This window comes from Dokdonella sp., from assembly GCF_019634845.1.
Taxonomy (GTDB): domain Bacteria; phylum Pseudomonadota; class Gammaproteobacteria; order Xanthomonadales; family Rhodanobacteraceae; genus Dokdonella_A.
The window spans coordinates 1-57,671 of record NZ_JAHCAQ010000017.1; the positions used below are offsets into that span (position 1 = coordinate 1).

Annotated in this window: 45 protein-coding genes, 1 other RNA gene and 1 pseudogene (1 of these 47 running past the window's edge); 25 read left to right on the forward strand and 22 right to left on the reverse strand. The window is 70.1% G+C overall.

From position 1 onward, the window contains the following. From KF903_RS12085 to coaE, 16 genes are all read left to right on the forward strand, one after another. Positions 1-117, forward strand: a 117-nt coding sequence (locus KF903_RS12085) for a pilus assembly protein (protein WP_291215292.1), incomplete at its 5' end; no start/stop codon positions are given. A gap of 84 nt (positions 118-201) precedes the next feature. Beyond that, on the forward strand, positions 202-1,404 hold the full coding sequence (locus KF903_RS12090) for a type II secretion system F family protein (protein WP_291215295.1): 1,203 nt from the start codon (positions 202-204) through the stop codon (positions 1,402-1,404). Between the two features lie 164 nt (positions 1,405-1,568). Continuing rightward, positions 1,569-2,462, forward strand: coding sequence for an A24 family peptidase (locus KF903_RS12095; RefSeq protein ID WP_291215150.1), 894 nt, complete (start codon positions 1,569-1,571; stop codon positions 2,460-2,462). Between the two features lie 389 nt (positions 2,463-2,851). Next, positions 2,852-4,276, forward strand: coding sequence for an NADP-specific glutamate dehydrogenase (gene gdhA / locus KF903_RS12100; RefSeq protein ID WP_291215153.1), 1,425 nt, complete (start codon positions 2,852-2,854; stop codon positions 4,274-4,276). Positions 4,277-4,713: 437 nt separating this feature from the next. Further along, positions 4,714-6,306 (forward strand): 2-isopropylmalate synthase, encoded by a 1,593-nt coding sequence (locus tag KF903_RS12105; protein WP_291215156.1) that lies wholly within the window; start codon positions 4,714-4,716, stop codon positions 6,304-6,306. Positions 6,307-6,323: 17 nt separating this feature from the next. Beyond that, positions 6,324-7,265, forward strand: coding sequence for a branched-chain amino acid transaminase (locus KF903_RS12110; protein ID WP_291215158.1), 942 nt, complete (start codon positions 6,324-6,326; stop codon positions 7,263-7,265). Next, positions 7,262-8,683, forward strand: coding sequence for a 3-isopropylmalate dehydratase large subunit (leuC, locus tag KF903_RS12115; RefSeq protein WP_291215160.1), 1,422 nt, complete (start codon positions 7,262-7,264; stop codon positions 8,681-8,683). The genes KF903_RS12110 and leuC overlap by 4 nt, the downstream gene beginning before the upstream one ends. Beyond that, positions 8,680-9,264 carry a 3-isopropylmalate dehydratase small subunit gene (gene leuD / locus KF903_RS12120; RefSeq protein ID WP_291215162.1) on the forward strand — a complete coding sequence of 195 codons (585 nt, stop codon included), beginning with the start codon at positions 8,680-8,682 and terminating at the stop codon, positions 9,262-9,264. Before leuC ends, leuD begins: the two co-directional genes overlap by 4 nt. Next, entirely contained in the window at positions 9,261-10,361 is a 1,101-nt protein-coding gene (gene leuB, locus KF903_RS12125) for a 3-isopropylmalate dehydrogenase (protein WP_291215164.1), read from the forward strand. The genes leuD and leuB overlap by 4 nt, the downstream gene beginning before the upstream one ends. Positions 10,362-10,397: 36 nt before the next feature. Further along, positions 10,398-12,107, forward strand: a complete 1,710-nt coding sequence (locus KF903_RS12130) for a dihydroxy-acid dehydratase (protein ID WP_291215166.1) — start codon at positions 10,398-10,400, stop codon at positions 12,105-12,107. Then, positions 12,104-13,111: a ketol-acid reductoisomerase gene (gene ilvC / locus KF903_RS12135; RefSeq protein ID WP_291215168.1), complete on the forward strand. Its 1,008-nt coding sequence runs from the start codon at positions 12,104-12,106 to the stop codon at positions 13,109-13,111. Before KF903_RS12130 ends, ilvC begins: the two co-directional genes overlap by 4 nt. A gap of 26 nt (positions 13,112-13,137) precedes the next feature. Then, the gene (locus tag KF903_RS12140) at positions 13,138-13,479 is read left to right on the forward strand and encodes a hypothetical protein (RefSeq protein ID WP_291215171.1); all 342 of its coding nucleotides are present in this window, start codon (positions 13,138-13,140) and stop codon (positions 13,477-13,479) included. 22 nt (positions 13,480-13,501) lie between these two features. Next, positions 13,502-15,373 carry a biosynthetic-type acetolactate synthase large subunit gene (ilvB, locus tag KF903_RS12145; protein WP_291215173.1) on the forward strand — a complete coding sequence of 624 codons (1,872 nt, stop codon included), beginning with the start codon at positions 13,502-13,504 and terminating at the stop codon, positions 15,371-15,373. A gap of 44 nt (positions 15,374-15,417) precedes the next feature. Then, the gene (gene ilvN / locus KF903_RS12150) at positions 15,418-15,696 is read left to right on the forward strand and encodes an acetolactate synthase small subunit (protein ID WP_343214982.1); all 279 of its coding nucleotides are present in this window, start codon (positions 15,418-15,420) and stop codon (positions 15,694-15,696) included. Positions 15,697-15,752: 56 nt separating this feature from the next. Then, positions 15,753-17,258, forward strand: a complete 1,506-nt coding sequence (gene ilvA / locus KF903_RS12155) for a threonine ammonia-lyase, biosynthetic (RefSeq protein ID WP_291215298.1) — start codon at positions 15,753-15,755, stop codon at positions 17,256-17,258. A gap of 55 nt (positions 17,259-17,313) precedes the next feature. Then, positions 17,314-17,937, forward strand: a complete 624-nt coding sequence (gene coaE, locus KF903_RS12160) for a dephospho-CoA kinase (protein ID WP_291215176.1) — start codon at positions 17,314-17,316, stop codon at positions 17,935-17,937. Positions 17,938-18,025: 88 nt separating this feature from the next. Here the strand turns inward: coaE and KF903_RS12165 are convergent, their stop codons facing one another. The 3 genes from KF903_RS12165 to KF903_RS12175 form a co-directional block, all read right to left on the reverse strand. After that, positions 18,026-18,973 (reverse strand): Nudix family hydrolase, encoded by a 948-nt coding sequence (locus KF903_RS12165; RefSeq protein WP_291215178.1) that lies wholly within the window; start codon positions 18,971-18,973, stop codon positions 18,026-18,028. Between the two features lie 16 nt (positions 18,974-18,989). After that, positions 18,990-21,752 carry a preprotein translocase subunit SecA gene (secA, locus tag KF903_RS12170; protein WP_291215180.1) on the reverse strand — a complete coding sequence of 921 codons (2,763 nt, stop codon included), beginning with the start codon at positions 21,750-21,752 and terminating at the stop codon, positions 18,990-18,992. Between the two features lie 402 nt (positions 21,753-22,154). Further along, positions 22,155-23,096, reverse strand: coding sequence for a M23 family metallopeptidase (locus KF903_RS12175; RefSeq protein WP_291215183.1), 942 nt, complete (start codon positions 23,094-23,096; stop codon positions 22,155-22,157). A gap of 15 nt (positions 23,097-23,111) precedes the next feature. On the opposite strand from KF903_RS12175, the gene KF903_RS12180 reads away from it, so the two are divergent. Beyond that, positions 23,112-23,585: a DUF721 domain-containing protein gene (locus KF903_RS12180; RefSeq protein WP_291215185.1), complete on the forward strand. Its 474-nt coding sequence runs from the start codon at positions 23,112-23,114 to the stop codon at positions 23,583-23,585. A gap of 102 nt (positions 23,586-23,687) precedes the next feature. On the opposite strand, the gene lpxC is transcribed toward KF903_RS12180, so the two are convergent. From lpxC to mraZ, 15 genes and pseudogenes are all read right to left on the reverse strand, one after another. Beyond that, positions 23,688-24,599, reverse strand: coding sequence for a UDP-3-O-acyl-N-acetylglucosamine deacetylase (lpxC, locus tag KF903_RS12185; RefSeq protein WP_291215188.1), 912 nt, complete (start codon positions 24,597-24,599; stop codon positions 23,688-23,690). A 361-nt stretch (positions 24,600-24,960) separates the two neighbouring features. Continuing rightward, complete coding sequence (ftsZ, locus tag KF903_RS12190; RefSeq protein ID WP_291215191.1) at positions 24,961-26,145, reverse strand: cell division protein FtsZ; 1,185 nt, start codon at positions 26,143-26,145, stop codon at positions 24,961-24,963. Between the two features lie 207 nt (positions 26,146-26,352). Further along, on the reverse strand, positions 26,353-27,588 hold the full coding sequence (gene ftsA / locus KF903_RS12195; RefSeq protein ID WP_291215194.1) for a cell division protein FtsA: 1,236 nt from the start codon (positions 27,586-27,588) through the stop codon (positions 26,353-26,355). A gap of 238 nt (positions 27,589-27,826) precedes the next feature. Then, a pseudogene (locus KF903_RS12200) lies at positions 27,827-28,426 on the reverse strand (cell division protein FtsQ/DivIB); the annotation flags it as partial. Next, on the reverse strand, positions 28,423-29,361 hold the full coding sequence (locus KF903_RS12205) for a D-alanine--D-alanine ligase (protein WP_291215300.1): 939 nt from the start codon (positions 29,359-29,361) through the stop codon (positions 28,423-28,425). The pseudogene KF903_RS12200 and the gene KF903_RS12205, both read right to left, overlap by 4 nt. A gap of 83 nt (positions 29,362-29,444) precedes the next feature. Beyond that, entirely contained in the window at positions 29,445-30,884 is a 1,440-nt protein-coding gene (murC, locus tag KF903_RS12210) for a UDP-N-acetylmuramate--L-alanine ligase (protein ID WP_291215197.1), read from the reverse strand. Then, positions 30,881-31,966 (reverse strand): undecaprenyldiphospho-muramoylpentapeptide beta-N-acetylglucosaminyltransferase, encoded by a 1,086-nt coding sequence (murG, locus tag KF903_RS12215; protein ID WP_291215199.1) that lies wholly within the window; start codon positions 31,964-31,966, stop codon positions 30,881-30,883. Before murG ends, murC begins: the two co-directional genes overlap by 4 nt. After that, on the reverse strand, positions 31,963-33,171 hold the full coding sequence (gene ftsW, locus KF903_RS12220) for a putative lipid II flippase FtsW (RefSeq protein WP_291215201.1): 1,209 nt from the start codon (positions 33,169-33,171) through the stop codon (positions 31,963-31,965). Before ftsW ends, murG begins: the two co-directional genes overlap by 4 nt. A gap of 2 nt (positions 33,172-33,173) precedes the next feature. Then, a complete protein-coding gene (gene mraY / locus KF903_RS12225; RefSeq protein ID WP_291215204.1) occupies positions 33,174-34,307 on the reverse strand; it encodes a phospho-N-acetylmuramoyl-pentapeptide-transferase in 1,134 nt (377 codons plus the stop codon). Then, positions 34,297-35,673 carry a UDP-N-acetylmuramoyl-tripeptide--D-alanyl-D-alanine ligase gene (gene murF, locus KF903_RS12230; protein WP_291215205.1) on the reverse strand — a complete coding sequence of 459 codons (1,377 nt, stop codon included), beginning with the start codon at positions 35,671-35,673 and terminating at the stop codon, positions 34,297-34,299. Before murF ends, mraY begins: the two co-directional genes overlap by 11 nt. Beyond that, entirely contained in the window at positions 35,667-37,151 is a 1,485-nt protein-coding gene (locus KF903_RS12235) for a UDP-N-acetylmuramoyl-L-alanyl-D-glutamate--2,6-diaminopimelate ligase (protein ID WP_291215303.1), read from the reverse strand. The genes murF and KF903_RS12235 overlap by 7 nt, the downstream gene beginning before the upstream one ends. Before the next feature lie 142 nt (positions 37,152-37,293). Beyond that, the gene (locus tag KF903_RS12240) at positions 37,294-39,090 is read right to left on the reverse strand and encodes a penicillin-binding protein 2 (protein ID WP_291215208.1); all 1,797 of its coding nucleotides are present in this window, start codon (positions 39,088-39,090) and stop codon (positions 37,294-37,296) included. Continuing rightward, positions 39,087-39,359 (reverse strand): cell division protein FtsL, encoded by a 273-nt coding sequence (ftsL, locus tag KF903_RS12245; protein WP_291215210.1) that lies wholly within the window; start codon positions 39,357-39,359, stop codon positions 39,087-39,089. The genes KF903_RS12240 and ftsL overlap by 4 nt, the downstream gene beginning before the upstream one ends. Beyond that, positions 39,356-40,294 (reverse strand): 16S rRNA (cytosine(1402)-N(4))-methyltransferase RsmH, encoded by a 939-nt coding sequence (rsmH, locus tag KF903_RS12250; RefSeq protein ID WP_291215213.1) that lies wholly within the window; start codon positions 40,292-40,294, stop codon positions 39,356-39,358. Before rsmH ends, ftsL begins: the two co-directional genes overlap by 4 nt. A 10-nt stretch (positions 40,295-40,304) precedes the next feature. Next, positions 40,305-40,748, reverse strand: coding sequence for a division/cell wall cluster transcriptional repressor MraZ (gene mraZ, locus KF903_RS12255; protein WP_291215216.1), 444 nt, complete (start codon positions 40,746-40,748; stop codon positions 40,305-40,307). A gap of 537 nt (positions 40,749-41,285) precedes the next feature. Between mraZ and KF903_RS12260 the strand changes: the two genes are divergently transcribed. Next, positions 41,286-42,944, forward strand: coding sequence for a hypothetical protein (locus KF903_RS12260; RefSeq protein ID WP_291215219.1), 1,659 nt, complete (start codon positions 41,286-41,288; stop codon positions 42,942-42,944). A 463-nt stretch (positions 42,945-43,407) separates the two neighbouring features. Here the strand turns inward: KF903_RS12260 and rnpB are convergent. The 3 genes from rnpB to rsmI form a co-directional block, all read right to left on the reverse strand. Next, positions 43,408-43,789: RNase P RNA component class A (rnpB, locus tag KF903_RS12265), an RNA gene on the reverse strand. Between the two features lie 60 nt (positions 43,790-43,849). Beyond that, positions 43,850-44,122 (reverse strand): hypothetical protein, encoded by a 273-nt coding sequence (locus KF903_RS12270; RefSeq protein WP_291215222.1) that lies wholly within the window; start codon positions 44,120-44,122, stop codon positions 43,850-43,852. Positions 44,123-44,149: 27 nt separating this feature from the next. After that, a complete protein-coding gene (rsmI, locus tag KF903_RS12275; protein ID WP_291215225.1) occupies positions 44,150-44,983 on the reverse strand; it encodes a 16S rRNA (cytidine(1402)-2'-O)-methyltransferase in 834 nt (277 codons plus the stop codon). A gap of 74 nt (positions 44,984-45,057) precedes the next feature. On the opposite strand from rsmI, the gene KF903_RS12280 reads away from it, so the two are divergent. From KF903_RS12280 to KF903_RS12295, 4 genes are all read left to right on the forward strand, one after another. Next, positions 45,058-46,602, forward strand: a complete 1,545-nt coding sequence (locus tag KF903_RS12280; protein WP_291215227.1) for a penicillin-binding protein activator — start codon at positions 45,058-45,060, stop codon at positions 46,600-46,602. A gap of 14 nt (positions 46,603-46,616) precedes the next feature. Further along, a complete protein-coding gene (locus KF903_RS12285; protein ID WP_291215306.1) occupies positions 46,617-46,976 on the forward strand; it encodes a YraN family protein in 360 nt (119 codons plus the stop codon). Between the two features lie 79 nt (positions 46,977-47,055). Next, on the forward strand, positions 47,056-47,646 hold the full coding sequence (locus KF903_RS12290; protein WP_291215230.1) for a BON domain-containing protein: 591 nt from the start codon (positions 47,056-47,058) through the stop codon (positions 47,644-47,646). Between the two features lie 154 nt (positions 47,647-47,800). Then, positions 47,801-49,174 carry an FAD-linked oxidase C-terminal domain-containing protein gene (locus KF903_RS12295; RefSeq protein WP_291215232.1) on the forward strand — a complete coding sequence of 458 codons (1,374 nt, stop codon included), beginning with the start codon at positions 47,801-47,803 and terminating at the stop codon, positions 49,172-49,174. Between the two features lie 75 nt (positions 49,175-49,249). On the opposite strand, the gene KF903_RS12300 is transcribed toward KF903_RS12295, so the two are convergent. Continuing rightward, positions 49,250-51,289, reverse strand: a complete 2,040-nt coding sequence (locus tag KF903_RS12300; protein ID WP_291215234.1) for a hypothetical protein — start codon at positions 51,287-51,289, stop codon at positions 49,250-49,252. Positions 51,290-51,569: 280 nt separating this feature from the next. Here KF903_RS12300 and aceE point away from each other — a divergent pair, with 280 nt between their 5' ends. From aceE to KF903_RS12315, 3 genes are all read left to right on the forward strand, one after another. Next, positions 51,570-54,269, forward strand: coding sequence for a pyruvate dehydrogenase (acetyl-transferring), homodimeric type (gene aceE / locus KF903_RS12305; RefSeq protein ID WP_291215236.1), 2,700 nt, complete (start codon positions 51,570-51,572; stop codon positions 54,267-54,269). 52 nt (positions 54,270-54,321) lie between these two features. Next, positions 54,322-55,422 (forward strand): alkaline phosphatase family protein, encoded by a 1,101-nt coding sequence (locus KF903_RS12310; RefSeq protein WP_291215239.1) that lies wholly within the window; start codon positions 54,322-54,324, stop codon positions 55,420-55,422. Positions 55,423-55,509: 87 nt separating this feature from the next. Then, positions 55,510-57,671: the 5' portion of a DUF3772 domain-containing protein gene (locus tag KF903_RS12315; RefSeq protein ID WP_291215242.1), read on the forward strand. Its footprint extends 166 nt past the window's final position; the window shows 2,162 of its 2,328 coding nt (coding positions 1-2,162); its start codon is at positions 55,510-55,512; its stop codon lies off the right edge, out of view.

Sequence of the window (57,671 nt, forward strand, 5' to 3'; positions counted from 1 at the left end):
CAGATCGCCGAGGAAGCCCGCCGCACGGGCGTGCGCGACCTGCGCCAGTCGGCCTTGCTCAAGGTCAAGCAGGGCATCCTGAGCCTTGCCGAAATCAACCGCGTCACCAAGGACTAAGCCATGGCCACATCGACTGCCGTTGCCACCAAAGCCCGCAACGCCGCCAGCCAGCGCGGCAAGGCGCGCGCCCAGGTCAGCCAAATGCAGGTATTCACTTGGGTCGGCATCGACAAGCGCGGCACCAAGATCAAGGGCGAGCAGATCAGCAAGAACGCCAACCTGGTCAAGGCCGACCTGCGCAAGCAGGGCATCAATCCGCAGGTGGTCAAGGCCAAGCCCAAGCCACTGTTCGGCAGTACCGGCAGTTCGATCAAAGGCCGTGACATCGCCGTATTCAGCCGCCAGCTCGCGACGATGATGGCGGCCGGCGTGCCGATGGTGCAGGGCTTCGAAATCGTCGCCGGCGGCCAGAGCAATCCGCGCATGAAGGACATGCTCACCAACATCAAGACCGACATCGAGGGCGGCTCGGCGCTCAACGAGGCACTCGGCAAGTACCCGGTGCAGTTCGACGAGCTCTACACCAACCTCGTCAAGGCCGGCGAATCGGCCGGCGTGCTCGACACCGTGCTCGACACGATCGCGACCTACAAGGAAAACATCGAGAACATCAAGGGCAAGATCAAGAAGGCGATGTTCTATCCGGCCGCAATTCTTGCGGTGGCGGTCATTGTTTCGAGCATCCTGCTCATCTTCGTGATCCCGCAGTTCGAGCAGGTGTTCAAGAGCATGCATGCCGACCTGCCGGCGTTCACGCAGATTCTGGTGTCGCTGTCGCGCTGGATGGTTTCGTACTGGTGGATGGTGTTTCTCATCCTGGTCGGCACTGCGGTTGGCTTCGTGATGTTCTATAAACGATCCAAGAAGTTCCAGCATTTCGTCGGCAGGGCGTTGCTCAAAATCCCGGTGGTCGGCGAGATTCTGCGCCAGTCGGCGATCGCGCGCTTTGCGCGCACGCTCGGCGTGACCTTCAAGGCCGGCGTGCCGCTGGTCGAGGCGCTCGACTCGGTGGCCAATGCCACCGGCAGCGTGGTCTACAACGAAGCCGTCAAGCGCGTGCGCGAGGACGTCGCGGTCGGCCATCAACTGCAACTGGCGATGAAGCAGACCGATCTGTTCCCGAACATGGTGACGCAGATGGTGGCGATCGGCGAGGAAGCCGGCGCGCTCGATGCGATGCTGTTCAAGATCGCCGAGTTCTACGAGACCGAGGTCAACAACGCGGTCGACGCGCTGTCGAGCCTGCTCGAGCCGCTCATCATGGTCGTGATCGGCACTCTCGTCGGCAGCATGGTCGTCGGCATGTACCTGCCGATCTTCAAGCTCGGTTCGGTCGTCGGCTGAGCGCGGCGACACCGTCTCGCGCGCGCCGCGGCCGTTGCTGCGCGGCGCGGCCGCTGCGGGCCGGCGCGGCGCCGCCACCCGCGCGGTAGCCAAGTGGCGCGTGACCACCCGGCGCGATTGCGGCATGCTCGCGCTTTGGGCCAGCGTGGCATCAGGGGGTCGACTTGGATTGGCTGCAGCAACCCGCGCCATTGATCGCGCTGAGCGCCGTGCTCGGCCTGCTGGTCGGCAGTTTCCTCAACGTGGTGATCCTGCGCCTGCCGCGCCGGCTCGAACACGAGTGGCGGCAGCAGGCGCATGACCTGCTGCACGAGGGCACGACCGCTGCCGCGCCCGAAGGCGCCGCCGCTGCCGTGGCCGGCCCCGCGCCGCCCGACCTCGTGTTCACGGCCTCGCACTGCCCGCACTGCAAGCACCCGCTGTCGCCGTTCGACAACATCCCGCTGCTGAGCTGGCTTGCGCTGCGCGGGCGCTGCCGCTATTGCCGTGCGCCGATCTCGTGGCAATACCCGCTGGTCGAATTGCTCACCGCGCTGGCCTCGGCCACGCTGGCGTGGAAGTTCGGCTATGGCTGGCAGCTCGCCGCCGGCCTGCTGCTCACCTGGACCCTGATCGCCGCCTCGGGCATCGACGTGCGCACCCAGCTCCTGCCCGATCAGTTGACGCTGCCGCTGCTGTGGCTGGGCCTGCTGATCGCGCTGGTGCCCGTGTACGTCGATCCGGCGACCGCGATCATCGGCGCCGCTGCCGGCTACCTCAGCCTGTGGAGCGTGTACTGGCTGTTCCGCCTCACGACCGGCAAGGAAGGCATGGGCTATGGCGATTTCAAGCTGCTCGGCGCGCTCGGCGCCTGGATGGGCGCGAGCAGCCTGCTGCCGATCGTGCTGCTCTCCTCGCTGATCGGCGCGATCATCGGCGGCATCGCGCTCGCGCTGCAGGGCCGCGACCGCAGCACGCCGATTCCGTTCGGCCCCTTCATCGCCGCCGCGGGCTGGGCCTGGTTCGTGTTCGGCGACCGGCTTGGTGCGCTCTACGCCCGTTTGTTCGGGCTGGCCTGATCGCGCCACGGCCGCCACGCACGGCGGCGCGGATCGATCGCCGCGGCAGTCCCCGTGGCGGCTGCGACGCGCTGGCCACGCATGGGCCACATGAGCAAGAGTGGGTTGACAGCGGGCCGTCGATGCGCTTAGCGTCATCGCATGTCGCAGCGCAGCAGTCCGCTCGTCGATCACACTCTCCGTCGCAGTCCAGCGCGCGCGGACGTGATGTGCGTGCGCAGCAGACCGGATTGCCAGCCGGGCCGTGTGCGCGGCCCTGAAGCCGCTGCGGCGGGCCGCGCAACGCGCGCCGGGCCCGCCGCCACGAACACCCAGCGCTGTCCGCAAAGCCTCGCATCCGAACCGATGCGGGGCTTTTTTCGTTTGCGCCACCCTTCGCCGAGGCTGCCATGCTGATCACTCCGCCGCTTGCCGCGACCTGCTCCGCACCCCGCCCGACCACGCCGACGCGCACTGGCACCGCGTCGATCGCCGGTGTCGGCTCGCACGAGGACTTTCTCGCCCGCGTGCAGGCGCGCGACCCGCACCAGGGCGAATTCCTGCAGGCCGTGCGCGAGGTCAGCACGAGTCTGTGGCCGTTCCTGCAGCGCCACCCGCACTATGCGCGCGAGGGCTTGCTCGAACGCCTGGTCGAACCCGAGCGCGTGATCCAGTTCCGCGTCGCCTGGCTCGACGACCACGGCCAGGTGCAGGTCAACCGCGCCTTCCGCGTGCAGCACAGCTCGGCGATCGGCCCGTTCAAGGGCGGCATGCGCTTTCATCCCTCGGTCAACCTGTCGATCCTCAAGTTCCTCGCCTTCGAGCAGACCTTCAAGAACGCGCTGACCACGCTGCCGATGGGCGGCGCCAAGGGCGGCTCGGACTTCGACCCCAAGGGCAAGAGCGATGGCGAGGTCATGCGCCTGTGCCAGGCGCTCATGCTCGAACTGCATCGACACCTCGGCGCCGACACCGACGTGCCGGCCGGCGACATCGGTGTCGGCGCGCGCGAAGTCGGCTACATGGCCGGCATGATGAAGAAGCTCAGCAACGACGCCTCGTGCGTGTTCACCGGCAAGGGCATCGCCTACGGCGGCAGCCTGATGCGGCCCGAGGCGACCGGCTATGGCACGGTCTACTTCGTCGAGCAGATGCTGCATCACGCGCGGCGCGAGACGCATGGCGCGCGCGTGCTGGTGTCGGGCGCCGGCAACGTGGCCCAGTTCGCCGCGCTCAAGGCCAACGAGCTCGGCGGCAAGGTGCTCACGTTCAGTGATTCCGACGGCACGCTGTACGCGCGCGAGGGTTTCGATGCCGAAGCGATCGCGCAGGTGATGGCGCTCAAGAACGAGCGCCGCGGCCGCCTGGCCGAACTTGGCGATGATCCGCGCTTCGACTATCTGCCGGGCCGGCGGCCCTGGCGCATCCCGGCCGAGATCGCCCTGCCCTGCGCCACGCAGAACGAACTCGATGGCGACGACGCGCGCACGCTCGTGCGCAACGGCGTGGTCTGCGTGGCCGAAGGCGCCAACATGCCGGCCACGCTCGAAGCGGTCGAGGTGTTCCACGCGGCGCAGGTGCTGTACGCGCCCGGCAAGGCATCCAACGCCGGCGGCGTGGCCACTTCGGGGCTGGAAATGAGCCAGAACGCGGCGCGGCTGGCCTGGTCGCATGCCGAAGTCGACGAGCGCCTGCACGCGATCATGAAGGACATCCACGGCAACTGCGTGCGCCACGGCACGCGCCGCGACGGCAGCGTCAACTACGTCGACGGCGCCAACATCGCCGGCTTCGTCAAGGTGGCCGACGCGATGCTCGCGCAGGGCGTGTACTGACGCGCGCCGGCGCCTGACGGCAGGCTCGCCGCGCCCGCGCCGACGGCGATGCGCATTCGCGCGCGCCGCAGGGCGCGGCCGTGCGTTGCGGCATGAGCCGTCCAGCCGTCCATTCGCCTTCACAACCAATCTTCATATCGAAACCTGTTGACAGTGACGGCGGCAGTCGATTAGCTTGAGTCCCATGTCGCAGCGCAGCAGCCACCACGACGCCACCGCAACGAGCCGTCCCGAGACGCTCCGCGGCGCGCTGTGGCTGCGCGGCCAGCTCGTCATTGCCCTTGTACTCGTACTTCTCATTAGCACCGGAGGTGCGGGCTGAGGGCGTGTGTCCAGGTAGCTGAAACCAAAACCTGAAACCACCCAAAGAACCCCGCACCAGAAATGGCGCGGGGTTTTTTGTTGCCCTCGGCACCGCCTCCACAGCGGAGCCAGCGATGCACAACCCCGACAGCAACAACGCTCATCCGGCCGCCGCCAGCGGCGCCGCCGAACGCGTGCGGATCTTCGACACCACGTTGCGCGACGGCGAGCAGACGCCCGGTTTCGCGATGGATGCGCGGGCCAAGCTGCGCCTGGCGCAGGCGCTCGAAGCGCTTGGCGTGGACGTGCTCGAGGCCGGCTTCCCGCAGGCTTCGCCCGATGATTTTGCGGCGGTCGCACAAATCGCTTCGACGCTGCGCAGCACGACGACCTGCGCGCTCGCGCGCTGCCAGGACGGCGACATCGACGCCGCCGCGCGGGCGCTCGAGACGGCCTGGCGGTCGCGCATCCACGTGTTCATCTCGACCAGTCCGGTGCATCGCGAGCACAAGCTCGGCATGTCGCGCCAGCAGGTGCTCGACGCGGCCCATGCCGGCGTGGCGCGCGCACGCGAGCTGTGCCACGAGGTCGAGTTCTCGGCCGAGGACGCGATGCGCACCGAGCCCGAGTTCCTCGCCGAGGTGCTGAGCGCGGCGGTGGCCGCCGGCGCGACCACGCTCAACGTGCCCGACACGGTCGGCTACATGACGCCGGCCGAAGTCGCCGCGCGCTTCGCCTGGCTGCGCGCGCACGTGCGCGGCGCCGCCCACGTGGTGTTCTCGGCGCATTGCCACGACGACCTCGGCCTGGCCGTGGCCAACAGCCTGGCCGCGATCGAGGCCGGCGCGCGCCAGGTCGAATGCACGATCAACGGCATCGGCGAGCGCGCCGGCAATGCCGCGCTCGAGGAAATCGTGATGGCACTCAAGGTGCGCGCCGCGCGCTTTGGCGTCGACACCCGCATCGACAGCCGCAAGCTGCATCCGACGTCGCGCCTGCTGTGCCAGCTCACGGGCCAGAACGTGCAGCGCAACAAGGCGATCGTCGGCGACAACGCATTCGCGCACGAGTCGGGCATCCACCAGCACGGCATGCTCCGGCACCGCGACACCTACGAGATCATGCGCCCGCAGGATGTCGGCATCGCCGACACGCGCCTCGTGCTCGGCAAGCATTCCGGCCGCGCCGCGCTGCGCCAGCGCCTGGCCGTGCTCGGCCACGCGCCCGACGCGGCCGCGCTCGAGGCGATCTTCGCCCGCTTCAAGACGCTGGCCGACCGCAAGCGCGAAGTGCTCGACGATGACCTCGACGCACTCGCGCTCGGCCATGACCCCGACGCGCAAGGCCCGTGGCACCTCGTCCAGCTCGGCACGAGCACGCAACTGGGCGGCAGCGCCTCGGCCTCGGTGCGCCTGGCGCACGACGACGGCCGCCAGGCCAGCGAGGCCGCCCTCGGCGATGGCCCGGTCGATGCGGTGCTGCGCGCGATCGAGCGCGCCACCGGCAGCACGCTCGACCTCGCCGAGTTCCAGGTGCGCGCGGTCGGCGCCGGCGGCGACGCCCAGGGCCAGGCCCACCTGCTGGCCCGGCATGGCCAGCGCGAGTGGCGCGGCCACGGCGTGTCGACCGACATCGTCGAGGCCACCGCGCAAGCCGCGCTCGCGATCGTCAACCGCATCGCCCGCCAGCAGGCGGCGGCCCCGGCGCCGCTGGCCGCCAATCAATGACCCAAGGAAGCCACCCCATGCAAAACACTGCCCTGCTCTGGCACAACGGTCGCATCAAGCCCTGGGCCGATGCCCATGTCCATGTCAGCGCGCATGCGCTGCACTACGGCTCTTCGGTGTTCGAGGGCGTGCGCGTCTACGCGACGCCGCGCGGGCCGGCGTTCTTCCGCCTCGCCGACCACACCCGGCGCCTGTTCGAATCGGCGCGCATCTACGACATCGACGTCGGCTACAGCGCGGCCGACATCGACGCGGCCTGCCACCAGCTGATCCGCGCCAATCGCCTCGCATCAGCCTACGTGCGCCCGATCGTGCTGCGCGGCGCGGCTGGCCTGGGCGTGCTGGCGCGCGAACACGACCCGGTCGAGGTGGCGATCCTCGCGCTCGACTGGGGCGCCTACCTCGGCGAGGCGATCGAGCGCGGTGCCGACGTGTGCGTGTCGTCGTGGCAGCGGCCGGCGCCGAACACGCTGCCGAGCTGGGCCAAGGCCGGCGGCAATTACCTGTCGAGCCAGCTCGTCGGCCTGGAAGCGCGCCGCGGCGGTTACGACGAAGGCATCGCGCTCGGCAGCAACGGGCTCATCAGCGAAGGCGCCGGCGAAAACCTGTTCGTGGTGCGTCGCGGCCGCCTGCTCACGCCGCCGGCCAGCGCCGGCATCCTCGCCGGCATCACGCGCGACAGCGTGTTCACGCTCGCGCACGAACTCGGCATCGCGGTCGAGGAACGCGACCTGCCGCGCGAAGCGCTGTACACGGCCGACGAGGTGTTCATGACCGGCACCGCGGCCGAGATCACGCCGGTGCGCTCGGTCGACCGCAAGCCGGTCGGCGATGGCCGGCCGGGTCCGCTCACGCGGGCGCTGCAGCAGGCCTTCTTCGGCCTGTTCGATGGCCGCACGGTCGATCGCTGGGGCTGGCTCGACATCGTCGCGCGCGACGCGCAGGAGGCTGCGGCATGAGCGCGCGCACGCTGTTCGACAAGATCTGGGACGCCCACGTCGTCAGCGCCGAGACCGCGGCCACCCCGGCCACGCTGTACGTCGACCTCCACCTCGTGCACGAAGTCACCTCGCCGCAGGCCTTCGACGCGCTGCGTGGGCGCGGCCTGCGCGTGCGCCAACCCGCGCGCACGCTGGCCACGCTCGACCACTCCACGCCGACGCTGCCTGCCGCGAGCGACGGCACGCGCCGCTATGCGACCGCTGCGGCGCGGGCCCAGGTCGAGCAGCTCGAAGCCAATGCGCAGGACTTCGGCATCGAGCTGCACGGCTGGGACAGCGACGCGCGCGGCATCGTGCACGTGATCGGTCCCGAGCTCGGCGCCACCCAGCCCGGCATGACGATCGTGTGCGGCGACAGCCACACCTCGACCCACGGCGCGTTCGGCGCGCTCGCGTTCGGCATCGGCACCACCGAAGTCGCTCACGTGCTCGCCACCCAGTGCCTGCTGCAGCGGCGGCCGCGGACGCTCGCGGTCCATGTCGAAGGTGAACTCGCGCCCGGCGTCGCGGCCAAGGACCTCATCCTGCACATCATCGGCGTGCTCGGCGTCGATGGCGGCACCGGCCACGTCATCGAATACCGCGGCAGCACGATCCGCGCGCTGTCGATGGAGCAGCGCATGACCGTGTGCAACATGTCGATCGAGGCCGGCGCGCGCGCCGGCCTCATCGCGCCCGACGCGGTCACCTTCGACTGGCTCGCGGGTCGCCCGCAGGCGCCGCAGGGCGCGGCGTGGGAGGCCGCGCTGGCGCGTTGGCGCACGCTCGCCAGCGATCCCGGCGCGCGTTACGACCGCGAACTGCACATCGACGCCGGCGCGGTGCGCCCGAGCGTGACCTGGGGCACGCACCCCGGCACCGCGATCGCGCTCGATGCCGCGGTGCCGGCGCCGCGCGACGCCCTCGACCAGCGCGCGCTCGACTACATGCAGGCACGCGCAGGCCAGCCGCTGCGCGGCAGCAAGGTCGACGTGGTGTTCGTCGGCAGTTGCACCAATGGCCGCCTGTCGGATCTGCGCGAGGTGGCCGGCCTGCTGCGCGGCCGCCACATCGCGCACGGCGTGCGCATGCTGGTCGTGCCGGGCTCGGAGAGCGTGCGCCGCGCCGCCGAAGCCGAAGGCCTCGACCGCGTGTTCACGGCCGCCGGCGCGCAGTGGCGCCTGCCGGGTTGCTCGATGTGCATCGCGATGAACGGCGACATGGCGGCGCCGGGCGAACTGGTGGTGACGACTTCCAACCGCAACTTCGAAGGCCGCCAGGGCCAGGGCGTGCGCAGCGTGCTGGCGAGCCCGGCCACCGCCGCGGCAAGCGCGCTGGCCGGCGCCATCGCCGATCCGCGCGACTGGCTCGCCGCCTCGACGGAGCAAGCCGCATGAACGCCGTGACCCGCATCCACTCGCGCAGCGTCGCGCTGGCCGACGACAACATCGATACCGACCGCATCATCCCGGCGCGCTTTCTCACCACCACCACGCGCGCCGGGCTCGGCCGCCACTGCTTCAACGACTGGCGCTACCTGGCCGACGGCAGCGACAACCCTGACTTCGCCCTCAACCAGCCGCAGGCGCGCGGCTGCTCGATCCTCGTCGCCGGGCGCAACTTCGGCTGCGGCTCCTCGCGCGAGCACGCGCCGTGGGCGCTGCTCGACTACGGCATCGCCGCCGTGATCTCGAGCGAGATCGCCGACATCTTCCGCAACAACGCGCTCGGCAACGGCCTGCTCGCGATCGAGGTGGCGGCGGCCGAGCAGCGCTGGCTGCTCGCCCATGGCGGCATCGAGCTGACGATCGACGTGGCCGGCCAGTACATCGCGCTGCCCGACGGCGGTCGCATCACGTTCGCGCTGGAGCCGTTCGCGCGCCACTGCCTGCTCAATGGCGTCGATGCGTTCGGCTATCTGCTGCAGCAGGAAGCGGCGATCGCGGCGTGGGAAGCGCGTCAGGCGGTGGCGGCATGAAGGCGCGCATCGTCACGTTGCCCGGTGACGGCATCGGCCCCGAAGTCACCGCCGCCGCGGTGGCGGTGCTCGAGGCGGTGGCGACGCGGCATGGCCATGCCTTCGCGTTCGACGCGCAGCGGCTCGGCGGCTGCGCGATCGACGCCTGCGGCGAGCCGTTGCCGGCAGCGACGCTGGCCGCGTGCGCCGACGCCGACGCGGTGCTGCTCGGCGCGGTCGGCGGGCCACGCTGGTCCGATCCGGCCGCCCGCGTGCGGCCCGAACAGGGCCTGCTCGGCCTGCGCGCGGCGCTCGGCGTGTATGCCAACCTGCGCCCGCTGCGCGTGCATCGCGCACTGGCCGCGCACTCGCCGCTCAAGGACGAGCGCGTCGCCGGCGTCGACCTCGTGTTCGTGCGCGAACTGACCGGCGGCGCCTACTTCGGCCGCAAGCAGCGCGATGCCGACAGCGCGAGCGACGAATGCCGCTACAGCGTGGCCGAGATCGAGCGCGTGGCGCGCGTCGCGTTCGAGCTGGCGCGGCGCCGCCGCGGCCACCTCACCTCGGTCGACAAGGCCAACGTGCTCGAGACATCGCGGCTGTGGCGCAGCACGGTCACGCGGCTGGCGGCCGACTATCCCGACGTGCGCGTCGAGCACCAGCTCGTCGACTCGATGGCGATGCTGCTGCTGACGCGCCCGGCGCACTACGACGTGATCGTCACCGAAAACCTGTTCGGCGACATCCTCAGCGACGAGGCGGCCGCGCTGGCCGGCTCGCTCGGGCTGTCGCCGTCGGCCTCGCTCGGCGCGCGCCGCTGCGGCCTGTACGAGCCGATCCACGGTTCGGCGCCCGACATCGCCGGCCACGGCATCGCCAATCCGCTCGGCGCGATCCTGTCGGCGGCGCTGCTGCTGCGCCACTCGCTCGGGCTCGAACGCGAGGCAGTCGAGGTCGAGGCGGCGGTGGCGCAGGTGCTGGCCACCGGGCCGCGCCCGCGCGACCTCGGCGGCAGTGCCGACACCGCCACCGTGTGCGCCGCGGTATGCGCCGCGCTCGCCGCTGGCACGCGCGCTGCGGCGCAATGCAGCGACCCCGTCGATTCCTGTTGCGGCTGACGTCGATGTCCAGCCGCCCCAACCCCGGAGCAAGCCATGCGCAGTGACCTCATCAAGCTCGGCCCCGACCGCGCCCCGGCCCGCGCGATGCTGCGCGCCACCGGCCTCGACGACGCCGCGCTGGCCAAACCGCTCGTCGCGGTGGTGCATACCTGGTCGGACGTGAGTCCCTGCAACCTCAACCTGCGCGAGCTGGCGCGCGAGGCCGCCGCCGGCATCCGCGCCGCCGGCGGCACGCCGGTCGAGTTCAACACGATCGCCGTCACCGACGGCATCGCGATGGGCACGCCCGGCATGCGCTATTCGCTGGTGAGCCGCGAGCTCATCGCCGATTCGATCGAGACCGCGGTGGAAGGCCACTGCATCGACGCGATGCTGCTGCTGTGCGGCTGCGACAAGACGATCCCGGCAGCGGCGATGGCGATGGCGCGGCTCGACATTCCGGCCGTGGTGCTCTACGGCGGCACGATCGCGCACGGCCTGCACCGCAACACGCCGATCACGATCCAGCAGGTGTTCGAGGCGGTCGGCGCGCATGGCGCGGGCCAGATCGACGACGCGCAACTGCATGCGGTCGAGTGCGCTGCCTGCAGTGGTGCCGGCGCCTGCGGCGGCCAGTTCACGGCCAACACGATGGCGATGGTGCTGACCGCGCTCGGCCTGTCGCCGCTCGGCCTCAACGACATTCCGGCGACCCATCCCGACAAGCCGGCCGCGGCGCGCCGCTGCGGCGAGCTCGTGATGCAGTGCCTGCGCGAGGGCCGCACGCCACGCGCACTGATCGATCGCCGCGCGCTCGGCAATGCCGCGCGCATGGTGGCGGCGACGGCCGGCTCCACCAACGCGGTGCTGCATCTGCTCGCGATCGCGCGCGAAGCCGGCGTGGAATGGTCGCTGGAGGATTTCCAGCCGGCCAGCGCAGGCACGCCGGTGATCGCCGACCTGCTGCCGGGCGGCCGCTACACCGCGGTGGAACTGTTCCAGGCCGGCGGCTGCGCGCGCGTGGCGCAGGAGCTGATCGACGCCGGCCTGCTCGACGACGCGCCGACCGTGACCGGCCGCAGCCTGTTCAGCGAAGTCGCGGCGCTGCCGCGCGTGGCCACGCAGACGGTCGTGCACGCGGTGGCGACGCCGCTCAAGCCGCGCGGCGGCTATTCGATCCTGTACGGCAATCTCGCCCCCGACGGCTGCGTGCTCAAGATCCCGGGCAACGACAGCGCGGGCCACGGCGCCACGCGCTTCAGCGGTCGTGCCCACGTGTTCGAGAGCGAGGAAGCCGCCTTCGCCGCCGTGCAGGAAGGCCGCATCGACAAGGGCGAGGTGGTCGTGATCCGCAACGAAGGGCCGGCCGGCGGGCCCGGCATGCGCGAGATGCTCGGCGTGACCGCGGCACTGGTCGGACGCGGCCTCGGCGATGACGTGGCGCTGATCACCGATGGCCGCTTCTCGGGCGCCACCCACGGCTTCATGGTCGGTCACATCGCGCCCGAAGCGGCGCGCGGCGGGCCGATCGCGCTGCTGCGCGATGGCGACACGATCCACATCGACGCGCTCGCGCGCCGCATCGATACCGACGCCGACCTCGCCGCGCGCCGCGCGCAGTGGTCAGCGCCGGCGCCGAAAGCCACCCGCGGCGTGCTGGCCAAGTTCGCGTTGCTGGTCGGCTCGGCCGCCGACGGCGCCACCACGCAGCCGGTCAGCCCCGCGCCCCGTTCCGTTCCATCCACCCAAGGAGTCACCGCATGAACGCTTCTCCACTCGGCAATGCACGCATCGCCGTGCTCGGTTACGGCAGCCAGGGCCGCGCGCACGCGCTCAACCTGCGCGACTCGGGTTGCCATGTCGTGGTCGGCCTGCGACCGGACGGCCCGTCCTGGCAACGCGCCAAGGCCGAAGGTTTCGCGCTGGCGACGCCGGCCGAGGCCGTGCGCGACGCCGATCTGGTGGCCGTGCTGACGCCCGACATGGTGCAGGGACCGCTCTACCGCGAAGCGATCGAGCCCAACCTCAAGCCCGGCGCGGCGCTGCTGTTCGCGCACGGCTTCAACGTGCACTACGGCCAGATCGTGCCGCGCCCCGACATCGACGTGATCCTCGTCGCGCCGAAGGGGCCGGGCGCGCTGGTGCGCAGCGAATACACGCGCGGCCGCGGCGTGCCGTGCATCTGGGCCGTGCAGCAGGACGCCAGCGGCCATGCACACGAACACGCCTGCGCCTATGCCAACGCGATCGGCGGCGGTCGCGCGATGCTGATCCAGACCACGTTCAAGGAAGAAACCGAAACCGACCTGTTCGGCGAGCAGGCCGTGCTGTGCGGTGGCGCCAGCGCGCTGGTGCAGGCCGGCTTCGAGACGCTGGTGGAAGCCGGCTACCAGCCCGAGATCGCCTATTACGAGGTGCTGCACGAACTCAAGCTCATCGTCGACCTGTTCTACGAGGGCGGCATCACGCGCATGCTCGAATTCGTCTCGGAGACGGCGCAGTACGGCGACTTCGTGAGCGGGCCGCGCGTGATCGACGCCGGCACCAAGGCACGCATGCGCGAAGTGCTCGGCGACATCCAGGACGGCAGCTTCGCGCGCAACTGGATCGCCGAGTACGCCGCCGGCCTGCCCCACTACCGGCGCTGCAGGCAAGCCGATCTCGATCATCCGCTCGAACAGGTCGGCAAGCGCCTGCGCGCGCGCATGGCCTGGCTCGAGCCGGCCACCGAGGCCAGCGCCGCGCCGACGCTGCGCAAAGCCGGTTGAACTTCACCACCACGGGAGACCATGCCATGAAACGTTTTCACATCGCCCTCGCGGTCGCCGACCTCGATGCCTCGATCGCCGATTACAGCCAACGCCTCGGCAATGCGCCGCAGGTGGTGGTCGACGGCGTGTATGCGCTGTGGCGCACCGACCTGCTCAATTTCTCGATCAGCCAGCAGCCCGAGCATGCCGGCAAGCTGCGCCGCATGGGTTTCGTCGACGACGAGGTCTGCCACAACCAGGTCGACACCGACGTCAACGGCATCGACTGGGAGCAGGTGTCGCCGCTCACGCACGACCTGCGCCTGGCGACCGCCTACGGCACGCCGCGCTACGCCAGCAACGAAGACGACCTGATCCGCAACTGAGCCGCTGGCGAGGAATCGACCGATGACCCTGTCACAAGCCACTGCCGCCGTGACCGCCGCGCCACCCGTCCTGCACCCGTGTGCGGGCCAGTCGATGACGGGAGCGGAAATCGTCGTGCAGGTACTGGCCGATGAAGGCTGCCGCGTGCTGTTCGGTTATTCGGGTGGCGCGATCCTGCCGGTGTACGACGCGGTGTTCCGCTACAACGAGCGCCACCGCACGGCCGATGGCCGCGAGCCGATGCCGCTGATCGTGCCGGCCAACGAGCAAGGCGCCGGCTTCATGGCCGCGGGCCATGCGCGCGCGACCGGCGATGTCGGCGTGGCGGTGGTGACCTCGGGGCCCGGCGCGACCAATCTCGTCACGCCGATCCGCGATGCGATGGCCGACTCGATTCCGCTGGTGGCGATCTGCGGCCAGGTGCCGACCGCGCTGCTCGGCAGCGATGCGTTCCAGGAAGCGCCGGTGGCCGGCATCATGGGCGCCTGCGCCAAGCACGTGTTCCTCGTCACCGAGCCGACCCAGCTCGAGGCGACGCTGCGCTCGGCGTTCGAGATCGCGCGCAGCGGTCGGCCCGGCCCGGTGGTGGTCGACATCCCCAAGAACGTGCAGAACGCCGGTCTGGTGTTCGATGGCGCCTGCCGCCTGCCGCTGCCGGGCTATCGCGCGCGCCTGCGTGCGATCGAGCAGGCGCATCTGGACGACGCCGCCTGCAACGAGCTGCTGCGTGCCCTCGCCCAGGCGCGGCGGCCGCTCATCTACGCCGGCGGTGGCGTGATCGCGGCCGGCGCCGCGGCGGCGCTGGCCACATTCGTCGACACCTTCGGCGTGCCGGTCACCACCACGCTGATGGGCCTGGGCGGCTTCGACACCACCCATCCGCTCGCACTGCACCTGCTCGGCATGCACGGCACGGCGCATGCCAACTATGCGGTCGAGGACTGCGATTTCCTGCTCGCGCTCGGCGCACGTTTCGACGATCGCGTCGCCGGGGTGCCGGCGCAATTCGCGCCGCGCGCACGTTTCATCGCCCAGATCGACATCGACCCGGCCGAGATCGGCAAGGTCAAGCGCGTCGACTGGCACCACGCCGGGCCGCTCGCGCCGGCGCTCGAACGCCTCGTCGCGCACGGCCGGGCGCGCGGCCTGCGCCCGCAACTGGCGCCGTGGCACGCACACATCGCCGCCCTCAAGCGCCGGCACGCGCTCGACTGGGATCGCGCCAGCGCGGCGATCCAGCCGCAGGCCGTGATCGAGGCGATCAACCGCATCACGCGCGGCGAGGCGATCATCAGCACCGGCGTCGGCCAGCACCAGATGTGGGCCGCGCAGTATTTCGATTTCCGCAGGCCGCGCCATTGGCTCACGTCGGGCTCGATGGGCACGATGGGCTTTGGCCTGCCGGCCGCGATCGGTGCGCAACTGGCGCGCCCCGATGCGCTCGTCATCGACATCGACGGTGATGGCTCGATCCGCATGAACCTCGGCGAGCTCGAAACCGTCACCACCTACGACCTGCCGATCAAGATCGTCGTGCTCAACAACCGCGGCGACGGCATGGTGCGGCAATGGCAGCGGCTGTTCTTCGCCGGCCGCTTCGCCGCCACCGACAAGAACCTGCATCGCAAGGATTTCGTGCGCGCGGCGCAGGCCGATGGCTTCGAGTGGGCGCGCCGGCTCGAGGACAAGGCCGCGCTCGACGCCACCATCGAAGCGTTTCTCGCCCATCCGGGCCCGGCCTTCCTCGAGGTGATGATCGATCCCGAGGCCGGCGTGTACCCGATGGTCGGCCCCGGCGCGAACTATGCGCAGATGGTCACCGGGCCGTTCATCGCCGCACGCAGCGCAACGCCGGTGAGCGAGGCCGAGGTGCCGGCCACCGCCATGTTCTGACCGCCACGCCCGTTCCACTCCATCGTCCGCCCACGGAGCACGTCATGAAACACACGCTGTCGATCCTGCTGCAGAACGAATCGGGCGCGCTGCTGCGCGTGGCCGGCCTGTTCGCCGCGCGCCACGTCAACATCGACGCGCTCACGGTCGCCGTGACCCACGATCCGGGCGTGTCGCAGCTCACGCTCGTGCTGCACGGCGATGCCGGCGTGCTCGAGCAGATCCTGCGCCAGTTGCGCAAGCTGGTCGACGTGCTCGATGCGAGCAGCCTGTCGCTGGTCGGCAGCGGCGAGCGCAGCCGCCTCGTCGCCACCTCGGCGTGAACGCCGCAGCGGCCAGCGCGGCGCCGCCCGACAGCGCGCCGGCGGACCTCGAACTGTTGCGCCACACGCTCGCCGCGCGCGTCTACGAGGTGGCGCGCGAGACGCCGTTGCAGCAAGCCGCGCTGCTGTCGGCGCGGCTCGGCAACCACGTGCTGCTCAAGCGCGAGGACCTGCAGGAGGTGTTTTCGTTCAAGCTGCGCGGCGCCTACAACAAGATCGCCGCGCTCACGCCCGAGCAACGTGCGCGCGGCGTGATCGCCGCCTCGGCCGGCAACCACGCCCAGGGCGTGGCGCTGGCGGCGGCGCGGCTCGGCGTGCGTGCGCTGATCGTGATGCCGCTGACCGCGCCGCGGCTCAAGGTCGAGGCGGTGCAGCGCATCGGCGGCGCGGCGGTCGACGTCGTGCTCGCCGGCGATTCCTACTCCGACGCCCAGGCCGCCGCCGCGAGCCTGCAAGGCGAACGCGATCTCGTCTGGGTGCATCCGTTCGACGACCTCGACGTGATCGCGGGCCAGGCCACGGTGGGGCTGGAGATCCTGCGCCAGTGCCGCGCGCCCGACGCGGTGTTCGTGCCGGTCGGCGGCGGCGGCCTGCTGGCCGGGATCGCGAGCTGCATCAAGACGATCGCGCCGACCACGCGCGTGATCGGGGTGCAGGCGGCCGATTCCGATGCGATGGCGCGTTCGCTCGAATACGGCGCGCGCATCGCGCTCGACGAGGTCGGCCTGTTTGCGGACGGCACCGCGGTCAAGCAGGTCGGCGCACTGACCTTTGCGCTGTGCCAGCGCCATGTCGATGCGATGCTGCGCGTGGACGGCGACGCGCTGTGCGCGGCGATCCGCGACGTGTACCAGGAAACGCGCTGCGTGCCCGAACCGGCCGGCGCGCTGGCGCTGGCCGGGCTCAAGCAGTATGCGGCCGCGCACGACCTGCGCCAGGCCACGCTGGTGGCGGTGGTGTCGGGCGCCAACATGAACTTCGAGCGGCTGCGCTTCGTGGCCGAACGGGCCGAGGCCGGCGAGCAGCGCGAGGCGCTGTTCGCGGTGACGATTCCCGAGGAACGCGGCAGCTTCCGCCGCTTCTGCGCCGCGCTCGGCCGTCATTCGATCACCGAGTTCAACTACCGCATCGGCGACGCTCGCCACGCCCACATCTTCGTCGGCGTGCAGACCAGCGGCCACGACGAGCGCAGCGCGCTGGCGGCCGCGTTTCGCGACCAGGGCTTTGCCGTGCTCGACCTCGGCGATGACGAACTGGCCAAGCTGCACCTGCGCCACATGGTGGGCGGTCGTTCGCCGCTCGCCCACGACGAGCGCCTGTACCGCTTCGACTTTCCCGAGCGCCCAGGCGCCCTGCCCGACTTCCTCGCCCGCCTGCACCCGGACTGGAACGTGAGCCTGTTCCACTACCGCAACCATGGCGCCGACCACGGCCGCATCCTCGTCGGCATCCAGGTGCCGGCGATGGAACGCGCGCTGCTGCAGCGTTTCCTCGACGCGCTCGGCTATCCGTACCACGACGAGAGCGACCACCCGGCCTACCGCCTGCTGCTGCGCGCCTGAGCCGGCACGCACAGCGCGTGACGGCAGCCCTGCGCTGCCCGTAGCATGCGCGGTCGTGACCGTCACTCCCTTCAGCATCGCCCTCACCGGCGGCATCGCCAGCGGCAAGTCGGCCGTGGCCGAGCGCTTTGCCGCCCGCGGTGCCAACGTCATCGACGCCGATCGGGTGGCGCGCGAACTCGTCGCGCGCGGCTCACCCGCGCTCGCCGAGATCGTCGCGCTGTTCGGCCACGGCGTACTGGCCGCCGACGGCACGCTCGACCGCGCCGCGCTGCGCGAGCGGATCTTCGCCGCCGCCGATGCACGGGCACGGCTCAACGCAGTGATGCATCCGCGCATCCGCGACGCGCTGCGCGAACGCGCGCAGGCCGCTGGCAGCGCCGGCTACAACCTGCTGGCGATTCCGCTGCTGGCCGAGAACCAGGCCCACTACGCCTGGGTCGACCGCGTGCTGCTGGTGGACGTGCCGCGCGAGTTGCAACTGCAACGGCTCATCGCGCGCGATCGCGTCGATGCCGGGCTGGCCCAGGCCATGCTCGCCGCGCAGGCCAGTCGCGAGCAGCGCCTTGCGCTCGCCGACGACATCATCGACAACACCGGCTCGATCGCCACGCTCGATGCGCGCGTGGCGGCGCTGCATGCGCGCTATCTGGAATTGGCGCAGGGTCGGCGCCGCTGAGTGGACGGGCGCCTGCCACCGGCGGGCGTCGGCGACGCGGCACGGCATTGGCGGGCGCAGCGGCGCGCGCCGGCGTGCCGGTGCAGGCTCACCACAGGCCGCGACTGGCGGCGATGCCTTGCGCGCCAACCATCTGGGCGGCGTCGAGGTCGTCGCCTTCCAGGCCACCGGCGACGTAGACCGGGATCGGCACGGCGGCAATGAGTTCCTCGCAGCGCTCCCAGCCGAGCGCGCCGCCAGCGCCCGACGCGGCGGCCGCAAAGACCGGCGAAAGCGTGGCGAAACGCGCGCCGGCCGCCACCGCGGCAGCCAGTTGCTGCGCGTCGTGGCAGTCGACGCCGAGCCAATGACCGCTCGACGCGAACGAAGTCGGCAGCGCGGCCAGTGCGGAGGCCGCCAGGTGCGCGCCGTCGAGACCGAGGATCGCCGCCAGCCGCGCATCGCCATCGAGCAGCAGCAGCGTGTCGTGATCGCGGCAGGTCGCGAGCGCCCGGCGCGCCAGCGCGGCCAGCGCCGGCAGCGGCCAGTCGGGCTGGCGCAGGCGCACCATGCCGATGCCGCGGCGGCAGGCGCGCTCGATGCCGGCCAGCAGTTCGGCCTCGGCGGCCGGCGCCAAGGCCGGCGTCACGAGACAGCGCCACGGCAGGCGCAGCGCGTCGATCACCGGGCGATCGGCGGCCGGCATCGGCAGGCGCACCAGTGCATCGGCTTCGACCCAGGCCAGGCGCTGGCCTTCGCGCGCGACCGGCTGGCCCGACCAGGCACTGACCTGCCACACGTCGAGCACGATCGCCTGCTGCGGATAGGCGTGCGGCACGCGGATCAGCGGCCGTGCCGATTCGACGACCAGGCCCAGTTCCTCATGCAGCTCGCGCGCCAGCGCATCGACGGCGGCTTCGCCGGCGTCGCTCTTGCCACCGGGAAACTCCCACAGTCCGGCCAGATGCTTGCCCGGCGCGCGCTGCGCCAGCAGCACGCGGCCGCGCGCGTCGCGGATGACGCCGGCGACGACATGCAGGGGTGCCGCGCCACTCATCGCCACGCGCCGCGGCTCAGGCGAGCTTGCCGTGGCACTGCTTGTATTTCTTGCCCGAGCCGCAGGGACAGGGATCGTTGCGGCCGACCTTGGGCTCGTCACGGTGCACGGGCCGCTGCACGGTCGGCTCCGGCGCAAAGCCTTCGCCGCCAGCGTCGGCCGGCAGTTCGCCGGCGCCCACGGCCGCCGCCTCGGCGTGCTGGAACTGCATCGCCCGCGCCTGTGCCTCGGCCTGGCGGCGCTGCTGCGCCTCCATCGCCTCGACTTCGTCCTCGCTGCGGATGCGCACGCGCGCCAGCAACTGCACGACCTCGAACTTGATGCGGCCGAGCATGGTCTGGAACAGTTCGAACGCCTCGCGCTGGAACTCCTGCTTGGGCTGCTTTTGCGCATAGCCGCGCAGGTAGATGCCCTGGCGCAGGTAGTCCATGCTCGACAGGTGTTCCTTCCACACGTTGTCGAGCACCGACAGCATGACGTGCTTCTCGAGTCCGCGCATCGTCTCCGAGCCGAGCATCGCCTCCTTCTCGCGGAACACGCGCTCGACCAGCGCCTGCACGTGGTCGAGCACGTCGCTGGCGCTGACCTCGGTCTGCTCCTCGATCCAACGCTGCAGGTCGGTCTGCAGGCCGAACTCGGTCGCCAATTCCGCCTGCAGCGCGGCGATGTTCCAGCGTTCGTCGACCGAATCGGCGGGCACGTGGCGATGCACGAAATCGGCCACCACGTCCTCGCGCACGGAGGCGATCATGTCGGCGACGTTCTCGCTGTCGAGCAGCTCGTTGCGCTGCTCGTAGATGACCTTGCGCTGGTCGTTGGCGGTGTCGTCGAACTCGAGCAGGTGCTTGCGGATGTCGAAGTTGTGGGCCTCGACCTTGCGCTGCGCCTTCTCGATCTGGCGGCTGACCATGCGGTCCTGGATCGCATCGTTCTCCTTCATGCCGAACAGGCGCATCATGCGCGCCACGCCCTCGCCCATGAAGATGCGGATCAGGTTGTCTTCGAGCGACAGGTAGAAGCGGCTCGAACCGGGGTCGCCCTGGCGGCCGGAGCGGCCGCGCAGCTGGTTGTCGATGCGGCGCGACTCATGGCGTTCGGTACCGACGATGCGCAGGCCGCCCAGCGCGATGACCTCGTCATGGCGCTGCTGCCATTGCGTCTTGATGCGTTCGCGCTCGGCCTCGGGCGCATCGGCCGGCAAGGCGGCCAGTTCGGCCTCGAGACTGCCGCCGAGCACGATGTCGGTACCGCGGCCCGCCATGTTGGTGGCGATCGTGATCGCACCGGGACGGCCGGCCTGGGCGACGATGTGCGCTTCGCGCTCGTGCTGCTTGGCGTTGAGCACCTCGTGCGGCACGCCCTGCTTGGCCAGCATGCCGGCCAGCAGTTCGGACATGTCGATCGAGGCGGTGCCGACCAGCACCGGCTGGCCACGCTCGTGGCACTCCTTGATGTCCTCGACGATGGCCTCGAACTTGGGACCGGTGCGCAGGAAGATCACGTCGGGCTCGTCCTTGCGGACCATCGGCCGGTGGGTCGGGATGACCACCACCTCGAGCCCGTAGATCGACTGGAACTCGTAGGCTTCGGTGTCGGCCGTGCCGGTCATGCCGGACAGCTTCTTGTACATGCGGAACAGGTTCTGGAACGTGATCGAGGCCAGGGTCTGGTTTTCGCGCTGGATCGGCACGCCTTCCTTGGACTCGACCGCCTGGTGCAGGCCTTCCGACCAGCGGCGCCCAGGCAGGGTGCGGCCCGTGAACTCGTCGACGATGATGACCTCGCCGTCGCGCACGATGTAGTCGACGTCGCGCTGGTAGATCGCGTGCGCGCGCAATGCCGCGTTGAGATGGTGCACCACCGCGATGTGCTGCGAGTCGTACAGGCTCTCGTCGGCACCGATGATGCCTTCGGCACGCAGCTCCTGTTCGGCATGCTCCATGCCTTCCTCGGACAGGTACACCTGCTTCTGCTTTTCATCGACCCAGTAGTCGCCCGGTACCGGCGGCTGGTCCTGCTTGGGCTCGGTCGCCTGGCGGCTCAGGCGCGGCACGATGCGGTTGACCTTGACGTACAGCTGCGGCGACTCGTCGGACGGGCCGGAGATGATGAGCGGCGTGCGCGCCTCGTCGATGAGGATCGAGTCGACCTCGTCGACGATCGCGTAGTTGAGGCCACGCTGATAACGCTGCTCGGGTGCCAGCGCCATGTTGTCGCGCAGGTAGTCGAAGCCGAATTCGTTGTTGGTGCCGTAGGTGATGTCGGCGGCGTAGGCGGCGCGCTTGTCGCCGTGGTCCATGCCCGGCCACACCACGCCGACGTTCATGCCGAGGAAGTTGTAGATCTTGCCCATCCACGCCGCGTCGCGCTTGGCGAGGTAGTCGTTGACGGTGACCACGTGCACGCCCTTGCCGGCCAGCGCATTGAGGTAGACCGGCAGCGTAGCGACCAGAGTCTTGCCCTCGCCGGTGCGCATCTCGGCGATCCTGCCCATGTGCAGCACCATGCCACCGATGAGCTGCACGTCATGGTGGCGCATGCCGAGTACGCGGCGCGAGGCCTCGCGCACCACGGCGAACGCCTCGGGCAGCAGGCTGTCGAGGCTGGCGCCGTCGGCCAGGCGCTGTTTGAACTCGGCGGTCTTGGCGCTCAGGTCGGCATCGGACAGGGCCTGCAGGGGCGGCTCCAGCGCATTGATGCGCGCCACCGACTTGGCGAGTTGACGCAACACGCGTTCGTTGCGGCTGCCGAAAATGCGCGTCAGGACAGAGTTGAGCATGGAAGATCTTCGATTCTTGATGGAAGGAGGGCCCAGGCGGGCGCGCCGGCGACCGCGCGGCCAGACCAGGCGGCGCAATCGTCTGCGCTACACCGACCGATGCGGAACATGCAGGACGGGGTGTCGCCAAGCCAAGCCGTCGATGATACGGCGCGCGGGCCCGAACACAAAGAAATGGGTGATTCCAACGCAGTTTCAAGCGCGTTCGTCGACGGCCCCGGCAGCGGGCCATGACGTCCAGCTCGACTGCGCGACGCCCGCTCGTGGCTGCGGCGCATGACCCATCGAGCGTCGCGCGCTCGCGGCATGCCCGCGCGCGCCACCGCCGATCAAGCACTTGCGCGCGAAGGCGGCCGAGCCGTCGCTGCGAGCAAACGTCGCCGGCGCCGCCGGCGCGTTGCGTCAGGCCTGGCTGGCGCGCACGTTCTTGACGTAGGCCATCGGGTTGACCGCGCGGCCGTTGTGCCAGACCTCGAAGTGGCAATGGTTGCCGGTCGAGCGCCCGGTGGAGCCGACCTTGGCGATCGTCTCGCCGGCGTGCACGCGCGCGCCCTCGAGCACGGCGACGCTCGAATTGTGCGCGTAGCGCGTCATGTAGCCGTTGCCGTGATCGATTTCGACGACATTGCCGTAGCCATTGCGGATGCCGACGAAGGTGACCATGCCGTCGGCGACCGCGAGCACCGAGGTGCCGGCCGGGGCCGAGAAGTCCACCCCGAGGTGACTGGCCTGATGGCCGTCGAACGGGTCGGCGCGACCGCCGAAGCCCGAGGAAATGTAGCCCTGTGCGACCGGCATGCCGGTGGGCAGCAGCGAATTGTCGATCTTCTGGTCGCGCAGCAGGCGCTCGAGCATCTCGAGCTGGGTCTGCTGGGCAGCGAATTCGGCGCGCAGGCCGTCGATGCCGGCCTGCAACGGCAGCGGCGCATCGGCGCCCGCCAGTGCATCCTCGGGACCACCCATGGCGGGCTCGCCGGCAAAGTCGAACTCGCCGTCATCGAGCTTGCCGATCTGGGTCAGGCGTTCGCCGAGCGCATTGAGGCGCGTGGCCTGCGCGCGCAGCTGGCCCAGTTGCAGCGACAGGGCGTCGAGGTCGTTGCGCGAGGCGACGCCGAGGGCCGCCAGGTCCTGGCGCTGCTGGTTGAGCGTGGCGCGCAACGAGGTCAGCACGCGCAGTTCATGCGAGCGCGAGGTGCCGAGCCAGGCGCCCAGCGCCACGCCCACACCGAGCAGCAGGGCCACGCCCATGCAAGTGCCGCCGATCAGCCAGGCGCGCCCATGACGCAGGTTGAGGTCGATGCGCCATGGCGGCAGGGAAGCGTTGCGGACGATAATGATGTTCATGCTCGTACCGGGTTCGTGATCGTGGTGTCGCCAAACCGCAGCCGTCATGCCTCCGCAACCGCCGGACTGCGTCCGGCGCTGGAGTGCGTCACCCTTGGCACGCTCGCGCAACGCGCGCGCGCCCTCGATGAACTTGACCAACGACTGCGCCGCTTGTTGCCCGAGGCGACTGCACGCCAGACGCGACTGGCGGACGTGCGCAACGGACGACTGGTCTTCCTGGCATCCAGCCCGATCTGGGCCAGCCGACTGCGCCTGCAACAGACGACGCTGTTGGCCGAAGCCCGCCTCGCACTGGGCGAGACGATCGAACGTTTTGCCGTGAAAGTGGCGCCTTTGCCGACCGTTCCCCCGAACCCGACAAAGCCGATACCGCTTTCCGCTGCCACCGCGCAGCACTTGCGCGAGGCGGCAACAGTCCTCAGCGACCCGCAACTGCGGGCCGTATTGCTCGACATCGCATCCTGCACCGGGAGCAAACCACGCTAGGCGTCGTCGTGTCCGTGACGCCGGTGCCAGTTTGCCCTGTTCCACTCGCGGCGCCTGCGCGCCGCCACACGTCCTGCACCTGTCCTGCGACGGGTCATTGCCCTACACCGCCTGCGCCGGATGCACGTAGGAAATCGGTGCCGCAGCTTCGTCCTCGAAACTGACTTCTTCCCATGCCGCCGCGTCGGCCAGCAGGGTACGCAACAGCTTGTTGTTGAGTTCGTGGCCCGACTTGTAGCCGTAGAACGCGCCGATCAGGCTGTGGCCGAGCAGGTAGAGGTCGCCGATCGCATCGAGGATCTTGTGCTTGACGAACTCGTCCTCGTAGCGCAGGCCATCTTCATTGAGCACGCGGTAGTCATCGAGCACGATCGCGTTGTCCATCGAGCCGCCCAGCGCCAGGTTGCGCTCGCGCAGATATTCGATGTCGCGCATGAAACCGAAGGTGCGCGCGCGGCTGACTTCCTTGACGAACGAGGTGGTCGAGAAATCGATCTCGCTGGTCGAGGTGCGCTTGGTGAACATTGGGTGGTTGAAGTCGATCGAGAAACCGACCTTGAAGCCGTCGAACGGCTCGAAGCGCGCCCACTTGTCGCCGTCGCGCACGGTGATCGGCTTCTTGATGCGGATGAAGCGCTTGGCCTTGGCCTGTTCCTCGATGCCGGCCGACTGCAGCAGGAACACGAACGGACCGGCGCTGCCATCCATGATCGGCACTTCGGGCGCCGACAGGTCGACATAGGCATTGTCGATGCCGAGCCCGGCCATCGCCGACAGCAGGTGCTCGACGGTGGCGATGCGCACCTCGCCCTTGGCCAGCGTGGTGGACAGGCGGGTGTCACCGACATTTTCGCAACAGGAACGGATCTCGACCGGTGCGGCCAGGTCGACGCGGCGGAACACGATGCCGGTGTCGACCGCTGCCGGTCGCAAGGTCATGTAGACCTTGTCACCCGTGTGGAGACCGACGCCTGTCGCCCTGATGGTGTTCTTGAGCGTGCGTTGCCTGATCATTTTTTATGTGTAACCCCGGGGCGGGCGCTGACAAAACGCCGCGAGGTTAGCACAGGGTCCGGAGCGCGGAAAAGTAAAGCGATGCATGTAACCGACACTTTGTCGCATATTCGCAACAATGCCGGCTCGATGACGCGGACCGCCATGCAACGCCCAGGATCCGCGCCGCCGCCGGCTGCGCAGCCGCCGCCCTGACGCCACAGGGCGGCAGCGGAAAGCGCGATGCCGCGGCGACCGCAGCGGACGAATCGGCGGAGCGACGATTCGCCGCAGTGCGGCGGCGGCGGGGCCACGGCCGCTCCGATGCGGAGCGGACCCGGTGTGAGGCTGGCGCGGCGCCGGGCGACGCCGCGGTCCGTCCTCAGTCGGCCTGGCGGCGCAGGAAGGCCGGGATGTCGAGATAGTCGCCGACCTTTTCGGGCGGGCTGACCGGCTCGGCCATCGTGCGCACCGCCTGGCCCGGAATGCCGAGGTAGTCCTCGACGATCTGGCCGGTGGTGCCGTCGCGCTTGATCACGCGCATCGGTGGCCGCACGCCACTGTCGCGCTCGCGGCTGTCGCGCGGAATCGCCTGGCGGGCGACCGCGCGATTGAGCCCGGTTGCCACCACGGTCACGCGCACGTCGTCCTTGAGCTCGGGATCGAGCGCGGTACCGATCACCACCGTCGCGTCCTCGCTGGCGAACTCGTGCACGACCTGGCCGATGTCGTCGAACTCGCGCATGGTCAGGTTGGTGCCGGCGGTCACGTTGACGAGGATGCCGCAGGCGCCGGCGAGGTTGACGTCGTCGAGCAGCGGGTTGTTGATCGCCGCCTCGGCCGCCGCCACCGCACGGTCGTCGCCATGGGCGGTGCCGGTGCCCATCATCGCCATGCCCATCTCGGACATGACGGTGCGCACATCGGCGAAGTCGACATTGATGAGGCCCGGCCGCGTGATGAGGTCGGCGATGCCCTGCACGGCGCCGAGCAGCACGTCGTTGGCCTGCTTGAACGCGCTCAGCAGCGTCACGTCGCGGCCGAGCACGGTGAGCAGCTTCTCGTTGGGCACCGTGATGAGCGAGTCGCAGTACTGGCCGAGATCCTCGATGCCCTTGAGCGCGACCTGCATGCGGCGCCGGCCCTCGAACGGGAATGGCTTGGTCACCACCGCCACGGTCAGGATGCCCAGTTCCTTGGCCAGTTGCGCCACCACCGGCGCCGCGCCGGTGCCGGTGCCGCCACCCATGCCGCAGGTGATGAAGGCCATGTCGGCCCCCTGCAGCAGCTCGACGATGCGCTCACGATCCTCGAGCGCGGCCTGCCGGCCGACCTCGGGATTGGCGCCGGCGCCGAGGCCCTTGGTGACGTTGGCACCGAGTTGCAGCGTGAACTTGGCGCCGCTGGTCTTGAGCGCCTGGGCATCGGTGTTGGCGCAGACGAAGTCCACCCCGTCGACACCCGCATGGACCATGTGGCTGACTGCGTTGCCGCCGCCACCGCCCACGCCGACCACCTTGATTACCGCGTTCGGCGCCATCTTTTCCACGAATTCGAAACTGGCCATCTCTCCCATCCTCCGCAATTGTCGTTATGTATGTGTCATGCCCGGCCGCGTGAGCGTCCCGCTCCGCGCCGTATCGCAGCGGCTGGCGTGCCGCTGGGTTGGCAACCGGTTCGGTCGCCGACCGCGACGCTCCGCGTCGCGCTGTTGCCCCTTGCGCTGCTCCCTGCGCCGTTGCCGCTCCCGCTGCCCGCGCTGCCTGCGCAGGCCTCAGAACTCACCCTTGAACCAGGTCGAAACGCGGCCCCACAAGCCGCCCATCGCCGCACCGCCGCCGCTGCCCGAGCTGCGCGTGGTGCCGCCGCGGCTGCCGTGGATCAGCAGCCCCACGCCGGTTGCCTGCATCGGATTGGCGACCACGTCGGCCAGTCCCGTCACGTGTTGCGGCGTGCCCAGCCGTACCGGCATGTGGAACAGTTCCTCGGCCAGGTCGAGCGCGCCTTCCATGCGTGCGGCGCCGCCGGTCAGCACGATGCCCGCGCGCACCAGTTCGGCGCGGCCGCTGCGCTGCAGGTCGGCCTGCACCATCTCGAAGATCTCCTCGTAGCGAGGCTGCACCGCCTCGGCGAGGTTCTGCCGCGCCAACCGCCGCGGCGGACGGTCGCCGACGCTGGGCACCTGGATCGTCTCCTCGGCGTGGGCGAGTTGGGCCAGTGCGCAGGCGTAGCGGACCTTGAGTTCCTCGGCATGCGCGGTCGGCGTGCGCATGAGATGGGCGATGTCGGCGGTGACCTGGTCGCCACCGATCGCCAGCGACGCGGTATGGCGCAACGCACCTTGCGTGTAGACCGCGATGTCGGTGGTGCCGGCGCCGATGTCGACCATGCACACGCCGAGTTCGCGCTCGTCGGCGGTCAACACCGCGCGCGCCGAGGCCACCGCGGCCGGCAGCAGTTCGTCGACCTGCAGGCCGCAGCGGTTGATGCACTTGGTGATGTTCTGGATCGTGCTGGCCGCCCCGGTGACCAGGTGCACGTTGGCTTCCAGACGCACGCCGAACATCCCGATCGGATGGCGGATGCCTTCCTGGCCATCGATCACGTATTCCTGCGGCTCGCGGTACAGCACGCTGCGGTCGGCCGGAATCGCGATCGCGCAGGCCGAGTTGAGCACGGCTTCGAGGTCGGCGGCGCTGACTTCGCGGTCGCGGATCGGCGCCGTGCCGTGCGAGTTCTCGTCGCGGATGTGACTGCCGGCGATCGAGGCGTACACCGAGCGGATCTGGCAACCGGCCATGAGCTCGGCTTCCTCGACCGCGCGCTGGATCGAATGCGTGGTCGAGTCGATGTCGACCACGACGCCACGCTTGAGACCATGCGCCGGGTGCGAGCCGATGCCGATGATCTCGACCGGCTCGCCCGCTGCGTGCTCGCCGACGATGGTGACGATCTTCGAGGTGCCGACGTCGAGGCCGACGATGAGGTTCTTGTCGGTCTTGGTCTTCATGGCGTGAGGGCCGCAAATGATGATGGGGAAATGGACGCCGCAACGTGGACCGGCGACGGCGCGGCGCGGAGCCGCGGCGCTCGCCGGTCGTCGCTGGCAGGGCTCTGCATGCGCGCCGCGCGCTGGCGGGTGTGCCGGGAGCCGCCGGCGGCCAGGCCACGGCAAAGCCGTTGGCGTAGCGCAGGTCGATCGTGGCCGGCGCCTGCGCGCGCATGCCGGCCACGCGCGACCACACGTCGAGGAAACGGCGCAGGCGCTCGGCGCCTTGTTCGCGGCCGAGTTCGACCTGCGTGCCGCTCGACAGTCCGATGCGCCAACTGCCGCGCGGCGACAGCTCGAGCGAGGTCACGGTCATGCCGCTGGCGGCGAAGTCGCGCTGGCATTGCGCGTGGAAGCGCAGCACTTCGCCGACCCGCTCGTCGGGCCCGGCCAGGCGCGGCAGCGTGTCCAATGCCTCGGCACCGGCCACCGCAAACAGCGCACCGTGGCGGTTGACGAGACGATCGTTGCCCCAGCGCGCATAGGGCTGCTGCTCGTAGACGACCACGTCGACCGTGTCGGGCCAGCGCTTGCGCGTCTCCACGCGCTCGACCCACGGCAGCCGCGCGATCGCATCGCGCAGCGGGCCGAGGCGGATCGCGAAGAAGCCCTGCCCCAGGTATGGCCGCGCGGCGGCGCGGATCTGCTCGGCATCGACATGGGCGAATTCGGCGCGCACCGCCAGCCGCGTCACCGGCCAGCTGTCGGTGGCGAACCAGCCCTGCAGCACGCCGACCAGCGGCAGCGCCACCAGCGCCAGCGCGAACAGCCATGCGGCGAGCTTGAGGGCCGCGTTCATGGCTGGCCTCCGCTGCCCCAGCCGGCTTCGCGGTCGAAGCTCGTCTCGAGCACGCGCCAGCACAGGGTCTCGAAATCGATGCCCATCTCGCGCGCGGCCTTGGGCACCAGCGAATGGCTGGTCATGCCCGGCGCGGTATTGACCTCGAGCAGGTAGTTGCGACCGGCGCGGTCGCGCATGATGTCGACGCGTCCCCAGCCGCTGCAGCCCAGCGCATCGAAAGCAGCCAGCGCCAGCGCGCGCACGTCCTGCTCGGCCGCGCCATCGAGGCCCGGGCACAGGTACTGGGTATCTTCGGCCACGTACTTGGCGTGATAGTCGTAGAACTCGCCCTTGGGCACGATGCGGATCGACGGCAGCGCCTGGCGATCGAGCACGCCGACCGTGAGCTCGTCGCCGAGGATCATCTCCTCGACCAGGAGGTCGCCGCTGTAGCGCGCGGCCAGCGCCGCGGCGGCATCGAGGTCGGCCTCGCGCAGCACGCGCGACACGCCGACGCTGGAGCCTTCGCAGGCCGGCTTGACGATGACGGGCAAGCCGAGCTCGCGCGCGGCGGCGTGCACGTCACCGGCCGCATGCGCGCCGGCTGCGGCCGACTTGCGCAAGGCGACGAAGCGCGGGGTCGGCAGGCCCTGCGCGATCCACACCTGCTTGCTGCGCACCTTGTCCATCGACAGCGCCGAACCGAGCACGCCCGAACCGGTGTAGGGCACGCACAGCGAATCGAGCGCGCCCTGCAGCACGCCATCCTCGCCGCCGCCGCGCTGGCCATGCAGGATGTTGAACACGCGCGCGTAATGACCCGCGCGCAGCGCATCGAGCAGCGCCGGAATGCCATCGACCGCATGCGCGTCGACGCCACGCGCGCGCAGCGCGGCGAGCACGTTGCGACCCGAATCGAGTGACACCTCGCGTTCGGCCGACTGGCCACCCATGACCACCGCGACGCGGCCGAATGCGGCCGGATCACCGATGCGGCCGCTGCCGGCGGCGCGGGCGTGATGCGGGTCGATGGCGATCATGCGCCGCCTCCTGACTTGAGCTGTCCGGCTGCCGCGAGCTCGCTGGCGGCCGCCCCGATGTCGCCGGCACCGAGCAGCACGAGCAGGTCGCCATCGCGCAGCAGCGGCGGCAAGGTGGCGGCCAGTTCGCGCGGATGCGCGATCAGCACCGGATCGACCTTGCCGCGCGCGCGCACCGCACGCGCCAGGGCGCGACCGTCGGCATTGGCGATCGGCGCCTCGCCGGCCGGGTAGACCTCGGTCAGCACGAGCACATCGACCTCGGCGAGCGCGTTGGCGAAATCGTCGAGCAGGTCGCGCGTGCGCGAGTAGCGATGGGGCTGGAACGCGACCACCAGTCGCCGCTGCGGCCAGCCCGCGCGGGCGGCGGCGAACACGGCCGCGATCTCGCGCGGATGGTGACCATAGTCGTCGACCAGCAGCGCGTGACCGTGGTCGAGCGCCAGTTCGCCGCGCAACTGGAACCGGCGCCCCACGCCCTGGAAGTGCGCCAGCGCGCGCGCCATGGCCGCCGGCTCGACACCGAGCTGCCAGCCGACCGCGCAGGCGGCCAGCGCATTGAGCACGTTGTGGCGACCCGGCAGGTTGAGCACGATCGGCAGCGGCTCGTGGCCGGGCAGGTGCAGCATGAAGCGCGTGGTGGAAGCGTCCTGGCACAGCGCACTGGCGCGCACGTCGGCGGCGGCGTCGATCGCATAGGTGAGCGCGCGCCGATTGGTGTCGCGCGCCAGCACGGCCACGTTGGGATCGTCCACGCACAGCACTGCCAGGCCATAGAACGGCAGCCGATGCAGGAAGTCCGCGAACGCCTTGCGCACCTGCTCGAAGTCGCCGCCGTAGTTCTCGAGGTGGTCGGCATCGATGTTGGTGACGATCGCGATCACGGGCGACAGCAGCAGGAACGAGCCATCGGACTCGTCGGCCTCGGCGACGAGGTATTCGCCGCTGCCCAGGCGCGCATTGGCACCGGCGGCGATGAGCTGGCCGCCGATCACGAAGGTGGGATCGAGCCCGGCCTCGGCCAGCACGCTGGCGGTGAGGCTCGTGGTGGTGGTCTTGCCATGCGTGCCGGCGACCGCGATGCCGCGGCGGAAGCGCATGAGCTCGCCGAGCATCTCGGCGCGCGGCACGATCGGGATGCGCCGCTCACGCGCCGCGAGCAGCTCGGGGTTGTCGGCAGCGATTGCGCTCGACACCACCACCACGTCGGCATCGGCGACGTGCGCCGCCGCGTGGCCGCGCCCGATGCGCGCACCGAGCGCAGCCAGCCGCCGCGTGGTGGCGTTGTCGGCCTTGTCCGAGCCCGACACCGCATAGCCGAGGTTGCACAGCACCTCGGCGATGCCGCTCATGCCGACACCCCCGATGCCGACGAAGTGCACGCGGCGGAAGTCCTGCATGATGTCGCCATGCTGGTGGAGGCGGGCCGGCGTCATGCGCCCACCTCGAGGCAGACTGCGGCAATGCGCTCGGCGGCGTCGGGCTTGGCCAGCGTGCGCGCGGCCTGCGCCATCCGCAGCAGTCGCGTGCGGTCGGACAGCTCCTCCAGCACGCCGCCGAGCTGCTTGACGAAATCGTCGCCCTCGGCGACCAGACGCGCACCACCGGCCGCGACCATCGCCTGTGCATTGCGCGTCTGGTGATCGTCGACCGCATGCGGAAACGGCACCAGGATCGATGGCGCACCGGCGGCGGCGAGTTCGGCCAGGGTCAGCGCACCGGCGCGGCAGATCACGAGATCGGCCCAGGCGTAGGCAGCGGCCATGTCGTCCTCGAACGGCACCACGTCGGCCTCGATGCCAGCCGCCAGATACGCCGCCCGGGCCTTGTCGAAATGCTGCGCGCCGCATTGGTGACGCACCACCACCGGCAGGCGTGAACCACGCCGGCGCAGCACCTCGGGCAGCGCGGCATTGAGGCTCTGCGCGCCCTGGCTGCCGCCGAGCACGAGCAATTGCAGCGGGCCGCTGCGCGCGGCGTACCGTTGCGCAGGCGCGGCCACGGCCACGATCGAGGCGCGCACCGGATTGCCGACCCATTCGCCCTGCGCGAACACGTGGTCGAATCCGGTCAGCACGCGGCGCGCCTTGCGCGCGAGCAGACGGTTGGTGAGGCCGGCGATGCTGTTTTGTTCATGCACGACGAGCGGCACCTGCGCCCATTGCGCGGCAAGACCGCCCGGAGCGGCGGCATAGCCGCCCATCGACAGCACGCAGCGCGGCGCATGCTTGCGCAGCAGGGCCCGCGCGGCGAGCGTGGCGCGCAGCAGGCGCAGCGGCATGGCGAGCTTGGTGAGCAGGCCCTTGCCGCGCAGGCCGCCGATCGCGAGCGTCTCCAGCATCAGGCCGTGCCCGGGCACGAGTCGGGTTTCGAGTCCACCCTGTGCGCCGAGCCAGACCACGGCGACGCCGCGCGCGCGCAGCTCGTCGGCGACGGCCAGGCCCGGGAAGATGTGGCCACCGGTGCCGCCGGCCATGATGAGGACCGGACCGCCGGCGCTGGCGAGCGGGCGCTTCATGGGCGCACCGCGAGCGGTTGGCGCTGCGCCACCAGCGCCATCATCGCGTTGTCGGCGCGGCTGACCTCGTAGCTCACGCGTGCCAGCAGGCCGATCGCGGCGCAGGTCATCATCACGCTGGAGCCGCCCGAGCTGATCAACGGCAGGGTCAGGCCCTTGGTCGGCAGCACGCCGAGGTTGACGCCGATCGAGACCAGCGCCTGCAGGCCGAGCATGAGCGAGATGCCGAAGGCGCAGTAGGCGGCGAAATGGCGGTTCTGCTCCAGCGCGCGCATGCCGATCACGAAGCCGCGGCCGATCAGGCAGGCGAACAGCACCAGCACGAGCAGGATGCCGGCGAAGCCCAGTTCCTCGGCCAGCACGGCCAGGATGAAATCGGTGTGCGCCTCGGGCAGGTAGAACAGCTTCTGCACCGAGCCGCCCAACCCGACCCCGAACCATTCGCCGCGACCGACCGCGATGAGTGCCTGGGTGAGCTGGAAGCCGTCCTTGAACGGATCGGCCCAGGGATCGAGGAACGAGGTCAGGCGCTTGACGCGGTAGTCCTGGCTGAAGGCGAGCCACGCCAGCAGCGGCGTGACCGCGACGCCGAGGATGGCCAGGTCACGCAGGCGTGCGCCGCCGAGCCAGACCATGCCCAGCACCACCGCCATCAGCAGCGTGGCCGAGCCGAAATCCGGTTGCGCGAGCAGCAGTGCCGCGAACAGCGCGGCAATGCCGATCGGCTTGATCACGCCGAGCAAGGTGCCCTGCACGTCGTCGCGATGGCGCACGAGGTAGCTCGACAGGTACACCACAACGATGATCTTGACCGCCTCGACCGACTGGAAGCCAAGCGGACCGAAGCGGATCCAGCGCCGCGCACCGTTGATGCGCACACCGATCATCGGCGCGAACACGAGCAGCAGCAGCACCGCGCCCAGTCCAAGCAGCGGCAGTGCATGGCGTTGCAGCCAGGCGAGCTCCAGGCGCGCCATCACGAGCGCCGCACCGAGACCGAGCCCGAGGAACATCAGGTGCCGTTGCAGGTAATGGAACGCACCCACGTGCTGGCCTTCGGCCACCGCGATCGAGCTCGAACCGACCATGACCACGCCCAGGCTGGCCAGAGCGCAGGCCGCCAGGATCAGGGCGAGGTCGTAGCGACCGCGCGCTCCGTCGATGCGCTGGGCCTGCAGGTCTCCGGCTGGCGTGAGCAGCAGCATCGTCAGCGCACCTTGAGCGTGGCCAGGCCAATCAGCATCAGCACCACGCTGATGATCCAGAAACGCACGATCACGCGCGGCTCGGGCCAACCCTTGAGCTCGAAATGATGGTGGATCGGTGCCATGCGGAAGATGCGCTTGCCGCGTAGCTTGTAGCTGCCGACCTGCAGCATCACCGACACCGTTTCCATGACGAACACGCCGCCCATGATCAGCAGCACGACTTCCTGGCGCACGATGACCGCCACGCAGCCGAGCGCCGCGCCGAGCGCCAGCGCACCGATGTCGCCCATGAACACCTGCGCCGGGTAGGTGTTGAACCACAGGAAACCGAGCCCCGCGCCGCCCATCGCGCTGCAGAAGATCGCCAACTCGCCCGCACCCGGGATCGCCGGGATGCCGAGGTAGTCGGAGAACACGCGATTGCCGGCGACGTAGGCGAACACGCCCAGCGCCGTGCCGACCAGCACGCAGGGCATGATGGCCAGTCCGTCGAGACCGTCGGTGAGGTTCACCGCATTGGAGAAGCCGACCACGATGAGATAGGCCAGCGCGATGAAGGCGGCGGCGCCGAGCCAGGCCAACGCCGAGCCGCCATGGACGAGGTCGGCGAAGCTGCCCAGCGGAATCTGCGCCTGCTTGACGATCGGCAGGTAGAACGTCGTGGCCGCCGGCGTGTCGGCGCTGCAGAACAGGTACAGCGCGACGCCGAGGCCGAACACCGACTGCCAGAAATACTTCCAGCGCGCGGCCAGGCCGTGGCTGTCCTTGAGCACGAGCTTCTTGTAGTCGTCGTAGAAGCCGATCGCGCCGAAGGCGAACAGCACGCCGAGCACGAGCCACACGTAATGGTTGCGCAGGTCGGCCCACAGCAGCGTCGCCACCGCGATCGAGGCGATGATGAGCGAACCGCCCATGGTCGGCGTGCCGGCCTTGGACAGGTGCGACTGCGGACCATCGTCGCGCACCACCTGCCCGGCCTTGAGTGCGGTCAGCTTGCGGATCAGCGCCGGCCCTGCCAGCAGCGACACCGCCAGCGCGGTGAGCGCGCCCATGATCGCGCGGAAGGTCAGGTACTGGAACAGGTGCAGGCTGCTCAGGTGCCCGCGCAACAGGTCGGCCAGTTCAAGCAGCATGACGTTTGCCTCCGTTGCTGCCGGCGCCGGCGTCGAGCGCGCGCAGCACGCGCTCCATCGCCGACGACCGCGAACCCTTGACGAGCACGCTCACGCCCGTGCGCAACCGCGGGCGCAGCGCATCGACGAGCGCGCCTTGGTCGGCGAAGTGCTGCGCACCCGCGCCGAACGCCTCGCTGGCATGCCGCGACAGCGGGCCGACCGCATACAGCTGCTCGATGCCACTGCGCCTGGCCAGCGCGCCGACCTCAGCGTGCAGGCGCGGCGCATCCTCGCCCAGCTCGGCCATGTCGCCCATCACCAGCACGCGCTCGCCCGACTGGCTCGCCAGCGTCGCGATCGCCGCCGCGAACGAACCGGGATTGGCGTTGTAGCTGTCGTCGATCAGCAGCGCGCCGCTGGCGTGCGCGATGCGCGCGAGCCGGCCCGGCACCGGCGCAACCGCCTCGAGGCCGGCCTTGATCGTCGCCAGCGGGACGCCGAGACCGAACGCGAGCGCGCTCGCGGCGAGCGCATTGGCGACGTTGTGGCGTCCCGGCAGCGGCAGGTCGATGTCGCTGCCGCTGCTCGGCGTGAGCAGGCGGAAGCGGCCCGACTCGGGCGCATCGACCTCCACTGCGGCGCTGATCTGCGCGGTGCGCAGCAGACCGTAGCGCAGCACGCGCCGGCCACTGGCCAGCACGGCGAAGTAGTCCGCGAACGCATCGTCGGCATTGATGACCGCGAGGCCGTCGGCAGGCAGCGCACGGTAGATCGCGCCCTTGGTCTCGGCCACCCCCTGCAGGCTGCCCATGCGCTGCAGGTGCGCCGCGGCGACGTTGTTGACCACGGCTGCGTCGGGCTGCGCGATGCGCGCAAGGTAGGCGATGTCGCCGGGCTTGCCCGCGCCCATCTCGAGCACCGCGTATTCGGTGTCGGCCGGCATCGCCAGCAGGGTCAAGGGCAGGCCGATCTCGTTGTTGTAGTTGCCGGCGTTGACGTGGGTGCGGCCGTGGCGCGCCAGGATCGCCGCCAGCAGCGTCTTGACCGTGGTCTTGCCGTTGGAGCCGGTAATGCCGATCACGCGCGCGTGACTGCGCCGGCGCACGGCCCGCGCAATCTCGCCCAGGGCCTTCCCGGTGTCGGCCACCACGACCTGGGGCAGGTCGAGCGCGAGCTTGCGCTCGACCAGCAGTGCCGCGGCGCCGTGGGCGCGGGCATCGGCGGCGAAATCATGGCCGTCGTGGCGCTCGCCGCGCAGGGCCACGAACAGGGCTGCCGGCATCGGCTGGCGCGAATCGATCGCAACGGCGTCGATGCCGACGTCGCGCCCGTGCAGGCGACCGCCGGTCCAGTGGGCAATGTCGGCGAGGCGGCAGCTCAGCATGGGCGGGCCTCCAGCGCCGTGCGGGCGACCGCGAGGTCGTCGAACGGCCGGCGCACGCCGGCCGTCTCCTGATAGGGCTCGTGGCCTTTGCCCGCCACCAGCACGATGTCGTTGGCGCGGGCGGTGGCGATCGCGGCGGCGATCGCGCGCGCGCGGTCGCGCTCGACGCGGGCGCGTCCGCCATCGCTGAGCCCGGCCAGGATCTGCGCCACGATCGCATCGCCATCTTCGCCGCGCGGGTTGTCGTCGGTGACGATGACCTGGTCGGCCAGACGCTCGGCGATTGCGCCCATCTGCGGGCGCTTGCCCGCATCGCGCTCGCCACCGCAGCCGAACACGCATACCAGTGCGCCGGCGCAATGCGCGCGCAGCGTCGTGAGTGCCTGTTCGAGCGCATCGGGCGTATGCGCGTAGTCGACCACCACCAGCGGCAGCCGGCCGTCGCCACCGATGCGGTTCATGCGCCCGGCCACCGGCTGCAGGCGCGTCAGTGCGGTCACGATCGACTCGAACGGAAACCCGAGCACGCCGAGCGTGCCGGCCACCGCAAGCAGGTTGGCGACGTTGAAGCGCCCGAGCAACGGCGTGGTCAGCGTGGCGCTGCCCCACGGCGTCACGAGCTCGAAGCGCAAGCCATGCGCGCCGGGTTCGATGGCGCGCGCGCGGATCTGCGCATCGGCCGCGTCGATGCCGTAGCGCAGCAGGCGCGCCGTGCCGGCAGCGGCCACGCGCCCAGCCAGCTCGCGCCCGAAGTCGTCGTCGACGTTGATGAGCGCCGCGCGCAGGCCGGGCCAGTCGAACAGGCGCGCCTTGGCCGCAGCGTAGGCCGCCATCGTGCCGTGGTAGTCGAGGTGGTCGCGCGTGAGATTGGTGAATACGGCCACGTCGAAGGCCACGGCGTTGACGCGGCCCTGGTCGAGCGCGTGCGAGGACACTTCCATCGCCACGGCACTGGCGCCGGCGTCGCGGAAGTCGGCCAGCCGTTGCTGCAGCTCGATCGCGTCGGGCGTGGTGCGCTCGCCGGCCTGCAGCGCGCCGTGCAGGCCGGCGCCGAGCGTGCCGATGGTCGCCACGCGCCGACCCGCGCCGGCCAGCGCCTGCGCGATGAGCTGCACGGTCGAAGTCTTGCCGTTGGTGCCGGTCACGCCGACCACCTCGAGCGCACGCGAGGCGTCACCGCAGAAGCGCGCGGCGATCGCGCCGAGGCGCCCGCGCAGGTCGTCGATCCAGATCAGCGGCACGTCGAACGCGGGCATCGGGCGCGCGGCGGCCATCCCTGTGGCGTCGGCGAGGATCGCCGCCGCGCCGCGCGCCGATGCCGCGGGGGCAAACTCGATGCCATGACTGCGCGTGCCAGCCAGCGCGACGAACGCATCGCCCGGCGCCACGCGGCGCGAATCGAGAGTCAGGCCATGCACGCGGATCGAACCGGCACCGCCGCAGTCGGCGTGGCCAGCCAACAGTTCGTGCAGGCTCATGGGTCGACGCTCGCTCATGTGCGCTCCGCTTGCGGGGCGGCTGGCGATTGCAGCCGCGGTTCGCACAGCCTGCGGGCGCACGCGGGCGCGCCGCGGGACGAACCGTGGCGCGATGCGGGCAGTTGGCCGATGGCTCGACGCATCATGGCGTGGCCACCTCGGTCATGTTGCCGAGCGCCTCGGCATCGGGCTCGACCACCGGCGTGACCGGCGACACGGAGGCCGGCACGGCCGGGCCGCCGACGTACCAGTTGCGGACGTTGTCGGGCGGGATGTCGAGCAGGCGCAACGCGCCGTCCATCACCTTGGCGAACACCGGTGCCGACACGTAGCCACCGGCATAGCTGATGAGTCCGGCCGAATTGCTGCCGGCGTCGTGGATCACCACCGAGGCCACCAGTCGCGGATCGCTGACCGGCACCACGCCGGTGAACAGCGACACGTAACGGTTGGAGTAGCCACCGGCAGCCGACTGGTGCGAGGTGCCGGTCTTGCCGCCGACGATGTAGTTGGGGATCGCGGCCGTCGGCGCGGTGCCGCCGGGCGCGACCACGGTCTGCAGCATCGCCAGCACCTGGGCGGCGACCTTGCCGTCGATCACGCGCTCGCCGGTGTCGCCACCGCCCTTGACGAAGGTCGGCACATGCAGGATGCCGCCATCGGCGATCGCGGCGTAGGCGCGCGCGATCTGCAGCGGGGTCACGTTGAGGCCGTAACCGAACGAGATGGTGGCCTGTTCGACCGGCCCCCAGTCCTTCGGGATCGGCAGGTAGCCGCTGGCTTCGCCGGGAAAGCCGCTGCCGCTGACCTGGCCAAAGCCCAGCGCGTGGAACATCGCGTACATGTCCTGGCGCGGCAGCGAGCCGCCGATCTTGGCGGCGCCGATGTTGCTCGACACGGTGATGACGTGGGTGACGTCGAGCAGGCCGTGATTGCGCGTGTCGTGGAAGGTGTGGCCGTAGAAGCTCCAGGTGCCCGGCGCGGTGTCGACCTTGGTGTCGGGCTTCCACTTGCCGCTCGCCAGCGCCGCCGCCACGGTCACCGCCTTCATCGTCGAGCCCGGCTCGACCACGTCGGTGACGGCGCGGTTGCGCCGGTAGTCGGCCGGCGCGGCGCCGCGTGCATTGGGGTTGTACGAGGGCAGGTTGACCATGGCGATGATCTCGCCACTCTTGACGTCGAGCACCACCATCGAACCCGAGCGCGCGTTGTGCTTGCGCAGCGCGGCCATGAGCTCGCGGTAGGCCAGGTACTGGATGCGGCGGTCGATCGACAGCGTGAGGTCGCGGCCAGGCTGCGCCTCGCGCAGCAGCTCCACGCTCTCGACCTCGTGGCCCTTGCGGTCGCGCAGCACGCGCTTGACGCCCGGCGTGCCGGCGAGCCAGTCGTTGAAGGCCAGCTCGACGCCTTCCTGGCCGTGGTCGTCGATGTTGGTGTAGCCGAGCACGTGCGCCATCACCTCGCCAGCCGGGTAGAAGCGCTTGAACTCGCGCTGGCTGTACACGCCGCCGATGCCAAGCCTGAGCACGGCCTGGGCATCGTCGGGGTTGAGGTGGCGCTTGACGTAGACAAACTCCTTGCCGGCCTCGGCGCGCTCGCGCAGGCGCTGGCGCAGCGCGTCCTCGTCGAGACCGGTGGCGGTCGCCAGCTCGCCGATGCGGTCGGCATGGGTCAGCACTTCCTGCGGATTCACCCAGATCGAGTCGACCGGCGTCGACACCGCCAGCGGCTCGCCGTTGCGGTCGAAGATGGTGCCGCGTGACACCGGGATCTCGAGGTCGCGCAGGTGACGCGCATCGCCCTGCTCCTGGTAGAAATCCTTGCGCACCACCTGCAGGTCCACCGCGCGCACGATCAATGCGCTGCAGGCCAGGCCGAGCACACCCGCGACCACCAGCAGGCGGGTGCGCACATGCGCCGGGCGCAGGCGGGCGTTCATCGGCGGATCACCACGGTGCTGGCCGCGGTCGGCGCAACCATGCCGAGCTTTTCGCGCGCGATCTGGTCGATGCGGTTGTTGTCGGCCCAGGTCGCCTGCTCGAGTTGCAGGCGGCCGTACTCGAAGTTGAGGTCGTCGCGCTCGGTGCCCAGCCGCGTGAGCTGGGCAAAGTCGACGCGGTTCTGCTGGCGCACGTAGACCACCGCGCTGGCGCTCGCGAGCACCGCAACCAGCAGCAGGAACAGGGCGAGCGCGGCGGCTAGCTTCATGCCGCCTCCGCGCGCTTGCAGGCAATGCGCAGCACGGCGCTGCGCGCGCGCGGATTGCGCGCGACTTCGGCGGCGTCGGCCTGGATCGCATGACCGACCGCCAGCAGCGGCGCCGGTGCGACCGGCGGCAGCGGCAGGCCGCGGCGCGGTGCGCGCGCGACTTCGCCGCGGATGAAGTTCTTGACGATGCGGTCCTCCAGCGAATGGAAGCTGATCACCGCCAGTCGGCCGCCGGGGCGCAGGCAGCGCGCGGCTGCCGCCAGTCCCGCCTGCAGCGAACCGAGTTCGTCGTTGATGTGGATGCGCAGCGCCTGGAACGTGCGTGTGGCCGGGTGCTTGTGTGGCTCGCGCCGACCGATCGCGCGGATGACGAGGTCGGCCAGCTCGCGCGTCGTCACGAGCGGGCGTTCGCGCCGCTGTTCGACGATGGCCTTGGCGATGCGTCGACTCATCCGTTCCTCACCATGGCGCCACAACACGTCGCTGATCTCCATTTCGCCAGCCTGTGCCAGCCACTGCGCCACGCTCAGGCCCCGCGTCGGATCCATGCGCATGTCGAGCGGTCCATCACCCTGAAAACTGAAACCCCGTCCGGCGTCGTCGAGTTGCGGCGAGGACACGCCCAGATCGAGCATGACCCCGTCGAGCCCCGCCAGCGCACTCGGCCAGTCCGCCATGTCGGCGAAATTGCCGTGCCGCACCGCCACCCGCGCATCGCCTGCGAACTCGCGCTGCGCGCTTGCGATCGCCTCCGGATCGCGATCCATCACCAGCAGCCGGCCCTGCGGCCCCAGCCTTGCCAGCACCGCCCGCGCATGACCGCCGCGACCGAAGGTGCCATCCAGATACGTCCCATCCGTCTTGATGCACAGGCCTGCCACCACCTGCGTCAGCATCACCGGCTCGTGCCCCAACACCTGCAATGCGTGTGTCACGGCGCGTCCGTCACAACTTCAGGTGGAGCATTTCCTCGGTGATGTCTTCCTCCCCGATCGTCTGCTGGATCTTTGCCTGGTGCGCCTGCTCGCTCCACAACTCGAACTTGCCGCCCATGCCGAGCAGCACCGCATGCTTCTCGATGCCGATTGCACGGCGATGGCTGGCCGGAATCTGGATGCGCCCGTTGCCGTCGGGCTCGACATGCGCAGCCGCACCGATCAGCTTCATCTGCAGGTTGCGGTGCGAGGCCTTGATGCTCGAATAGCCGACCACCGTGTCGCGCAACTCTTCCCACGCCGCCTGCGGGAAAATCCACAGGCAGCCCAGCTCGAACGGGTTGTAGGTGATGACGAGCCGGTTGCCGGTCTTGGCCACGGCCTCGCGATAGGCGGCGGGAATGGCGACCCGGCCCTTGTCATCGAGCGTGATGGCTGTCTCACCCTGGAACATAAACCACGATTCACCACGAAAACCCACCGAAACCCACATTAGGCGGCAAGTATCGGGCTGTCAAGGAAAATCCGGGGCGATTCGATCGAGCAGACGTCAGCGTTTGTGACAGCGCAGCGAGTCACTCTTGCGGCCTCATGGAGATGTCTGGCGCAACGCATTGAAACAGTTGACGGCATGGTTGTTGCTTGTCGCCACCGTGGTCACGCAGGCGCGGCCTCGAACCTATCCCAGCCGCGATGAGGAACCGGCCGCCACGGCTGCACACGGCCGCAGGCCACCTCGATGGCCGATCGAGCCGATGCCCACCCCGTCGCGTGCGCCAGCGCACGGACCGACCCGGTCCATACGTGAGAGTATGGTCGGTCCAGACATGACGAATCCGCGGGAAAGCCGATGATGTGCGCACCGACAGCACCCACTGCCCTCGACCCATCGAGCCGCCAATTGCGGCCCAGGCATGCGTCGGCGGCACGCAACCTCGTGCACCGGCATCCGATCGGGTTCGCATGGATCGTGCTGGCGCTGTGCGCAGCCTTGCAACCAGCCCTCGCGCAATCGCTGCAGCACTATCGGCTGGCCGTACAGGGCAGCGGTCAGGTCGAGGTCTACGTCAATGGTCACTACATTGGCCGCAGCGCCGAGGCCAGTCGCCTCGAACTGCATGCCCGTTACCTGCAGGCCGGCGAAAACGTCATCGCATTGCGCGCCAGCAAGGGCGTCGGCAGCGCGCCGTTCGTGATGGCCGAGCTGGGCGGCGACATCGGCCGCCTCGGCAGCTCCGCATTGTGGCGGGTGCAATCGACGCCAGCCGGCCTGGACTGGACGCAGCCGGGTTTCGAGGCCAGCGGTTGGCCGCAGGCCAGCGTGGTCGGTGTCGCCGTGCCAGCCGGCTTCCCTGCGGACGGACCGGCGCTTGGCGTGTGGTCGGCCGCCGCGGGCGATGCGACGGTCGCCTTGCGTGCGCGAATCTGGTTGCCGGCCGGTTCGGCACGCCTGCCGACCGGCTTTGCCCGCAACACCACCGGCGGTGCCGGCGGCGACGTCGTCACCGTCGACACGCGCGAAGGCCTGGCCGCCGCGCTGTGTTCGAGCGTTCAAGGCAATACCTGCACCGACCACACGCCGCGCATCATCAAAGTTGCCGGAACGATCGACTTCACCGGCAGCGAGGGCAGCGCCACCCGCCCCGGCTGCGACTACTCAAGCTGCCCGGCGCCACTGGCCAACGAGCGTCTGGTCATGCTCAACCCGCAGGATACGCACTGCGATGGCAGACCCGTGTTCGACGTCACCTACGATGCCGCCGGCAACAATCCACTGCGCGTGGGCTCGAACAAGACCCTGCTCGGCGTCGGCAATGACGCCGTGCTGCGCGGCAAGGGTCTGCGCATCGGCAACGGCGCCGACAACGTGATCATCCGCAACCTCACCTTCGAGCGCATCAACAGCGGCATCATCTTCGTGGGCGATGCGATCAGCATCAGCGATGCCAGCCGCGTGTGGATCGACCACAACCGGTTCAACCGGATCGGACGCCAGTTCATCGTCACCGGCTACGGAGCGGCCAAGGACATCACGATCTCGTGGAATGATTTCGACGGCCGCAACGAGATCTCGCATTACTGCAACGGACGCCATTACTGGAATCTGCTGCTGCTCGGCAATGGCGATGCGATCAGCCTGTACAACAACTGGATCCGCCATTTCGCCGGACGTGCGCCGGATGCCGGCGCGGGCGGTGACCAGCTTTCGCTGCTGCACATTGCCGGCAACCTGTTCGAGGATGGCTATTGGCATGCACTGGACATCGGGCGGCCAGTCCGCGCCCTGGTGGAAGGCAATACCTTCCATACCGTGAGCGTGCCGATCCTCAATGGCGGCGATCCCGGCTTCGTGTGGGCCGACAAGGAGCCGCCGAGCGGCGGGCACCAGAGCCTGTGCGGGCAGTGGCTCGGTCGCACCTGCGTCGGCAATCCGCTGCTCGAGCAGGCGCAGGGCTGGCAGGACAACTTCCGCAGCGACCTCATCGTGCTGGGCGACTTCTCCGGCCACAGCGACGCACTCGACCGGCCGAGCCCCGAGCCGGCACAGGCCGCAGCGTTGATGGTGCCGTTCCTGGCCGGACCAGGACACCTCGGCAACGGCCAGATCGTGCTCGACGATGTGGTGTTCAACAACGGCTTCGAACCCTGAAGCGCGATCGCGCAGCGACCGGAATCCGCCACCGACCCCAGCCGCACCGCGCGCGGCGACGCGCACCTGCGCAGCGCAACCCGCACCCGCACCCGCACCCGCACGCAGCCCGCGCAACCCAACCTGGCGCAATGCTCCACTCGAACAGCGCGGCCATGGATGGCCGCGAGTGGATCGGCTCGAAGCCACCGCTGCCGGTCATGGCGCGCCTCGAAGCGCGCGGAACAGGACGTTCCGCAAGCCGCGTTTGGACAGCGCGGCCATGGATGGCCGCGAGTGGATCGGCTCGAAGCCGCCGCTGCCGGTCATGGCGCGCCTCGAAGCGCGCGGAACAGGACGTTCCGCAAGCCGCGTTTGGACAGCGCGGCCATGGATGGCCGCGAGTGGATCGGCTCGAAGCCACCGCTGCCGGTCATGGCATGGCGCGCCTCGAAGCGCGCGGAACAGGACGTTCCGCAAAAAAAAAAGAAGTCGGCCGATAAGCCGGGTTCTGTCGTGGACAACCATTCCTCTGGGCCACACGTCGCCGTGTGGCTCAAGCGACCAACCCGGGGACGACGCGGGCCACGTCATGGTCCCCCTATTCGGTCTTGCTCCAGGTGGGGTTTGCCGTGCCGGTCCGTTGCCGGACTCGCGGTGCGCTCTTACCGCACCGTTTCACCCTTGCCTGATCCAGCGGCGCCCGACGTGCCTTGCGGCACCTGGCGCCGATGGCCATCGGCGGTCTGCTCTCTGTTGCACTTTCCGTCGGCTCGCGCCGCCCAGGCGTTACCTGGCACCTTGCCCTGTGGAGCCCGGACTTTCCTCGGCGCTCGGATGAACGTCGCGGTTGTCTGGCCGACTCCGGGGCCGAGTGTAACGACCGGCGGCTGAACCGGCGAGTCCCGGCACGCCGCGCGCGATGCCTAGCGACGCTCGACGCGGCGCGCGCGCCACACCAGCCACGCCGTTTCGACACCGGCGCCGAGCGCGAGCAGCATGGCGAGGAAGCCGCCGATGCGCGACCACACCAGCGCCTGCGCCGGATCGGGGAAGCGCGCCAGCGCAAGGCGGGCGACGCCGACATCGATCAGCGCGAAGACCAGCGCGGCCATGCCGATGCCGAGCGCGATCGCGGCGACACGCCGCGCCGGCGACGCCACGTCGGCAGCGGCAGCAGTGGATTGAAGCGGATTCATGGAACTGACCTCAGCATTGGTTACAGCTCAGACCGCGTCAGCATACAGTGCCTTGCGCGGTGCGCCGCTGATCGCGGCGGCGAGCCGGGCCGCGCGGGCGGGAGGCAGCTCCTCGCGCAGCAGCGCGAACACGCGCCGACCTTCGGCCAGCAGGGCCGCTTCCTCGCCGCCTTGCGCGCCCGCGACCACGAGCACGAATTCGCCGCGCTGCTGGTCGCCGTCGGCGATCACGCGCGCATGGATCTGCGCCAGCGGCGCGGCGATCACGGTCTCGAAGCGCTTGGTGAGCTCGCGCGCCAACGCGGCCTCGCGCTCGTCGCCGAAGATCGCGCGAAGATCGGCCAACGTCTCGACGATGCGATGGCTCGATTCGTACACGATCAGCGTGCGCGTCTCGCCCGCCAGCACCTGCAGGCGCTCGCGCCGGGCGGCCGGGCGCGCCGGCAGGAATCCTTCGAACACGAAGCGGTCGCTGGCGATGCCAGCCACCGACAGCGCGGCGATCGCCGCACACGGCCCCGGCACGGGCGAGACTTCGCAGCCGGCCGCGCGCGCGGCGCGCACGAGCCGGTAGCCGGGATCGCTGACCAGCGGCGTGCCGGCGTCGGAAATGAGTGCGACATCGTCGCCGGCCAGCAGGCGCGCGACGATGCGTTGCGCCTGCGCCTGCTCGTTGTGTTCGTGCAAGGCCATGAGCGGCGCGTGCACGCCGGCCTGGGCGAGCAGGGGCGCGCTGTGGCGCGTGTCCTCGGCCGCAACCAACGCCACCTGCGCCAGCACCTCGCGCGCGCGCGGCGCGAAATCGCCGAGATTGCCGATCGGCGTCGCCACCACCCACAGTCGTCCACGTTGCGCGCTCATGCGCCCCTCCTCGCGGCGGGCCGCTGCCCGCGATCGGCTATGATCGCAGCGATCGCAATCCGTGGGCGACTGCCATGACCCCGACCGACCGCCGGCGCGCCGTGCTGCGCCCCTTCGCTGCGTGTGCCCTGGCTGGCCTGCTCGCCGCCTGCACGCCGGCGAGCGACTTGCTGCGGCGACCCGACGCGACGCCTGCCACCGCGCCCGCCGCCACGCATGGCCCCGGCACCGGCAAGCGCGCGCTGCCGCCGGCGCTCGACGCCGCCGAACGGCTCGAACAACGCGCCAGCGACGAACTCGCGCGCGGCGACACCTTCGCCGCCGCCCGCACGCGCGCCGAGCTCGACCGCACGCTCGAGGGCGGTGCACGCGATGCCAATCGCCAGACCCTGCGCGCGCTGCTGGCCGAACTCGACCTGGCGACGCTGCGCGCCGATGCCGAGCGCCTCGGCGGCGACGATCCGCTGCGACCGTGGCTGGAGCAGGCGCTGCGCGAGCGCGGCGAACCACTGCCGCGCAACCTGCCGCAACCGAGCCGGCAGATCGACACGCTCGCGGCGGACCAGGACCTGCGTGCGGAAGGCTATCGCGCGCCGCGGCAGGTGGCGCTGCTGCTGCCGCAGAGCTCGACGGTGGCGGCGGTGGCGCAGTCGATCCGCGACGGCTTCATGACGGCCTGGTTCGCCGATCCACCGGCACAGCGCCCGCAGTTGCGCATCTACGATTCGGGCAGGAACTCGCAGGACGCGATCGCGGCCTATCGCCAGGCAGTGGCCGACGGCGCCGATCGCGTGGTCGGTCCGTTGCTGCGCGAAGCCGTCGGCGCGCTGTTCCATGAAAGCCTCACCGCGCCGCTGCTGGCGCTCAACCATCCCGATACCGGCGAGGTGCCGCCTGCCGGCAGCGCCGAATACGGCCTGCTGCCCGAAGCCGAAGGCGCCCAGGTGGCCGAGCGCATGCTCCAGCGCGGCATCCACCAGGCGGCGATCATGCGCGCCGATGCCGACTGGGCCAATCGTGCCGCCAGCGCGTTCCGCGCACAGTTCGAGGCCGCTGGCGGCGCCATCGCAGCGCAGGTGCAACTGGCCGACAAGGACATCAACTACGCGGCGCCGATCCGCGAGGCCACCGCCAGCCTCGCCCAGGACGGCACGGCGGCCGTGTTCATCAGCCTGCGTCCGCAGCAGGCGCGGCTGCTGGTGGCGCAGTTGCGCGCCGCGCGCGTAGCGGTGCCGGTGCTGGCGACCTCGCACATCTACGCCGGCGATGCCAATGCCACGCTCGACCGCGACCTCAATGGCGTGGAGTTCTGCGATGCGCCGTGGCTGTTCGGCCCGATCGCCGGGCGACCCGACCGCAGCGCGGTGACCGCCCAGATCGACAGCGCCAACGGCGCCGGCGGGCGCCTGTTCGCCTTCGGCATGGATGCCTATGCGTTGCTGCCCTACATCGACTGGCTCGTCGCGCATCCCGATGCCTATCTCAATGGCGCCACCGGCCAGCTCACGGCCGATCACTTCGGCCGCGTGCATCGGCTCGTCGGCTGGGCCCGCTTCGACAACGGTCTGGCCGTGCCGGTCACCGGCGCGCTCGAGGCCACGCCGGTGCCCGCGCAGTGAAACCGCAGCGCCCGCTGGCCCACGCGGCCGGCGCGCACGCCGAGGAACTCGCGCTCGCCCACCTGCAACGGGCCGGCCTCGAACTGCTCGCGCGCAACGTGCGCTATCGCCATGGCGAACTCGACCTCGTCATGCTCGATGGCGAGGCGCTCGTGTTCGTCGAGGTGCGCTACCGGCGCGGCGGCAGTTTCGGCGACGGCATCGACTCGGTCGGCGCGCACAAGCGGTTGCGCCTGCAGCGTGCGGCGGCGAGTTATCTCGCCAGCCAGCCGCAGCTCGCGCGGTGCGCCTGCCGCTTCGACGTGATCGCGATCGCCGGCCCGCCGGCGCAGCCGCAGTTCGATTGGCGACGCAATGCCTTCGATGCCTGTTGAGCCCGGTTCATGCTGCACCCCCACAATGCACGCTCACCTGCACCGGCGCCGCCGTGCGCCACCACCAAGGAATCGTCCCATGCGTCTTCGCCCTCTCGTCGCCACGTTCGCGCTCATCGTGCTGCTGCCGCTGCTGGGCGGCTGTCTTGCCGCCGTGGTCGGTGGCGCCGCCGTTGGCGGCAGCGCCGTGCACGACCGGCGCGGCATGGCGACGTGGGCCGAGGACAAGCGCATCTACCTGGCCGCCTACAACGACCTCAACAAGGACAAGGAGCTGGCGCTGCGCAACGATGTCGTGATCACCGTGTACGACGGCGTCATCCTGCTCGCCGGCAGCGTGCGCGACCAGGCGCTGCGCGAGCGCGCACAGCGCCTGGTCAGTGGCTTCGAGGGCACGCGCCGCGTCGTCAACGAACTGGCCATCGGCGAACCGCAGGGCTTCTGGTCACGGCGGCGCGACAACACGATCACGGCCCATGCCAAGACCGCCCTGCTCGACCTGACCAGCCTGCCCGGATTCGACCCGATGCGCGTCAACGTGACCACGGTCAACCGCGTCGTCTACCTCATGGGTCGCGTCACCGCCGAGGAGGACGAGGCCGTGACCACGATCGTGCGCGACGTCAACGGCGTGGACAAGGTGGTCAAGCTGTTCGAGCCGGTGCAATGACCGCCACGCGATCGCAGTCGCGGCGCGCCCAACGCTGCGCGGGACCGCGCGCGATGCTTGAACGTGCGCTGGCCCGCCGCACGCCGCGATAGCACGGCCGGCGCCGCGGCGGCGTACAGTGACAGGCTCGCTGCAAGCCGATGGACCTTCGATCATGTCGCTACCGCAAGCCGCCCACGCCGAGCTGCAAGCCATCTTCGGCGCCGCCTTCAGTACCGATGCGCGGCAGTGCCTGCGCTACAGCAGCGACGATTCGCGCCGCCAGGCGCAGCCGGCAGCGGTCGCATGGCCAGCGAGCCACGACCAGGTGCTGGCGCTGGTGCGCTGCTGCCTGCGGCACCGGTTGCCGCTGCTCGCGCGCGGCAGCGGCACCAGCACCACCGGCGCGGCGGTGCCGACCGCCGGCGGCATCGTGGCCAGCTTCGAACGCATGCAGCGCATCATCGACATCGACGTCGACAATCGCATCGCCGTGGTCGAACCCGGCGTGCTCAACGGCGACCTGCAGGCGGCGCTGGCGCCGCGCCGCATGTTCTGGGCACCCGATCCGACTTCGGCGGCGCTGTGCACGATCGGCGGCAACATCGCCTGCAACGCGGGCGGGCCGCGCGCGGTCAAGTACGGCGCCACCCGCGACAACGTGCTCGCGCTGCGCGCAGTGAGCGGCGCCGGTGCGTCGTTGCGCTGCGGCAGCGCCACCACCAAGGGCGCGACCGGCTACGACCTCACCCATCTGCTGATCGGCTCGGAAGGCACGCTCGCGATCGTCACCGAAGCCACGCTCAAGCTGACGCCACTGGCCGGCGACAAACGCACGCTGCGCGCGACCTACCGCGATGTGGCCGCTGCCGCACGCGCGGTGGCGCGCATCATGGCGCAGCCGGTGGCGCCCTGCGCGCTGGAGTTCCTCGACGACGAAAGCCTGCGGCTGGCGCGCGCGCACGGCGGCGAGGCGATTCCGGTGGCCGGCGCGATGCTGCTGCTCGAAGTCGATGGCGAAACCGACAGCATCGATGCAGCGATGCAGGCGGTGGCACAGGCGGCGCAGGGCGAGGGCCTCATCGATCTCGACCTGGCCGCGACCGGCGCCCAGGTCGAGGCGCTGTGGGCCGCACGGCGTGCACTGTCGCCGGCGCTGCGCACGATCTCGCCACACAAGATCAACGAGGACGTGGTGGTGCCGGTATCGCGCCTGCCTGCACTGGTGGCGGCCACGCGCGAACTGGCACAGCGCCACCGCCTGCCGATCGTGTGCTTCGGTCATGCCGGCAACGGCAACCTGCATGTCAACCTGCTGCCGCGCGACGACGCCGAACGCGAACGCGCGGTGGCGGCCCTCGACGGCCTGTTCGCGGCCGTGATCGAGCTCGGCGGCACCCTGTCGGGCGAACACGGCATTGGCCTGGCCAAACGTGACTTCATGCCGCGGGCGATCGATGCGGCCACGCTCGACCTGATGCGCGCGATCAAGGCGCAATTCGACCCGGCCGGCATCCTCAACCCCGGCAAGTTGCTGCCAGCGGCCTGAACACCGCTTGCGCCGCGACTGCGCGCCGGCGATCCGTCCCTGGATCGCAGCGGCCGCATCGTGCGCGAGGCACGCTCAGGGCGTCATCACGAGGCGGTTGCTCGCCCCGCTCAGGTCGCGGTTGAGCGTGATCCACAACTCGTTGCTGCCCGCGCGCAGCGACGGGAACCAGTCCTGATCCATGACCAGTGTCTGGCCATTGAGCTTGAGCGTGGGATAGCCGCTGGCGGTGTAGCCACGCACGACGATCAGCGGATGGCGCAGCGTGCCGCTGCCGACCGCGACGTTGGCATCGAGCGCGTTGCCGGCGGCGCCGAACGTGAGCGCGCCGTAGACCGGGTCGAAGCCGGCCGGGCTGTAGCTCATCGTGTCGGGCCGGTTGACGCCAGCCGGGCCGTTGGCGGCCACGCTGCCGACGCTCGCCGTCAGGGTCAGCGCCTGCGCGACCTCGATTTCGCTGCGCTGCGCCTCGATCGGGCTGGTGCTGTGCGCACCGAGCACCACGTAGACCGAGTAGCTCTGCCGCGGATAGCCCGACCGCATCGGGCCATCGTCGGCCGCATTGGTGTTGGAGGCGTAACTGGACTGGCCGAGGAAGCCGAACTGGGTGCCCCAGGTCAGGCGCGTGTTGTTGGTCGGGGTGGCGCTGCCGATGCTCCACGCGATCGCCTGGTAGGGCCATTCACCCTGCCATGGCATGAGGTAGCCGTCGCCGGCAGCGCCATTGGCCGAGGTCTTGTTCCAGAACTGGGTCATGTCGTGCCACCACGGATTGCGACCGCCACCGGCATCGTGCTGTACCAGCGTCTGGGTCTGCACCAGGCCCATCGTGGCGTCGGTGTCGGTGATCCACTCCTTCACGTAGGGCACGGTATTGGGCTGGTTCCAGGTCCAACTGCTGTTGAGCGTGACCGGTGCGCTGGTGGTCGTGAACTTCCACAGGTCGCCCCAGGCGACGCCGCTGACGTTCTTGGAGCCGTCGCCGTCGAACTCGAGCTCGCCGTAGGGCGCACGCGAATCGTCGTTGAGGTAGTTGGCCGGCAGGCTGCTCATGTCGAAGGTGACGGCCCACAGCGGATTGTCGCGCCCGGTGGCGAACACCCAGTCGATCGTGACCGGCAACGGCACGCTTTGCGGCGCGCCGCTCTGGCGGCAGTTGCGCGGATAGTTCTGGGTGAAGCGGAAGATCGCATGGTGGCGGCCGGTGAATACGCGCTGGAACTGCCCCGCGATGAACCCACCGAGCGGCGAGTCGTCGCCGGTGCAGACGTTGCCGAGCCAGGCCGAATGCGACACGACGTAGCCGAAGCCGGCGTAGCCGCCGTTGCCGTAGGTGCTCACCTGCGCGACGCGGGTGGCGTTGGCCGGCGTCTGGTAGCGGAACTCGCGCAGCGCGCCGCCGCGGGCGCCACCGGGGCCGGCCGCGCCATTGTTCTGCGCCAGCACCGCCACGCGCGGGCGGGCCAGGCTGTCGCGCCAGGTGAAGCGGTCGCTCAGCATGCCGGCCACGGCCACGTTCTGCTCGTGCACGAGGCCATTGCCGGCCGGCGGTGCGCTGCCCTCGAAGCCGTTGGCGAAGATCGGATCGAGCGTGGCGCTGGTGAGCACGATGTCGTCGAAATAGACGGTCGGCTGGCTGCCGCCGGCATTGCTCATGATGTTGATGCGGTCGAACTGTGCGAGGGTCGGAAACGCGCTCGCCAGCGGCACGGTCACCTGCTTCCAGGTGCCTGCGGTCGGTCCGCCACCGGAAATGTAGGTGTTGAGCGCGACGCTGGCCTCAGCGGCCGGCGCGGTGTTTTCGAGGGTCAAGGTCAAGGCCTGGTTGCTGCTGCTGCCGCCGTGCACCCACAGGCGCAGGTTCGGGAAGGCGGCACTCGTGAAGCCCGCGCCGGCCTTGGTCAGCGAAATCGCGTTGTAGTTGTTGCCGGTCAATGCGATCGACGCGCTGCCGCCGTGCACCGGGGAGGGGTTGGCGAAATTGCTGCCGCCACCCCAGGACCAGTCGCCGAAGCCGTTCTGCAAGGCGTCGTCGTAGACGACCAGATCGGCGTGCGCCGGGGCCGCGGCAATGCCGCCGAGCGCAACGATGAATGCCGCAACGTGCAAACGCATGAGAATCTCCCCTGTGACGGTGAACGGGCCCACGCCGACGCGACATGGGCCCCTGAATGTCGATACGCCAAATCGCGCGCCAAAAAGACATCGGGATCGCCCGGGCGATGCCGACACGCCCGCCGTGACCGCCGCGCGACGGTGCGCCGCGTGCCGCCCGGGGCACCGCCCGGCGGATCGCCGGGCGGCGCGGTGAGCTAAACTGCGCCTTCCCACATCGCCAACCCGGCACGCCACGGCGCCGCCGCCCCGGCCCGCCGCCGCAGACGGAGATCCAGCCATGAACCAGCTCACCGACATCCTCGACCAGGACCTCGACCCACGCGAAACGCGCGAGTGGACCGAGGCCCTGCAGGGCGTGATCCATGCCGACGGCACCGACCGCGCGCAGTACCTGCTCGAGCGCATGGTCGCCGAGACGCGCCGTGCCGGCGGCCAGGTGCCGTTCCCGCTGACCACCGACTACATCAACACGATCCCGCCCGAGCTCGAGGCCAAGTCCCCCGGCGACGCGCACATGGAGTGGCGCATCCGCTGCATCCTGCGCTGGAACGCGATGGCGATGGTGGTGCGTGCCAACCGCAAGCCGGGCAGCCTCGGCGGCCACATCGCCAGCTTCGCCTCGTCGGCGACGCTGTACGACGTCGGCTTCAACCACTTCTGGCGCGCGGCGTCGAAGGACCATCCGGGCGACCTCATCTTCCACCAGGGCCACTCCAGCCCCGGCATCTATGCGCGTTCGTTCCTCGAAGGGCGCATCAGCGCCGAGCAACTCGACCTGTTCCGCCACGAGGTGGTCGCGCCGCATCACGCACTGTCCTCGTACCCGCATCCGTGGCTCATGCCCGAGTATTGGCAGGTGCCGACCGTGTCGATGGGCCTGGGTCCGATCCAGGCGATCTATCAGGCGCAGTTCTGGAAGTATCTGGAGAACCGCGGCCTGATGCCGCAGACCGATCGCAAGGTGTGGTGCTTCATCGGTGACGGCGAGATCGACGAGCCCGAATCGCTCGGCGCGATCGCGCTGGCCGGGCGCGAGAACCTCGACAACCTCATCTTCGTCGTCAACTGCAACCTGCAGCGCCTCGACGGCCCGGTGCGCGGCAACGGCAAGATCATCCAGGAACTCGAGGGCGGCTTCCGCGGCGCCGGCTGGAACGTGCTCAAGGTGGTTTGGGGCAGCTACTGGGACCCGCTGCTGGCGCGCGACACCAGCGGCGCGCTGCGCAAGGTGATGATGGATTGCGTCGACGGCGAATACCAGGCCTGCAAGGCCTTCGGCGGCGCCTACACGCGCGAGCACTTCTTCGGCAAGTCGCCCGAGACGCTGGCGATGGTCTCCAACCTCTCCGACGAGGACATCTGGCGCCTCAATCGTGGCGGCCACGACCCGCACAAGATCTACGCCGCCTACCACGCGGCCACCCACACCACCGGCATGCCGACCGTGATCCTGGCCAAGACGGTCAAGGGCTACGGCATGGGCATCGGCAGTGGCGAGGCCGAAAATCCGACCCACCAGCAGAAGAAGATGGAAAACGACGCGGTGCGCCACTTCCGCGATCGCTTCCAGCTGCCGATTCCCGACGACAAGCTGGCCGAAGTGCCCTACTACCACCCGGGTCCGGACTCGCCCGAGGTCAAGTACATGCTCGAACGCCGCCGCGAACTCGGCGGCTTCCTGCCGCAGCGTCGCAGCAAGGCCAGCGAGGCCTTCAAGGCGCCGGACCTGGCGAGCTTCGCGCAGATCACCAAGGGCAGCGGCGAGCGCGAGATCTCCAACACGATGGCGCTCGTGCGCGGCATGAACCTGCTGCTGCGTGACAAGCAGATCGCGCCGCGCGTGGTGCCGATCGTGGCCGACGAGGCGCGCACCTTCGGCATGGAAGGCATGTTCCGCCAGATCGGCATCTATGCGCCCGAGGGGCAGAAATACCGGCCGCAGGACGCCGACCAGCTCATGTACTACCGCGAGGCAAAGGAAGGCCAGGTGCTGCAGCAGGGCATCTCCGAGGCCGGTGGCGTGTCGTCGTGGATCGCCGCGGCGACGAGCTACTCGATCTCCAACCAGCCGATGCTGCCGTTCTTCATCTACTACTCGTTCTTCGGCTTCCGCCGCGTCGGCGACCTGATCTGGGCCGCCGGCGACCAGCGCGCGCGCGGCTTCCTCATCGGGGCCACCGCCGGCGCCAGTTTCCCGGGCGAAGGGCTGCAGCATTCGGACTGCGCATCACAGCTCATGGCCGGCACCGTGCCGAACTGCCGCGCCTACGATCCGACCTTCTCCTACGAGGTCGCGGTGCTGCTGCACCACGGCGTCAAGGAGATGTTCGAGGACCAGCGCGACGTCTTCTACTACATCACCACCACCAACGAGAATTTCATCCACCCCGACATGCCCGAAGGTTGCTACGACGGCATCGTCAAGGGCATGTACCTGTTCAAGGACGCCGGCGCGAGCAAGAACAAGAAGATCCCGCGCGTGCAGCTGCTGGCCGCCGGTGGTTCGGTGCTCGAGGCGGTCAAGGCCGCCGAACTGCTCGATGCCGACTTCGGCGTCAAGGCCGACGTGTGGTCGTGCCCGAGCTTCACCGAGCTGGCACGCGACGGTTACGACTGCGAACGCTGGAATCGCCTGCATCCGCAGGCCAAGCAGCCGCGCGTGTCGCATCTGGCGCAGTGCCTGGCCGAGCACAAGGGGCCGGTGGTGGCGGTGAGCGAATACGTGCGCGCGGTCACCGATCAGGTCCACGCCTTCGTGCCGGCCGGTCGTCGCTTCGTGTCGATGGGCGCCGACGGCTACGGCCGCTCCGACACGCGCGACAACCTGCGCGGCTTCTTCGAGATCGATCGCTACTGGATCGCCCACGCGGCGATCAGCGCGCTGGCGGCCGACGGCGAGATGAACCCCGAAGATGTGGCGCGCGCGATCCGCCAGTACAAGCTCGATCCCGACAAGCCCAACCCGATCACGATGTGAGCACCGGCATGTGGGCGCCACCGGGCGCCCGCATGCCCTGACCGAGTCCGTCATGCGCCTGCCCCTGTGGCCGATGTTCGTGTTGCTGCTGCTCGCCGGCATGCCGCCGGGCGCGCGTGCTGCCGCAGCGGCGCCGGCGCCGTTCGAGCACGTGTTCATCATCGTCCTCGAGAACCAGCTCTACGACACCACCTTCGGCGCGGCGTCGGCAGCACCCTACCTGGCCCACGAGCTGCCCGCCAAGGGGGCGCTGCTGCGGCAGTACTACGCGATCGGCCACTTGAGCCTGGGCAACTACATCGCGCTCATCAGTGGCCAGGCACCGAACAAGGCGACCCAGCACGATTGCACGGTGTTCAGCGAATTCGTCGCCAGCGGCCCGCTCGACGCCGCCGGCCAGTTGCCGGGCGAAGGCTGCGTGTACCCGCCCCAGGTGCGCACCGTGGCCGACCAGCTCACGGCCGCCGGTCGCAGCTGGAAGGGTTACATGGAGGACATGGGCAAGGACCCCCGGCGCGAGGCGGCAAGCTGCGCGCACGCGAAGATCGGCAGCGAGGATCCCACGCGGCGCGCGACCGCACGCGACCAGTACGCCGCCAAGCACAACCCGTTCGTGTACTTCCACTCGATCATCGACGATCGCGCGCGCTGCCAGCGCCACGTGGTCAATCTCAAGGTGCTCGACCGCGACCTGCGCCAGCTCGCGACCACGCCCAACTACAGCTTCATCGCGCCCAACCTGTGCCATGACGGCCACGATGCGCCGTGCAAGAACGGCGAACCGGGCGGCCTGGTCTCGGTCGACCACTTTCTGCGCCAGTGGATCCCGCGCATCATGGCCTCGGCCGCGTACCGGCGTGGCGGCCTCATCATCATCACCTTCGACGAGGCGACGATGGCCGACACCAGTGGCTGCTGCGCTGCGCGGCCGCTGCCCGGCGGCCCGCCGCCCGGCATCGACGGCCCCGGCGGCGGTCGCATCGGCGCCGTGCTGCTGTCACCGCGCATCAAGCCCGGCACGGTGTCGGACGTGCCCTACAACCACTATGCACTGCTGCGCTGGGTCGAGGACAACTTCGGCCTCGATCACCTCGGCTACGCCGGCGCCGACGGGCTCGCCGGTTTCGGCGCCGACGTGTTCGGCCCGCACTGAGCGCGCCGCCAGCGCGCAGGCGCACGCACGAATCGCGCCCGCTGCGCGCCGATTGACGCTCGCCCGGCGGCCTTCGATGATGCGCCGATGCGCATCCTCATCCGCTTCCTCATCGGCCTGCTCGCACTGGGCGCACTGCCCAGCAGCGCCGAACCGATCGACGCCAGCAAACTGTTTGACGGCGCCCGCGCACAGCTCGCCGACATGCGCAAGCAACTGGCGACCGGCGATCTCGACTCGGCCCGGCTCGATGCGCTGCGCAGCCAGAACAACGAGCTCGTCGGGCGCGCCCAGGCGCTCATCGACGAACGCACGCCGCTGCTCGACGCGCTCGATGCCCGCAGCGCCGAACTCGGGCCGCTGCCGCAGGACGGCACGCGCGAGGCCGCCGACATCGGCGCCCAGCGCAAGGACCTCGAGCGGCAGCGCGCCAGCACCGATGCCGACCTGCGTCGTGCGCGGCTCATCCTCGTCGATGCGGCGCAGATCAGCGCCGCGATCAGCCAGGCACGTCGCGCCAGCTTTCTCGGCCATCTGTCGCAGCGCACGGCCTCACCGCTCACTGCAACCTTCTGGCGCGAACTGGACGGCAACCTCGACCGCGACCGCGCCGCGCTGCAGGCGCTGCTGGCGCAGACGCGCACCTCGTTCGAACGCAGCTTCGCCGCCGCCAACCTGCCGCGCGCGCTCGGCGCTGGCGCCCTCGGGCTGGGCGTGCTGTGCCTGCTGCCGTGGCTGACGCGACGCGTGCTCGTGCCGCGCATCGCGGCGCGCTTGCAGGCCGGGCGCCTGCGCCGCTCGCTGGCCGCGTTCCTCATCGCCGCCGGCACCACGCTCGGCGCCTGGCTCGGCGCCAGCATCCTGCTCGGCTGGAGCGATGCCGACGCCAGCGCCGACGACAGCACGCGGGTGTTGCGTACCGCGCTCGTCACGGCGATGTTGTGGGGAGGTTTCGTCGCCGGCATCGGCAGCGGCCTGCTGTCGCCGACGCGGCCGTCATGGCGACTGGCGCCGATCGACGATGCGATCGCGCGGCGCCTGCGCGCGCTGCCGTGGTTGCTCGGCGCGGCAGTGGGCTGCGCCATCGTCATCCACCACTTCTACCAGCTCGCCGGCGCCGGGGTATCGGCGACGATGCTTGGCAGCCTGTGCCTGGGCGTGCTGTACGCGCTCATCGTCGGCTGGGGCCTGTTGCGCATGACGCACCACGCGACCACGCCGCCCGAGGAAGTGACGCGGCCGGCCTGGATCGGTGCCGTCATCGCGATCGCATGGGCGGCGGTGCTGGCGGTGTTGGTCAGCGCCGCGACCGGCTACATCGCGCTCGCCTACCAGCTCGCGCAGCAACTGGTCGGCGGCATCGTCGTCGCCGCGCTGCTGTATCTGCTGGTGTGCTTCATCGAGGACCTGTTCGCGGCGGCGGTCCATTCGCGCAGCGCCTGGCTCACGCGCTCGCTGGGGCTGGGCCAGCGCACGCTCGACCAGTGGGCCGTACTCGGCACCGGCCTGCTGCGGCTGGCGGCGATGACGCTGGGCCTGCTCGCGGTGCTGGCGCCACTGGGCGCCGATCCGGGCGAACTCGTCGACCGGGTCCTGCGACGCGGCAACACGCTTGGCATCGGCTCGTTCTCGTTCACGCCATCGGCCGTGGTGGGCGCGGCGCTCGCGCTCGTGGTCGGCGTGGCGTTGGTGCGCGGAGTCCAGCACTGGCTGCGCCACACCTACCTGCCGACGACGCGGCTCGATGCCGCGATGCGCGACTCGATCACCACCCTGCTCGGCTGGCTCGGCATCGTGGTGGTGGTGGGCATCGCGCTGGCGGCGCTGGGCCTGAGCCTCGAGCGCATCGCCTGGATCGCCAGCGCGCTGTCGGTCGGCATCGGCTTTGGCCTGCAGGCCATCGTGCAGAACTTCGTGTCGGGCCTGATCCTGCTCGTCGAGCGCCCGGTCAAGGTCGGCGATTGGGTGGTACTGGGCGACGTCGAGGGCGACATCCGCCGCATCAAGGTGCGCGCGACCGAGATCCAGCTCGCCGATCGCTCGACCGTCATCGTGCCCAACTCGGAACTGGTGACCAAGAGCGTGCGCAACGTCACGCTGGCCAATGCCGACGGCCGCGTGCGCTTTCTGCTGCCACTGCCGCTCGGCAGTGACGCCGCGCACGTGCGCGAGATCGTGCTGCAGGCGGTGACGGCCCACGCCGAAGTGCTGGAGCGCCCGGCGCCGTCAGTGCTGCTCGATGGCATCGC

Excerpts from the sequence above, each read along its gene's own strand:
- KF903_RS12090 (WP_291215295.1), top strand. The coding sequence starts at position 202 with ATGCAGGTATTCACTTGGGTCGGCATCGACAAGCGCGGCACCAAGATC.
- gdhA (WP_291215153.1), top strand. The coding sequence starts at position 2,852 with ATGCTGATCACTCCGCCGCTTGCCGCGACCTGCTCCGCACCCCGCCCG.
- KF903_RS12105 (WP_291215156.1), top strand. The coding sequence starts at position 4,714 with ATGCACAACCCCGACAGCAACAACGCTCATCCGGCCGCCGCCAGCGGC.
- KF903_RS12110 (WP_291215158.1), top strand. The coding sequence starts at position 6,324 with ATGCAAAACACTGCCCTGCTCTGGCACAACGGTCGCATCAAGCCCTGG.
- leuC (WP_291215160.1), top strand. The coding sequence starts at position 7,262 with ATGAGCGCGCGCACGCTGTTCGACAAGATCTGGGACGCCCACGTCGTC.
- leuD (WP_291215162.1), top strand. The coding sequence starts at position 8,680 with ATGAACGCCGTGACCCGCATCCACTCGCGCAGCGTCGCGCTGGCCGAC.
- leuB (WP_291215164.1), top strand. The coding sequence starts at position 9,261 with ATGAAGGCGCGCATCGTCACGTTGCCCGGTGACGGCATCGGCCCCGAA.
- KF903_RS12130 (WP_291215166.1), top strand. The coding sequence starts at position 10,398 with ATGCGCAGTGACCTCATCAAGCTCGGCCCCGACCGCGCCCCGGCCCGC.
- ilvC (WP_291215168.1), top strand. The coding sequence starts at position 12,104 with ATGAACGCTTCTCCACTCGGCAATGCACGCATCGCCGTGCTCGGTTAC.
- KF903_RS12140 (WP_291215171.1), top strand. The coding sequence starts at position 13,138 with ATGAAACGTTTTCACATCGCCCTCGCGGTCGCCGACCTCGATGCCTCG.
- ilvB (WP_291215173.1), top strand. The coding sequence starts at position 13,502 with ATGACCCTGTCACAAGCCACTGCCGCCGTGACCGCCGCGCCACCCGTC.
- ilvN (WP_343214982.1), top strand. The coding sequence starts at position 15,418 with ATGAAACACACGCTGTCGATCCTGCTGCAGAACGAATCGGGCGCGCTG.
- KF903_RS12165 (WP_291215178.1), bottom strand. The coding sequence starts at position 18,973 with ATGAGTGGCGCGGCACCCCTGCATGTCGTCGCCGGCGTCATCCGCGAC.
- secA (WP_291215180.1), bottom strand. The coding sequence starts at position 21,752 with ATGCTCAACTCTGTCCTGACGCGCATTTTCGGCAGCCGCAACGAACGC.
- KF903_RS12175 (WP_291215183.1), bottom strand. The coding sequence starts at position 23,096 with ATGAACATCATTATCGTCCGCAACGCTTCCCTGCCGCCATGGCGCATC.
- lpxC (WP_291215188.1), bottom strand. The coding sequence starts at position 24,599 with ATGATCAGGCAACGCACGCTCAAGAACACCATCAGGGCGACAGGCGTC.
- ftsZ (WP_291215191.1), bottom strand. The coding sequence starts at position 26,145 with ATGGCCAGTTTCGAATTCGTGGAAAAGATGGCGCCGAACGCGGTAATC.
- ftsA (WP_291215194.1), bottom strand. The coding sequence starts at position 27,588 with ATGAAGACCAAGACCGACAAGAACCTCATCGTCGGCCTCGACGTCGGC.
- KF903_RS12205 (WP_291215300.1), bottom strand. The coding sequence starts at position 29,361 with ATGGGTGGCCAGTCGGCCGAACGCGAGGTGTCACTCGATTCGGGTCGC.
- murC (WP_291215197.1), bottom strand. The coding sequence starts at position 30,884 with ATGACGCCGGCCCGCCTCCACCAGCATGGCGACATCATGCAGGACTTC.
- murG (WP_291215199.1), bottom strand. The coding sequence starts at position 31,966 with ATGAAGCGCCCGCTCGCCAGCGCCGGCGGTCCGGTCCTCATCATGGCC.
- ftsW (WP_291215201.1), bottom strand. The coding sequence starts at position 33,171 with ATGCTGCTGCTCACGCCAGCCGGAGACCTGCAGGCCCAGCGCATCGAC.
- mraY (WP_291215204.1), bottom strand. The coding sequence starts at position 34,307 with ATGCTGCTTGAACTGGCCGACCTGTTGCGCGGGCACCTGAGCAGCCTG.
- murF (WP_291215205.1), bottom strand. The coding sequence starts at position 35,673 with ATGCTGAGCTGCCGCCTCGCCGACATTGCCCACTGGACCGGCGGTCGC.
- KF903_RS12235 (WP_291215303.1), bottom strand. The coding sequence starts at position 37,151 with ATGAGCCTGCACGAACTGTTGGCTGGCCACGCCGACTGCGGCGGTGCC.
- KF903_RS12240 (WP_291215208.1), bottom strand. The coding sequence starts at position 39,090 with ATGAACGCCCGCCTGCGCCCGGCGCATGTGCGCACCCGCCTGCTGGTG.
- ftsL (WP_291215210.1), bottom strand. The coding sequence starts at position 39,359 with ATGAAGCTAGCCGCCGCGCTCGCCCTGTTCCTGCTGCTGGTTGCGGTG.
- mraZ (WP_291215216.1), bottom strand. The coding sequence starts at position 40,748 with ATGTTCCAGGGTGAGACAGCCATCACGCTCGATGACAAGGGCCGGGTC.
- KF903_RS12270 (WP_291215222.1), bottom strand. The coding sequence starts at position 44,122 with ATGAATCCGCTTCAATCCACTGCTGCCGCTGCCGACGTGGCGTCGCCG.
- rsmI (WP_291215225.1), bottom strand. The coding sequence starts at position 44,983 with ATGAGCGCGCAACGTGGACGACTGTGGGTGGTGGCGACGCCGATCGGC.
- KF903_RS12280 (WP_291215227.1), top strand. The coding sequence starts at position 45,058 with ATGACCCCGACCGACCGCCGGCGCGCCGTGCTGCGCCCCTTCGCTGCG.
- KF903_RS12290 (WP_291215230.1), top strand. The coding sequence starts at position 47,056 with ATGCGTCTTCGCCCTCTCGTCGCCACGTTCGCGCTCATCGTGCTGCTG.
- KF903_RS12295 (WP_291215232.1), top strand. The coding sequence starts at position 47,801 with ATGTCGCTACCGCAAGCCGCCCACGCCGAGCTGCAAGCCATCTTCGGC.
- KF903_RS12300 (WP_291215234.1), bottom strand. The coding sequence starts at position 51,289 with ATGCGTTTGCACGTTGCGGCATTCATCGTTGCGCTCGGCGGCATTGCC.
- aceE (WP_291215236.1), top strand. The coding sequence starts at position 51,570 with ATGAACCAGCTCACCGACATCCTCGACCAGGACCTCGACCCACGCGAA.
- KF903_RS12310 (WP_291215239.1), top strand. The coding sequence starts at position 54,322 with ATGCGCCTGCCCCTGTGGCCGATGTTCGTGTTGCTGCTGCTCGCCGGC.